This window comes from Gordonia alkanivorans NBRC 16433 (genome assembly GCF_000225505.1).
In the GTDB taxonomy this organism is placed as follows: domain Bacteria; phylum Actinomycetota; class Actinomycetes; order Mycobacteriales; family Mycobacteriaceae; genus Gordonia; species Gordonia alkanivorans.
Genome location: NZ_BACI01000045.1, coordinates 1 through 57,671, shown reverse-complemented (window position 1 = coordinate 57,671; position 57,671 = coordinate 1). Strand labels below are relative to the sequence as shown.

Sequence of the window (57,671 nt, the reverse complement as noted above, 5' to 3'; positions counted from 1 at the left end):
CCCGCCGACCGGGTCGGAAGCGGACACGACCGACACCGCACCGACCGCAGATCCGGAACTCGACGCGCTTCGGCAGCGGCTGATCGTGTCGGCGGTGCTGTCGGTCCCGGTGATCGCGCTGGCGATGATCCCGGCCTGGCAGTTCACCTACTGGCAGTGGCTGTCCCTGACGCTGGCCGCGCCGGTGGTCGTGTGGGGCGCCTACCCGTTCCACCGCGCGGCCTGGATCAACCTGCGGCACGGCGCGACCACGATGGACACGCTCGTGTCGGTCGGCACGCTCGCCGCGTTCGGCTGGTCGCTGTACGCCCTCTTCCTCGGCACGGCCGGTACGCCCGGCCTCACCCACGGATTCGACCTGCTGCCCCAACGAACCGATGGGGCATCGCACATCTACCTCGAGGCGGCCGCGGCCGTCACGACCTTCCTGCTGGCGGGTCGCTACTTCGAGAAGCGATCCAAGCGGCGCGCCGGTGATGCACTACGTGCACTCATGGACCTCGGGGCCAAGGATGTCGTGGTCCGCGGGCGCCGGGAGCGAAGCGAGCGGGCCCAGGATTCAGAGAGCGGCGTCGAGACCCGAATTCCCATCGGCCAGTTGGTCGTCGGCGACGAGTTCGTCGTGCGGCCGGGAGAGAAGATCGCGACCGACGGCGTCGTGATCGAGGGTGCTTCGGCAATCGACGCGTCGATGGTGTCCGGGGAATCGATCCCGGTCGAGGTGACCGCGGGTGATGCGGTCATCGGCGCCACCGTCAACACCAGCGGACTGCTCGTCGTCCGGGCGACCGCGGTGGGTTCCGACACCGCGCTCTCGCAGATGGCACGCATGGTCGCCGCCGCGCAGGAGGGCAAGGCCGACGCGCAGCGTCTGGCCGACCGCATCTCCTCGGTGTTCGTGCCCGCGGTGATCGCGATCTCCGTTGCCACGCTGGGCTTCTGGCTGGGTGCGGCGTCGTTGGATGACTTCGCAGGCGGTGACGTGACCTTCGCCTTCACCGCGGCGGTGGCGGTCCTCATCATCGCCTGCCCGTGTGCGCTCGGGCTCGCCACTCCGACCGCTCTGATGGTCGGCACGGGCCGCGGCGCACAGCTGGGCATCCTGCTGAAGGGGCCCGAGGTGCTGGAGTCGACCCGGCGCGTCGACACCATCGTGCTGGACAAGACCGGCACCGTCACCACCGGCGACATGTCGGTGTCGACGGTGACCGCGGCCGCCGGTAGGGACGAGTCGCAGGTCCTCGCGTGGGCGGCGGCAGTGGAGGCCGGGTCGGAGCACCCGATCGGACGCGCCGTCGTCGACGCGGGGCGTGAGCACGTGTCGGAGAAGGCCCGGGATTTCGTGTCCACGCAAGGTGCCGGTGTTGCCGGCACCGTGGGAGACAGGCGAGTCCGGGTCCTCTCGCCCAGCAAGGTGACCGTACAGATACCCGCCGACCTCGCGACCGCGGTGTCGACCGCCGAGTCGGGTGGCGCGACAGCGGTCGTCGTGCTTGTCGGGGATACGAAAGAGGATGCGTCCGAACCGGTTCCGGTCGGCGTGATCGCGGTGGCCGACCGGATCAAGGAGTCGTCGGCAGAGGCCATCGCCGAGTTCCGGCGCCTGGGTCTCACGCCGAAGCTGCTCACCGGCGACAACGAGGGTGCGGCCCGCGCAGTGGCCGACGAGGTCGGGATCGACGACGTGACCGCGGGTGTCAGCCCGCAGCGCAAGCTCGAGGTGATCGCCGAACTCCAGGAGCAGGGCCGCGTGGTGGCGATGGTCGGCGACGGCATCAACGACGCCGCGGCACTGGCGCAGGCGGACCTCGGTCTCGCCATGGGCACCGGCACCGACGTTGCGATGGCGGCCAGCGACCTCACGGTTGTGAGCGGTGACCTACGCGTGGTCGCCGACGCCATCAGACTGGCGCGTCGAACCCTCGGCACGATCAAGGGAAACCTGTTCTGGGCCTTCGGTTACAACGTCGCCGCGATCCCGTTGGCGGCCGCCGGAATGCTGAATCCGATGATCGCCGGGGCTGCGATGGCACTCTCCTCGGTGTTCGTCGTGGGAAACAGCCTGCGGTTGCGCCGGTTCTCCCCGACCCGCTGAGAACCGCCCCGGAAAACACGCCCAACTGAGAACCGCCCCTGAGAGCAACTCTCCAGAGAGGCGCCGGCGACATAGTGTCGTCGGCCCCGCTCCACAGGGTGTCTCTCAGGGGCGGTCTTCAGTGAGTGGGTACTTCAGCTCACACGCGAGGTCACCTTCGCCGCGGCGTGACGACCGGCGCGGCGACCGAAGTACGATCCCTCGCCCAATTGAGTTCCGCTGCAATACCCCTTGCAGTCTTGCGCGATGTTGGTGGCGCTCGCGCCCGCGGCGTACAGGCCCTTGATGACCGACCCCGACTCGTCGAGCACCTCGCCGTCGAGCGAGGTCGCCATGCCGCCCATGGTGAAACCGGCGTACACCGCCTTACCCAGTGAGAGGTCGTAGACGGCCCAGGGGCCCTTGTCCTGGGGTTCGAGGAACTCGGCCGCCTTGTGGAAGTCGGGATCCTCCTTCTTCGCGGCGTTCTCGTTGTACCGCGCCATCGTTTGCTGCAGATTGCCCTCGGGGATGCCGAGTGCGGCTTCCATCTCCGCGATGGATTCGTAACCGTCGATGAACTTGATCAGGTAATTGTGCTCCTGATTCATGTGCGATTCGTCGACGATGAGGTATGCCGTCGAATCCGGTTGTTCCAGAATGAATCCCGAGGTGCGGGCGTGGTACGAGTCCTCGGTGACGAATCGCTCGCCGAACTTGTTGACGATGACGCCCATGACCATGCTGGCCGGCGGGTAGATCGGGGCGGTGATGAACGCCTTGTCCATGTACTTCAGTTCGGCGCCGACCGAGCGGCCCATGCGGAGTCCGAGGCCGTCGTCGTAGGTGTTGCCCAGGACGAACGGCTTCTCGGCGAGGTGCGGCGTGTGCTCGGCGACCATCTCGGGGTTCATCACGAAGCCGCCGGCGGCGATGATCACCGAGGTGGCGCGGATGACGCCCTCCTCGCCGGGCCTCTTCCAGGTCACTCCGGCGACCGTTCCGTCGGAGTCGACGACGAGCTGCCGGGCGCCGGTTTCATACCGTACTTCGACGCCGAGCTCGCCGAGACGCTTGACCAGCAAATCGATGACCAGCGAGGCGCCACCGGTCTCGCCGGGAACCGGCACCTTGTGACCGCGCGGGGCGGGGACGGCCTGGTCCTTGAACGGCCAGACCTTCTCGTTGCCGGTGTACATCAGGCCTTCGGTGCCCGGTTGGATGACGGCTTTCTCCGGGTAGAAGCTGCGCTCGAAGGTGAAGCCCAGCCCCTCGAGCCAGTTGAAGTGGTCGACGCTGTCGACGCAGTACGCGTGGATCTTGTCGGCCTCGGGGTCGATGGACACCGCGGTCAGGTACTTCTCCATCTCCTCGGGCGAGTCGTCCTGACCCGTCGCCTTCTGGACGGCGGTGCCGCCACCGAGATAGAAGAAGCCTCCCGACAGTGAGGTGGTGCCGCCGGCCGCGGCGGCACGTTCGATGAGCAGGACGCGCGCCCCGTTCGCGGCGGCCTCTGCCGCGGCGCATCCGCCCGCGATGCCGAATCCGATCACGACGACGTCGACCTCGTCGGAGAATTCGGTCACCGATTCGAGGGCGACGGTCTCCGGGATCTCGGTACTGGTAGCCATGCGGCCAGATTAGCGGACTAACTAGAACCTGTTCTAGTCTTGGCGTCCATTCATCGGGACACCTTAGTGTTCGCACCGAATCAGCAGGTCAGCCGATTGATCGTCGGATGAACGGCGGGCCTTCGGCCGCGACCCGCCGCCACGTGCCCGAACTCCGGTATCAAGAAGTGTGACCTTCTCGTCGACCCCTCGTGCGCACACCGCGGCCCCGTGGCTGGCGGGGATCGTCGCGGTGGGTGCCGGACTGGCGGCCGGGGAGATCGCCGCGGTCCCGGTGTCGCCGGACGCGTCCCCGTACTTCGCGGTCGGCTCGTCGGTGGTCGACCACTCGCCCGAGGCGGTCCGGGAATGGGCCATCCAGACCTTCGGCATCGCCGACAAGGTCGCCCTCTTCGTCGGGATGGGCATCATCATCGCCGTGATCGCCGGCGCCTGCGGGTACCTCGAGCGGCGGCGTCCACCGCTCGGTTCCGCGATCATCGCGGTCTTCGCTGCCGTCGGAGTGCTGGCGGCGGTGAACCGGCCGGGCGCTACGTGGACGTATGCGCTGCCGTCGGTCCTCGCCGGGGTCGTGGGCATCGTCGTACTGAGGCTGCTGCTGGCACAGCTCGACGACGAGCCGCCGCCGGTCGAGGATGGTGATGCGGAAGATCGCGTCCACCAACCGATCTCGCGCCGGTTCGTCCTCGCGGCGGGTGGCGTTGCCGTGGCGGCCGTCGCGATCGGCGTCATCGGCCGTCGCATGCTCGCCGACACCGCGAGCACGCTGGCCGACCGTGCGCGGATCCTGCTGCCGAAGCCCGTCGACCCGGCACCGCCGATCCCGCCGGGTACCGAGATCGACCTCTCCGGCGCAACGTCTTTCATCACCGGCAACGACGACTTCTACCGCATCGACACCGCGCTCCAGGTGCCGACGCTCACCACCGTCGAATGGCGACTGCGGATACACGGCGAAGTCGACAGGGAGGTGACGCTCGCCTGGGACGACCTGCTGGCGATGCCGATGACCGAACGGCTCGTGACACTCGCGTGCGTGTCCAACGACGTCGGGGGAGACCTGATCGGCAACGCGCGATGGCTCGGCGTGCCGATGCAGATGGTCCTCGATCTCGCCGGAGTGCGGCCCGGAGCGGACATGCTGCTCTCCACCAGTGTCGACGGATGGACCTGTGGCACACCGATTTCGGACATCACCGATGGTCGCGACGCCCTGCTGGCGGTCGGTATGAACGGCGGGCCGCTACCCATCGAACACGGGTATCCGGTCCGTCAGGTGGTTCCCGGTCTGTACGGGTACGTGTCGGCGACCAAGTGGGTGGTCGACTGGGAGATCACCAGGTTCTCCGAGGCCAGGGCGTACTGGACCGATCGCGGATGGTCCGCGCTCGGACCCATCAAGCTGGCCTCACGGATCGACCGCCCGGCCCGGGGTACCTCACATCCTGCGGGTGAGGTCGTCATCGCCGGAACGGCGTGGGCGCAGCACATCGGCGTCGAGCGCGTCGAGGTCCGGATCGACGACGGGCCGTGGCAGCTCGCGGAACTGGCGACCGAGTACAGCGTCGACACCTGGCGTCAGTGGAAGTTCGTGTGGCAAGCGGACAAAGGCGACCACACGGTCACGTGCCGTGCGATCGACAAACAGGGGCGCCCACAGGTCGAGCGGTATCAGTCCCCCGCGCCCGATGGCGCGACCGGTCTGGACGAGCGTAGATACACCATCGCCTGATCGTCTCACCAGCGATTTCGGGGCCGGACGCTGGTCAGATAAAGATTATGAGAAATGGCGTTGTCAAGGGTTGAGTGAGGTATCCGACTCTCCTGAGATTGCGCTGAGAGCCCGTGTTATGTTTCTCCAACCTCTATATGTGAGCCGGGTGACAGTCATCGCTGTCAGAGCCCGAGCACTTCGTGACCTGCGTCAGGTCGTCCGCACCGCCGACACATGGCGGAGCTGCACGATTTGCACGCAGGTCACGGCGTTGTACGCATGTGCGCCGACGACGGCGCCGAAAACAAGGCGGCGCTGACTCAGCGTCGCCACCAGACAGGGTGAGAGTTATGACAGTGGGTGTCGTGCGCGAGACGGCCCCGGGGGAGCGCCGCGTGGCGCTTGTCCCGAAGGTGGCCGCCTCGCTGGTGGGCAAGGGTGTGCCCGTCGTGGTGGAGTCGGGGGCCGGTCTCGGCGCCCTGATTCCCGACGAGGCGTACACCGAGGCCGGGGCCACGATCGGTGATCCGTATTCGGCTGATGTGGTGCTGCGGGTGTCGCCGCCGTCGGATGCCGAGATCGGCAAGCTGCGCAGTGGGCAGAAGCTGATCGGTTTCCTGGCGCCGCGCAATGCCGACAACAAGATCGGCGCCCTGCGTGCGGCGGGTGTGGAGGCGTACGCGGTGGAGGCGATCCCGCGTATCTCCCGTGCGCAGGTGATGGATGCGTTGAGTTCGCAGGCCAACGTCGCCGGTTACAAGTCGGTGATCGTGGCGGCGGATCTGTCGACGCGGTTCTTCCCGATGCTGACCACTGCGGCGGGCACGGTGAAGCCGGCGACGGTGCTGGTGCTCGGTGTGGGTGTGGCCGGTCTGCAGGCGTTGGCCACGGCCAAGCGTCTCGGTGGGCGGACCACCGGCTACGACGTGCGCCCCGAGGTGGCCGAGCAGGTGCGGTCGGTCGGTGCGCAGTGGCTCGATCTCGGTATCGACGCCGCCGGCGAGGGCGGTTATGCCCGCGAGCTGACCGAGGAAGAACGCGCGCAGCAGCAGCAGGCGCTCGAGGACGCGATCAAGGGCTTCGACGTGGTGATCACCACCGCGCTGGTCCCGGGTCGTCCGGCCCCGCGCCTGGTGACCGCAGCCGCGGTCGAGGGTATGAAGCCGGGCAGCGTCGTGGTGGATCTGGCCGGTGAGACCGGCGGCAACTGTGAGCTCACCGAACCCGGTGAGACAGTCGTCAAACATGACGTGACGATCACCGCGCCGCCGAATCTGCCGGCGACCATGCCCGAGCATGCCAGCGAGCTGTACTCGAAGAACCTCCTCGCCCTCATCGAGCTGATGCTCGACGACAACGGTGCGATCACACCGAACTTCGACGACGAGGTGCTCGCTGCTTCGTGCGTCACGCGTGAAACACCCCAGGAGGTGAAGGCCTGATGTATTCCGGACTTCTGGCGAATCTGGCGATCCTGGTGTTGGCCGGGTTCGTCGGTTTCGCGGTCATCTCGAAGGTTCCCAACACCCTCCACACCCCGTTGATGTCGGGTACGAACGCCATTCACGGCATCGTCGTGCTCGGTGCGCTGGTGGTGCTGGGCAAGCTCCCTGCCGATGCCGGGTGGGGTGTGCGCATCATCGCATTCGTCGCGCTGGTGTTCGGCACGCTCAACGTGATCGGTGGCTTCGCGGTCACGGACCGGATGCTGGGCATGTTCAAGGGTAAGAAGGAGGCCGCCAAGTGATCGGCTCGCAATTGGTGCTCGCCGCAGGCGCGCACACCCCGAGCGAGGGCCTGTCCTACCTGGTCATGGCGCTCTACATCGTGTCCTTCTCGTTGTTCATCTACGGCCTGATGGGCCTGACCGGCCCCAAGACCGCGGTGCGCGGCAACTGGATCGCCGCGACCGGTATGGGTCTGGCGGTGGCGGCGACGCTGCTCTACATCTACAACGCGGGCGCGGTCGGCGAGGACGGACATTCGACCGTCGGTGTGCCGACGATCAACTGGGTCCTGATCGCGATCGGTCTGGTTCTCGGTGTGGTGCTGGGTATCCCGCCGGCGCTGAAGACCAAGATGACGGCGATGCCGCAGCTGGTGGCACTGTTCAACGGTGTCGGTGGTGGCACGGTCGCGCTGATCGCGTGGGCGGAGTTCATCGAGACCTCCGGGTTCTCGGTGTTCCACAACACCGAACCGGCCTCGCCGCTGGTGGTGGGCTCGCTCATCGCGGCGATCATCGGTTCGATCTCGTTCTGGGGATCGCTGGTGGCGTTCGCGAAGTTGCAGGAGATCATGCCGAAGGGTCTGGAGAAGACCTTCGTGGCGAACGCGAAGTTGTTCCAGGCCGCCAACATCGTGCTGCTGCTGGTTGCGTTGGGTCTGGCGATCTACCTCGGCGTCCAGGCCACCGACGGTGGCGGGGCGAGTGTGTGGTGGATGGTCGGGCTGCTGCTCGCCGCCGGTGTGATGGGTCTGTTCGTGGTGTTCCCCATCGGCGGTGCGGACATGCCGGTGGTCATCTCGTTGCTCAACGCGATGACCGGTCTGTCGGCTGCGGCGGCGGGTATCGCGCTGGACAACACCGCGCTGATCGTGGCCGGCATGATCGTCGGTGCGTCCGGTTCGATCCTGACCAACCTGATGGCCAAGGCGATGAACCGGTCGATCCCGGCGATCGTGTTCGGCTCGTTCGGTGGCGGCGACGCCGCGGTCGCCGGTGGTCCCGGCGCCGAGGGCGGCACGGTCAAGGCCACCTCCGCTGCCGACGCCGCGATCCAGATGGCGTACGCCAATCAGGTGATCGTGGTGCCCGGTTACGGTCTGGCCGTGGCCCAGGCACAGCATGCGGTCAAGGAGATGGCCAGCCTGCTCGAGGCCAAGGGCGTGGAGGTCAAGTACGCCATCCACCCGGTGGCCGGTCGTATGCCGGGGCACATGAACGTGCTGCTGGCCGAGGCCGACGTCGAGTACGACGCGATGAAGGAGATGGACGACATCAACGGCGAGTTCGGCCGTACCGATGTCGCGATCGTGATCGGCGCCAACGACGTCACCAACCCGGCGGCCCGTAACGATCCGTCCAGTCCGATTCACGGCATGCCGATCCTCAACGTCGACGAGGCACGCTCGGTGATCGTGCTGAAGCGGTCGATGAGTTCGGGTTATGCCGGCATCGAGAACCCGCTGTTCTTCGCCGACGGCACCTCGATGCTGTTCGGCGACGCCAAGAAGAGCGTCGACAGCGTCATCGAGGAACTCAAAGCGCTGTAGTCGCTTACGGTTTCGACGACAGACCCCCGGTGATTCCGCGAATGCGGGACCCGGGGGTCTGTTGCCTGATCAGGGCAGGATGTCGAGGGCGGCGGAGACGATGCTGTCGGTGTCGATGCCGTGATGCCGGTAGACGTCGTCGAGAGAGCCGACCTGACCGAACCTGGAGACGCCGAGATTGGTGCTGCGCACCCGGTTGATGCCGGCCAGGAAGGCCAGGGTGTGCGGGTGTCCGTCGAGGACCGTGACCATCGGGGTGGCACGGTCGCCCGGGAAGAGCTGATCGAGGATCCAGCTCTCACCGGTACCCCGCCCCTGCCGCGCCTGCCAGGCCTCGAAGAGAAGGCCGGGGCTGGTGATGCAGAGGACGTCGGCGTTGATCCCCGACTGCTGCAAGCGATCTGCGGCGCTGAGGGCTTCGGGGACCAGGGCCCCCATCGCCACGATCGTCACCTGTGCGTCCCCACCCCGCCGGAGGGGATAACCGCCGGCGACGACCTGGCGGCGTCGACGCTCACGCGCAGCGGGGTCGGCCGGTACCGCGGCGAGGGACTGATCGACCGGACGGGTCGAGAGACGCAGATACGCCGAGGTGCCGTCGGGGCGGCCGAGCCGGGACAGAGAGGCCAGCAGGGTCCACTCGACGTCGATCCCGAACGCCGGTTCGTAACTGACACAACCCGGTTGCTCGAGGCCGATCGATGGCGTCTTGATCGACTGGTGGGCGCCGCCCTCGGCCGCCAGCGTCACCCCGGAGGGGGTGCCGACCAGGATCGACTGGCCGCCGGCGTAGATGCCGTACGACCAGGGTTCCAGGGCGCGTTCGACGAAGGGGTCGTAGAGCACGCCGATCGGCAGCAACGGCTGTCCCCAGCGGCTCCACGTGGCACCGAGTTCGCCGATCAGACCCACCAGATTGGTCTCGGCGATACCGAGTTCCATGTGCTGCCCGGTGGGCCGCTCGTTCCAGTGCATGATCGTCTCGGGGTCGTCGGCGAACCAGTTGTGCCGCTCGGTGGGCGACCAGACGCCGACCTTGTTCACCCAGCCACCGAGATTGGTGGTCGAGCTGACATCCGGGCTGACGGTGACGACTCTTTTCGCCGCATCCGGCGACTGGCGGGTCAGGTCGAGCAGCGACCGGCCGAGCGCGGCCTGGGTGGTGCTGGTGCCCTTCGGGGTGCGTCCGAAGTCGGACGGGATGTCGACATCGGGCAGCGGCGGGACCGGATCCCGTTGCAGCCGTTGTGCCGCAGCGGCACACAGTCGGCCCGCCGGGTCGTCCTCGGCGAAGCGACCCCACGGCTGGTCCGGGTCCATCCGGAGGGTGGCCGCCAGCTGTCGGTACTCCTCGACGGTCAGCAACGCCGAATGATTCTGTGGGTGGCCCTGGGTGGGCAATCCGTAACCCTTGATGGTGTAGGCGATGATCACCGTAGGGCGGGTGTCGTCGATTTGTCGATACGCCTGCGACAGTGCCTGCAGATCGTGTCCGCCGAGGTTGCGAACAGCCGCCAGGAGTGTCGAGTCGTCCAGCGTGGCAATGAGATCGGATATCTGCCGACTCTCGGAACCGGTGCCGGGCAGGCGGTCCCGGACCTCGTCCGCGGTGCAGCGAAGAAGTCGCTGGTACTCCGGGTTCGGCATCTGCAGGATGCGGGTCCGCAGTGCGTCGCCACCGGGGCGGGCGAAGAGCGATTCGAGCAGCTGACCGAACCGTACGGGGATGACCTGCCAGCCGGCCGCCTCGAACATCTTCTCCAGGCGACGGGCGGCGATGTTCGGTACGACGCGGTCCAGTGACTGGCGGTTCAGGTCGACGATCCACACCACCTCGCCGAGATCGGCGATCCCCGGATCGAGGATGGCCTCCCAGACGGCGCCCTCGTCGAGTTCGGCATCTCCGACGAGCGAGTACTGCCGGCCGCGGCCGGTGTCTCCGACGTGGGTGTCGACGTAGCGTCGTGCCATCGCGCCCCAGATCGGGGCGGTCGCGCCGATGCCGACCGAACCGGTGGAGTAGTCGACGGTGTCCGGATCCTTGGAACGGCTGGGATATGACTGCAGACCGCCGAACTCGCGAAGCGTGGTCAGGTACTTCTCGTCCAGCGTGCCCAGCAGATAGTTGATGCCGTGGAGCACCGGCGACGCATGCGGTTTCACCGACACGCGATCGCCGGGACGCAAGTGCTCGAACCACAGCGAGGTCATGATCGAGACCATCGATGCGCACGACGCCTGGTGGCCGCCGACCTTCAGCCCGGTGGGGTTCGGCCGAACCCGGTTGGCGTGGTGGATCATCGAGGTCGACAACCAGAGCACACGTTGCTGGATCGACTCAAGCGCGGCAAGCTCGGCCGTCACCGCGCCGTCCGATGCCGGCGGAGCGGTGACGGTCTCGAGGAACGCGGACTGGGGCACGGGAACTCACTTTCGAACACCATCCACGCGAACCGCGGCACGGCGTGCGGATGTGAATGTTGAATGGCGCCCCCTCGGCGGCGACGGATCGATCGCGGCCGACGGGGCGAAAACCGGGTCGCCGACGGGATCGTGTTCCGTCGAAGCTGGCCGGTTCTACGAGAAGGGGTGCACACAGTCCAACAACACCATTCTCTTTGCGCAATACTTGACGTCGAGACTGGGCAATATGCACAACCCTGATGGGTGTGTGTGGAACGGAGGTTGGCATCGTGCCAAGCGAACATCGGGCCGACCGGATCGACGCCAAGATCCTGACGGCTCTCGCCGACGACCCGCGAGCGACGGTGATGGCGGTCGCCGAACGGACCGGGCTGTCCCGCAACACCGTTCAAGCCAGGCTGAGCAAGCTTGATGCGGCCGGCGCCTTGCGGTCCTTCGAACGCCGCGTCGATCCGGCTGTCCTCGGATATCCACTGCAGGCCTACGTGCTCACCAATGTCACCCAGCGCAAGCTTGATCAGGTCGGTGCAGCGCTCGAGGCGATACCGGAGGTGCTGCAGGTCCACGGCCTCACCGGAGTTGCCGACCTCCTGGTCCACGTCGCCGCCAAGGATGCGGATGACCTGTATCGCATCGCCGGGGACATCCTGGACATCAAGGGTGTCAAGCGCACGACGACCGCCCTCGTGATGAGGGAGATGGTGGACTTCCGGGTTCGACCGCTCCTCGACGCTCTCGCGGAGTAGGCGCCTGGCGTCGATCCTGCCGAGCGGGTCAGCAGCGCGTACATCGAGCAGGAATCGAGAAGCTCCTCCGGGTCGTGCCGGATAGCGTCGAGGACGACCGTATGGGGAGCGAATCTAAGGAGGATCATGTCGATCTGGCAGTGGTATCAGCGGAAGGTGAACGAGCGCACCGTCAAACGGATTCGCAACAAGAGCGGGACGATGTGGGGCATGGACATGGTCATCCTGCGCACCAAGGGCCGCAAGTCGGGTCGGCAGCGAGAGACGCCGCTCAGCTGGTTCGCGCATGACAACGGCTGGCTGGTCGTGGCTTCCGTTGGCGGAAAAGGCAATCCGGACTGGTACGCGAACCTCGCGGCCCACCCCGACTCCGTAACCGTGGAACGGCATGGCGGACAACCGGTCCCGGTCACGCCGGTGGTGTTGACCGGTCCGGAACGAGAGGCCGCGTGGGATGCCGTCGTCAGTGCGCAACCCAGGTACGCGAAGTATCAGAAGAAGGCGACCCGCGAGTACCCGCTGGTGAAGCTGGTGTCCGCCTGACCCGGGCGAGTTACGACGGTCGATGAGTTTTTCCGACGAGCTGTGTCTATCCCTGCACGACCACCACACCGCTCGACCACCAGGGAGAACATCATGGCCACCGACATCACCACACGGAACTCGTCCGAGACCACCGCCAGCCGCAACTGGCACCGCATCGTGGGAATCGTCATCAGCGTCATCGTCGGCGCATTCCTCGCCTTCGACGTCGTCGGGAAGCTGGCTCGCCCGCAGGCGGTGATCGACGGCACCGAGAAGCTCGGCTTCGACCCCGATCAGGCCATCGTCATGGGTGTGGTGTTGCTCGTCTGCCTTGTCGTGTACGCGATTCCGCGTACCGCGGTGCTCGGCGCGCTCGGCATCACCGCCTACCTGGGCGGCGCGGTCACCGCGAACTTGAGGATCGAGGAGCCGCTGTTCAGCACGGTTCTGTTCGCGGTCTACCTCGGCGTCCTGATGTGGATCGGCCTGGTCCTGCGTCGTCCGGAACTGTTGAAGGTTGCCGGCTTGCGCCGCTGACCAGCACGAGAAGGCGTCGCGACGGCCTCGTGCCCGTTACCGATCTGGAATCGGACGGGTGCGGGGCCGTTGCGGTGGTCTCGTACTGTTACGCGAGTGACTGGTGTGACCAGAGTTAAGCGTATCCGGCTGGCGGCTGCCGCGACCATCGCGGTCGCCGCGCTCGGCGGTGTGGCCGTCGGATCTCTCCCCGCCGACGGGGCGGGCGTCGTGACAGTGGCGGACGCCGTCGACCCGGCCGGACTGTACAACGAGGCCCAGTCGAAGTTCGCGAACGGAGACGTCGCCGGCGGCCTGGCGGCGTTGCAGAAGGCGTTGACCCTGGCTCCCGCGGATACCGATGCGCTTGCATTACAGGCGATCTGGGCCGATCAGATGGAGCAGGCGTCGGTCAGCAATGCCGCGCTCAGCCGTCTGCGGGTGCTGAACCCGCTCCTCGCCACCACGGCCCGCAACGTGATCTCGGGAGTCGCCACCGCTGCGCAGATCGTGCCCGACACCACGCCCAAACCCGTGTCGGGTCGGGTCGCGATCGTCGTCCTCGGCTTCGGGTTGAACGCGAACGGAAAGATGGCCCCGGAGTTGGTGAATCGGGTGTCGGCGGGTAAAGCACAATCCGAGATCACCACCGCCGCACCGATCGTCGTCACCGGCGGGGCCCCCAAGAACGGCATCACCGAGGCCGCCGCGATGAAGACCTGGCTGGTCGAGAACGGCGTCGACACCGGCCGCATCCTGACCGAGGACAAGTCGGGTTCGACCGTGGCCAATGCGCAGAACACCTCGGAGATCCTGCGTGCGAAGGGTATTCGCGACATCATCCTGGTCACCTCGCCCAACCACATCCGTCGCGGGGCGGCGGACTTCGGTGCGACCGGGCTGCGAGTGGTCGGAACCCTCACCACTGCCACCGATCTCAGCAAGTACCTGACGCCGCTGACCAAGGATCAGACGCGGGGAATCCGGCTCGAGGCCACGCGTGCCGCTCGAATCCCCGCCACCCATCAGCCCGGTGCGCTCCCGCAGAATCTGCCCGATCCCGGGCCGGGTCTGCTCACCGATCTCGGCGGCCAGGTCCTGAAGCAGCTGCTCGATGCCGGATCGTCGGCCATCGGTTCGGGTACCGAGGGTTAGACCGAACGGGAGTTCGGTCAGAACACCACCGAACGGTAGTGGGTGACGAGGCGTCCCTTGTCGTAGATGTGAAAGGCGATCCCGGGCGGCTGTCCGCGGTTGACGATCTCGGTGCCCTCGAACGGCAGGTTGAGCGTCGATGCGACGCCCGGCGCGACGCACAGCGGGCGGTCGGCGAATCGGGTCACCGCGGGGGTGTGGGCATGTCCGCACAGGAACGCGACGATGTTCGGGTGGCGTTCGACGAGCGGGATCAGTCGCTCCTCGCCGGTCTGCCGGATCGAATCCATGAACGGCATGTGCAGTTCGACCGGCGGGTGATGGAAGGCGACGAAGACGGGCGTCTGCGGGTCCTCGGCCTCGAGGCGGGCCGACATCCAGGCGAGCGTCTGGTCGTCGATGTATCCGTCGTTTCGTCCGGGTATGGAGCTGTCGCACATCAGGAACAACACGTCGCCGACGCGGCGGGAGTGGTTGATGGGTCCGGAGGTCTCGGCGCCGAGCAGGGTGGCGCTGAACGGTTCGCGGACATCGTGGTTGCCGGCGGTGATGAGCATCGGCAGTGGACTCTCGAGAACGCCGTAGGCCTCTCGGTATTCGCTCGGCGCCCCCTCGTCGGCGAGGTCACCGGTGACCAGCAGGACGTCGATGCCGGCCGCGCGCGCGTTGATGTAACTCAGCGTCGACTGGATGCGGCTGCGATTGAACTGCGTCCCGTTGAAATGAAGGTCGCTGATGTGGGCGACAACGAACACGAAGAGCTCCTGTCACGGTCACTGACTCCCATGAGGCTAGTCCCAGGAACCGCGTGTACGCGCACCACGGGGGCGCCGCGAGTCGAAACACACTTCGCTCGCAATGGTGTGGCTCAGTCGTCCTACCGATCGGTAGGTTCTCTGGCGCACTGGCCCCGGCCGGCGCTCAGGCGGTCAGGGTTCGCCGGAACAGCGCCTCGAGCTCGGCGAAGTGGTGCTCGGCGGCCTCGTGGTGGTACGCGGGGATGTCGGACATCGTGTAGCCGTGCGCGGCACCCGGGTAGACGCTTGCCGAATGTGTGACGCCGCTCGAGATGAGCGCATGCGCGAATTGCGCGACCGCGGTGCGGGGAAGCGAGCGGTCCTTGTCGGCGTGGATGGCCAGCACGAACGCGTCGATGTCGACGAGGTGCAGGTGAGGGCTGTCGGGCGCGTCGGTCACCAGGTTGCCGGTGTGGAAGATCCCGACGGCGGCCACCTCGGCGGGACGCGCCGCCGCCAGGTTCAGGGCCAGTCGCCCGCCCATGCAGTACCCGGTGACGCCGATCGGGCCGGCGGAGACACCGGGCATCGAGCGGAGGGCGCCGAGGTAGGCGATGAGGTCGGCGCGGGCGACGTCGAAGGTGAGGGTCGATGCCCGGGGCATCACCGCCCGGAAGAACGCGCCGAGGGTCTCGGGCAACAGCAGGTCGTCGACCGGGGCCCACTCGTCGGCGGTCCCGTAGCGATAGAAGAGGTGAGGCACCGCGACCACGTAACCCCACGACGCGATGCGGTCGGCCATCGCGCGAATTCGCGGGCGGAGTCCGATCACATCGGTGATGAACAGGACGCCGGGCAGCGGCCTGCCGTCGGACACGGCCGGACGGGCCACGTACATCTCGGTGTCGCCGAAGGCCGCGGGGACCGTGATCGTCTCTCCGTGTACGTCGGGTGTCATTCGTGACTCCTCCTGGTGGGCTGCTGGTTCGGGGCGTTCGTCGAAACCGTCAGATCCCGGCTGGTGGCGCCGGGGTCGCGTCCGCGTCCCGGGACCGGTGACGCGGCAGGAACATCGCGGGAACGAAGATCACCGCGGTGAGCGCGAAGGCGACCCAGAATGCGTAGCCGAAAGCGTCCGCCAGAAGTGGACCGATGACGGGCATGGCTTCCGGTGGGACGGAACCGATCTGATCGGTGCCGCCACCCGAGGACGGGATCCGGTGGGCGTTCAGCTCGTGGGTCAGTCGCTGAGTCAGCGCCGTGACGAGCAACGCGCTACCCAACGACGCGCCGACCTGCTGGATCGCCGAGAGCGTGGGGGCGGCGCGGGTCACGACCTCCCTGCTCAGGTCGCTGTAAGCGGCCGAGATCGTCGGCATCATCACCGAACCCAGGCCCATGCCGCGGACGAACAGGGCGACACTCAGCGACAGGTAGGAACTGTCGGCGCCCACGTGGGTGAACGGGTACGTGCCGCTCATCGCCAGCACGACGCCGACCGGGACCACGTACCCGGCGCCGATGCGGTCGGTGATCCGTCCGCCGATCACCATCGCCACGATCGCGCCGAGGCCCTGCGGGGCGAGCAACAGGCCCGCGTTCAGGGCTCCCTCGCCCCGAACCGTCTGGTAGTAGAGCGGAAGGAGCAGCATGCCGCCGAAGAGTCCGATCGCGACCAGGAACACCGAGACGGTGCCTGCGGCGAACACCCTGTTGGTGAGGAGCCGGACGTCGACGATCGAGTCGGTTCCCTTGCGCAGGCTGTGCCACGTGTAGAGGCCCAGCCCCACCGCACCGCCGACGAGCCAGCCGAGTACATCGGGTTCGCCGAAGCCGCCCTGGGAGCTCGCCCGCGACAGACCGTAGAGCAGGGAGACCAGGCTGCCGGAGAGTACGGCGAGACCGAGCAGGTCGAGGCGGTCACGGTCGGGCGCCGTGTCGCCGAACGGCAGTTTCCACACTGCGAGTGCGACCGCGACCAGGCCGACCGGCACGTTGACCAGGAAGATCCAGTGCCAGCTCGTGTACTCGACGAGCAGACCGCCGATCACCGGTCCCAGGACGGGGCCGAGGAGCATAGGGACGCCGAGGATGGCCATCGCCCGTCCGAGGCGGTCGGGGCCGGCGGCGCGGGTGATGATGGCCTGCCCAGCAGGCAGGAGCATGCCGCCGCCGAGACCCTGCAGAATGCGGAACACGATGAGGGTCTCGATCGACCACGCCGCCGCGCAGAGCGCCGACCCCGCGACGAACAGCGTCACCGCGGTGATCCAGGTCGGTTTGGGTCCGAACCGGTCCATCGCCCAACCGGTGAGCGGAATGACCAGGGCGACCGCGAGGAGATATCCGGTGACCACCCACTGCGTCGTCGACAGCGAGGCGTCGAGTTCGGTGCTCAGCGACTCCAGGGCGACATTGACGATGGTGGTGTCGAGAACCACCATGATCATGCCCGACACGATCACGAGACCGGTCACGATCACCGATCGGTCGAGTTTGTTCGACTGTGGGTGCGCGGGATTCGACATCAGAGATCTCCGGGGAGTTTGTCCCGGCGGATGCCGCGCCAGCTCGGGTGGCGTAGGTGGCCCGCGGTGGTCCAGTCCATGAAGCGCACCTCGCCGACGATCTTGGGCAGCACCCAGACCGCGCTCGACGCGATGGGCCGGTCGAGTTTGTCGAGGAACGGTGACCGCGAGATCTCCAGCGGCTCGAGTTCTTCGGCTAGCGCCCGTAACTGCGCGTCGGTGAACCCGGTGCCGACGCGTCCCACGTAGCGCAGTCCGGTCTCCTCGGGCAGTCCGAGCAACAACGACCCGATGGTGTGTGACCGGTTGCCGCGCCCGGGCCGGTAACCGCCGACCACCACCTCGATGTCGCTCCAGTTCTTGTGCTTGAGCCACTTGGTGGAGCGTCGGCCCTGCTGATACACCGAGTCGCGTCGTTTGGCGACAACACCTTCGAGGTTGTGTTCGCGGCTGTACTCGATCGCCGCGCTCGCGGGCGCCGGAAGCAGCGGCGGCACATCGACATACGGCGACCGGCGGAACGCGGTCGCGAGTTCCTCGAGGAGTTCGCGTCGTACGGACCACGGTTTCCGCAGCAACGACGTCCCGTTGAGATAGAGGATGTCGAACAGGTGCAGTTTGAGCGTGTACTGCTCCTCGGTGTGCTTCCGCGACGTGAACAGCGTGAAGTTCGTCCGGCCGGTCGAGTCGATGGCCACCGCCTCGCCGTCGAGGACGACGTCCATCAGTCCGAGATCGTCGGCGATGCCCGCGAATTCGGGGAAGTCCTTCGTCATGTCGATTCCCGACCGGGACGTGAGCCGGAACTCGCCGCCGATCGACCGCACCAGGAGCCGATAACCATCCCACTTTCCCTCGAACGCCCAGTCCCGTTCGTTGAGCTTGTCGATCGGATCATCGGTCGCGAGCATCGGTCGCGGATCGGTGAGGCTGTCGGGGACGATGGGGCGCGGCTCGTCGGTCATCAGGTGGGCGAGCCAGTTCTTGTCCCCGGTGCGGATCAGTGCGTACCGGCCCTGCACCTTCTCGCCGTGCAGGCGGACGATGACCTCTTTCTCCCGCCACTTCTCCAGCTCGAAAGTGCCCTTGTCCCAGATCGATACGTGACCACCGCCGTACTCACCGGCCGGGATGTCGCCCTCGAAGTCGGCGTAGTCCATCGGATGGTCCTCGGTCTGGACCGCGAGCCGGTTCTGGTCCGGATCGGTCGGCAGGTTCTTCGGGACGGCCCATGAGACCAGCACCCCGTCGTGTTCGAGACGGAAGTCGTAGTGGAGGCGCCGCGCGTGGTGTTCTTGGATGACGAAGATCGGTTCGCGCGGGCCGGTTTCGGATTCGGTGTCGGCATCCTCGTCGGATTCGCGCAGGCGCTGCCGGTGGTTCTCGTCGCCGAAGGGTTCAGGTGTCTTGGACTCGTCCCGTTTACGACGGTACTCCCGCAGATTGATGATCTGACCCGCCTGCGAGTCCTCGGCGTCGGGCTCCTCGGCGCCATGTTTGTCGGCGTCGGTGGCCGGATCGTCGTCGTACGGCGCGTCGAGACCCCCGAGGAGATCGCCGACGTCGGCGACGCGGTCGAGGACCTCTGTGTAGAGCAGCTGGGCGATCTTCGGGTCCTCGATCTCGTCCCAGGTGCGGGGCGCGGCGACCCACGGTTGCTCGCGCCCGCGCAACGAGTACGGAGACAGCGTGGTCTTGGAGGCGTTGTTCTGGCTCCAATCGATGAGGACCTTGTCGTCGCGGATCTTCTTGGACATGTTGGCGGTGATGAAATCGCTGTTCTGCCGGGCGAACTCGTTGGCCACCTCGCGAGCCACCTTTCGTGCGGCCTCGGAGCTCACCGGCTTGGGCAGTCGGGCGTAGATGTGGATTCCCTTGCCGCCGCTGGTCACCGGATAGGTGGTGGTGCCGCCCAGCCAGTTCCGGATCTCCACCGCCACGGCCGCGGTCTCGTGCAGGGGGACCCGCGGACCGGGGTCGAGATCGAAGACGATGCGGTTGGCCATGCGCTCGCCGTCGGGGCCGATCGGTAGTTGCCACTGCGGGACGTGGATCTCCAGCGCCGCCATCTGCGCCAGCCACACGAGCGTGGCGCGATCCTCGGCCAGTGCGTACTCGATGACCCGCTCGCTGTGCTGGATTCCGTACCGGCGAACCCAGTCGGGTGCACTGTCGGGCATGTCCTTCTCGAAGAACGGCGTCGACTCGACACCATTGGGCCAGCGTTTGCGGGTGACGATCCGGTTCCGCAGATGCGGCAGCATGACGTCGGCGATGCGCGAGTAGTAGTCGATGACGTCGTACTTCCGGGTCCCGGTCGCCGGATAGAGCACCTTGGAGAGATTGGTGATCGAGATCCGGCGGCCGTCGACCTCCAGGTTCTCTCCGCCTGCCATCACTCCATTGTCCACACCCGACGCCCCGAGACCGGTTGATCGACGCGTGGATGTCGGCCCCGCCGTGTTGCGCCCGGTTGGCGACGTGTCGTGCGAATGCCTGGCACAATGTTCGACATGCGCTCGATCTGGAAGGGCGATCTCAGCTTTGGTCTGGTGAACGTACCGGTCAAGGTCTATTCCGCGACGGAGAGTCACGACCGCAAGTCGTATCAGGTCGACTCCTCCGACGGGACCCGCATCCGCTACCGCCGGGTGCGCGAGGGAACCGACACCGAGGTCGACTACTCCGACATCGCCAACGCCTACGAGTCGGAATCGGGCGAGACGGTGATCCTGACGAAGGACGACCTGGCCACGCTGCCCGTGCAGAAGAGCCCGGAGATCTCGATCCTGGAGTTCGTGCCGGCCGAACAGGTCGACCCGATCTACTTCGACAAGCCGTATTACCTGGAGCCGTCGTCGAAGTCGCCCAAGGCCTACGTGTTGCTGGCCAAGGCCCTCGAGGAGACCGATCGCCTCGCCATCGCGACGTTCACCCTGCGCAACCGCACGCGGGTGGCGGCGTTGCGGGTCGTCGACGGGGTGATGACGCTGCAGACCCTGTTGTGGCCGGACGAGGTTCGCAAACCCGACTTCGGCTTCCTCGACGAGGACACCGAGATCCGCGATCAGGAACTGAAGATGGCGGCCTCGCTGATCGAGTCGATGGCCTCCGACTACGACCCGTCCGAATTCGAGGACCGGTACCAGGAGGAACTGTCCAAGCTGATCGAGGCGAAGGCCGAGGGCAGCGAGGCGTTCCCGGAGTCGGACGAGGAGAAGCCCGAGGAGGAGGACTCCGAGGTCGCCGATCTGCTTGCCGCCCTGCGTGCCTCGGTGAAGGATCGTGGCTCCTCCTCTGACGAGGACGAGGGCGAGGCGGAGAAGAAGGACACGGCCGCGAAGGCTCCGGCGAAGAAGGCCGCCAAGAAGGCGCCCGCGAAGAAGGCGCCGGCCAAGAAGGCGGCGTCGAAGAGCAGCTCTGGATCGTCGGGCAGCAAGAGCACGGCGAAGAAGGCGCCCGCCAAGAAGGCCTCCCGTAAGGCCAGCTGACTCTGCTCTCCGCGGGAAATTCGCTGGCCTGAGACCGGCGGCGTCCGGCAAGCTCGGAGGGTGAGCACCAACGTCGACATTCGTCTGCCCCGCGCCCTGAAGCCCCTGGCGCGACGGCAGTACCGGCTGCTGGCGTCGGGTCTGATCCTGGCGATGTTCGGTGACGGGATCTGGACCATCGCGGTGATCTGGCAGGTCATCGCCCTCAGCGGCGGACCGGGACAGGTGTCCCTGGCGGCCGGGACGGCCGCGGTCGGGATGCTCGTGTCGACCCTCGTCGGCGGTGTCCTCGCCGACCGGATCTCGCAGCGCCACATCATGATCGGTCTCGAGGTCACCAAGATGGCGGCCTTCGGTGCCGTGGGTGCGGCCTCGGTGTTCGGAGTCCTCGACCTCTGGATGGTGGTGATGGCGTCGCTGCTCGCCGGTGTCACGATGGGCATGTACTACCCGGCGTACTCGGCGTTGCTGCCCGGGGTGGTCTCCGCGTCGGAGCTGCAGGCGGCGAACGGCATCGAGGGCTTCTTCCGTCCGGTGGTGTTCCAGGCCGTCGGTCCGATGGTCGCCGGTGCGGTCATCGGCGCCACCGCGCCGGGTCAGGCGGTCGTGTTGGCCGCCATCGCGTCCATCGCCTCGGGTGGCTGTTACCTGGTGATGACCCCGGTGACCTCACGACGGCTCGGCGAACCGGAGACCTCTGAGGCGGAGGTCGCACGCACGAGCGCACGCGGCAGTGTCGTCGTCGACCTCGTCGAGGGCTTCGTCTACATGATCCGCACGCCGTGGCTGTGGGGAACCCTGTTCTTCGCCTGCGTCCTGGTTCTGGCGACGATGGGCCCGATCGAGGTGCTCGTGCCCTTCGCCCTGCGCGAGCGCATCGACGGTGGCGCCTCCCAGCACGCGTGGGTGCTCGCCGGCTTCGGCATCGGCGCAGCCGCCACCTCGCTGGTGTTCGCGTCGCTGCCGATGCCGCGGCGGTATCTGACCGTCATGTTCGGCATCTGGTCGTTCTCGAGCGTGCCACTCGTCCTGATGGGTGTCGCCGACGCGACCTGGATGTTCGTCGCGGCCGGTGTCGGCATGGGCGTGATGTTCGACGGCCCGATGGTGTTGTGGGGCACGCTGCTCCAGCGTCGTGTCCCGCCGGCACTGCTCGGCCGGATCGCGAGCCTCGACTTCTTCGTGTCGGTCGCACTGATGCCGGTGTCGATGGCGATCGCCGCTCCGGTGTCGTCGGCGATCGGACTGACCGCGACGTTCGTCTTGGCCGGCCTCCTGCCGGTCCCCATCGCGTGGGCCTTCTACTTCGCGGCCCGCATGTGGCGCGACGAGATCGAGAACCCACTGGTCGACGAGACGCCGCCGACGCTGGTGTCGGTGAACGACTGACCCTCCTGCCCGGTCACCGCAGCACCTCTGCGGCCCCGGTGACGACCAGATCAGTAAGATGTTGCAGCAGAGGGGAACTGAGCTTCCAGTGCTGCCAGTAGAGCGGGACGTCGAGGTGGTGGTCGGCGATCAGGCGCACGCGGCCGTCGTCGAGTGGCTCTCGGATCTGGACGACAGGAACTGCGCCCCAACCGATTCCGAGCGACACCGCGCGGTGGTACTCGGTGGAGGACGGGATGTAGGCCGCCGGCGGGTCGACGGCGCGTCCGGCCAGCGCCGCGACCATGTCCAGCTGGATGTGGTCGTTGCGGTCGAACTGGACCATCGGGGCCCTCGCCAGAGCCTCGGCGTCGAGGCCGTCGGAGAGCCAGGTGGCGATGAACTCCGGTGTCGCGACCGGCAGATACCGCATGCTGCCGAGGGACTGCAGGGCACAGCCACGGATGGCGATCGGGTCCGACGTCACCGCGGCGAGCGCGTCACCCGACTTCAGCAGGGCGCTGCTGCGGGTCTCGTCGTCGCGGAACACCTCGACGGCCACCGCATGCTCACGGTGGAACCGGGCGAGCACCGGGAGCAGCCAGGTCGCGAGCGAGTCCGCGTTGGTCGCGATCGGCAGATGCACACGGGGCCGGGAGGTCACCGGGGCGTCGTCGTCATCGGGTTCGCCGACGAACTCGGCGCGCGTCTCGGCGAGCAACAGCTCCCACTGCCTGGCCAGGCGGACCAGCACTTCGCCGTCCGGAGTCGCCGACGCCGGTTTGGTCCGGCGCAGCACCACCCGGCCGACCGCGGATTCCAGCGCCTTGATCCGCTGGCTGACCGCCGAGGGCGTGATGTGCAGCGACGACGCCGCGGCGTCGAACGTTCCTTCGCGCAGGACCGCGGCCAGCGTGCGCAGACCCTCCTGGCTGATGTCCATGCGATCAGACTAGATGAAGAACAGCTAATGATTCACAAGGAACATTCGCTGTACTGATCTCTGCGCACTCCATAGCGTTCACCGAGTGTCCAGTTACCTCCTCCCCGCGATCGCCGGTCTGCTCACCGGCGCGGGCCTGATCGTCGCGATCGGTCCGCAGAACGTCTTCGTCCTCCGGCAGGGTGTCGCGCGACGGCACACGGGGGCCATCGTGGCGGTGTGTGCGATCTCTGACGTCGTGCTCATCGTCGCGGGAGTGGCCGGGCTCGGCGCGATCGTCGCGGCGCATCCGCAGGTGATCACCGTCGCCAAGCTTCTCGGCGGTCTCTATGTCCTCGTGCTCGGATTACTCGCCGCCAAGCGTTGTCTGCGCAGCAACGAGGCCATCGCCGCCAACGCCGAGGAGGCGGAATCGGCCGGACGATGGGTCGCGGTGAGCACGGCGCTGGCGCTCACCTGGCTCAACCCGCACGTCTACCTCGACACCGTCCTGACCATGGGCGCGATCGCCAACGGTCACGGAAACGGCAAGTGGGCGTTCGCAATCGGGGCCTGCGTGGCCAGCATCCTGTGGTTCACCGCGCTCGGGGGAGGTGCTCGGCGCCTGTCGCATCTCTTCGCCAGCCCGCGGGCGTGGAAGATCCTCGACGCCGTCGTCGCGGTCATCATGATCGGGATGGCGGTCGCGCTCTTCGCCTCGATCTGACGGCGCGTCGTCGGTCACTTCCTCCGGGACATGCCTAGTCGAGATGTTTTTCGGGTACACCGGACAGCGTGATCCTCAGTTCTGCCGCCCCGCAGGCGCGTTCCGCGCCGGGCACGGTGCTGTCCGCCGTACGTCGGCTGGCGTCCGGCACCAAAGAGGTCCTCGCCCGCGGCGACCTCGCCGCCGCTGCGGCGACCCTGACCTATTACGCCGCCATCGCCGTCGTCCCGTGGGTGCTCCTCGCGATCTGGTCGACGACGTGGCTGCGCGGGGATGCGGCAGCCGAGTCGACCTGGCGTGAGCTGGCGGTCCTGATTCCGCCGGAGATGGGTGGCCGAGACGTCTTCGGCGAGGCGGTGTCGGTCGGCACCAGCCTGACCGGCTGGGGTGCGCTCGTCCTGCTCTTCCCCGCGTCGTTCTACGGGGAAGGACTTCGACGTGCCTGCCTGATGATGCATCCGGAGAAGGACCGCTTCACCGGATGGCGCTCCCGGCTCTCGATCCTGGTGTTGTTCGTCTTCGTGCCGCCGCTGACGGCGGTCGCGGTCGCGGTGGCATCGTCGATCACCACGCTCGCCCCCGACGGCGGGGGGACCGGCGACCTCGGGGATCTCGCGGCCCGTGTGGTGATCGAGTTCCTCGTCGTCTGGCTCACTCTCACGATCCCGCTGACCTGGGTCTACTGGAAGGTCACGCCCGGTGGTCCGTCTCTGTTCGTCTCGGCGGTGACCGCGTTGGGCGCCGCGTCGTTCATCGCGGGCTTCTCGCAAGGGTTCCTGCTGTTCCTGTCGCTGCCGATCGACGTCGGGATCCCCTACGGAGGCCTCCGGGTCATCGGCGGGGTGGTGGCGGCCGGACTGTGGCTCTACGTGCTGCACATCCTGGTGATCGTCGGCTGGGCCGTCGGACAGTCGCTGGGCCGGACCGCCGGAGGCGGCCGTGTCGACTGAACCGGATCATCGGGCCGGTCGCCGACAGGCCCGCCGGACACAACGGCATGCCGTGCTCGACGCATGGTCGGAGTTGCACGGGGGAATCGATCCCCGCGGGTCGTTCTGGGTCGAGCGGTGGGTGCTCCTCAGCAACGCGTGTGCGCGACCCCTCGTGCGACTGGGCATCACACCGAACGTGATCACCGTCTGCGGCGCCGCGGTCACCGCGATCGCCTTCGCGGTGACGTTCGCCGGGCGCGGCTGGTTCGCGGTCGCGGCCGTCGTGATCCTTCTCGCCGCGGTCCTCGACGGGGTGGACGGCGCCATCGCCGCCCAGACCGGCGCGGCCACGCAATGGGGCCGGGTCCTCGACACGATGGCCGATCGATGGTCCGACATCTTCCTGGCGGGCATCGTCGTGATGGCCGGTGCGCCGCCGTGGTCGGGGGTCGTGATCGCCGTGCTCACCCTGTTCCTCGAAGGCACGCGGGCAACGGCCCAGGCCGCCGGGATGAAGGGCCCCGGAACCGTCACGGTCTGGGAGCGGCCGTCGCGTGTGATCCTCGCCTTCATCGCGATGGTCGTGGCCACGGTCGTGTGGCAGGTCGGGCTCGCCGACGGCGTTGCCCGGACGCTGGCGGCGATCATCGCCGGGATCGGTGCGACCCTGGCGACGATCGGCCTTCTCCAGTTGTTCGTCGCGGTGTTCCGGCAGACCCGCGGGCTGCGCGCCTGATGCAGGCCCGGCGCCGTTCGATTCAGCCCCGGCGCGGCCGGAGGCCGGAGACGGCGAGCAGGATCGCGCCGACGGCGATCCAGCCCAACAGAATCCACAGCGGGCCGGCGAACGAAGCGTCGGGGAAGTAGGCGACCGACCGGGTCAGGGTGCCGCCGGCGCCGGTCGGCAGCCACTGCCCGAGGGCTCCCCATGGAGCCGGGAGCAGGTACGGCGACGATGCGAGCCCGGACAGCGGGTTGGAGATCAGCATCATCAGGATCGCGGCGATGCCGACGCCGGGTGCGCCGATGAGTGAGCCGGCTCCCGCGGTGAACCAGGAGATCGCGCCGATCATGAGGGTGAGAGCCAACGCCACCGGCACCACGCGCCCGTCGATGACCCCGAGCCACGACCAGACCGCCGCAAATCCCAGGCCGGCCACCAGCGGGCCGACCAGCACGACGGTGGCCTGCATCCACACCCGGCCGGCGAGGGCGATCGCGGCCGCTGCGCCCAGGGCGATACCTGCGATGAGCAGCGGCAGCAAGCCCGCCGCGAATCCGGTTCCGCGTGCATCGGTGGCCGGCGGGGCGACCACGGACTCGGTGGTGACCGGAAGTGACTGCGCGGTGGCGATACTCGCGCCGACGCCGGTGACGATCTGGGCGAGCGCCGGGGACCCGGCTTCGGCGGTCAGGGCGGTGACGCCCTGCGGGCCGACGGTGATGGCGCCGACGATGTCCCGGGACTCGATGGCCTCCCGCGCAGCGGCGGGATCGGCGAACTGCTCGACGGCGAAGGCATCCTCACCGGCGCGATCGGCCAGGACGGATTCGATGGCCTGCGCTGCGGGTGCCGGTGCGACCAGGCCGAGCGGGACGTCGTGCGGCTCGGGGTCCACCGCAAGGGACACGAACATGGCCGCGATCGTGCTGACCACGATCGGTATGGCGAAGACCAGGGCGACGACGATGCGCCACGACGGTCCGTGTGAACGGGATGGTTCGGGCGGCCGATCCTCGGTGGCGAGGTTTCGATCGGACGGTTCGGTGTACGTGGTCATCACTGCCTCCAAAAAGAACGAACTCTCGTTTTTAGAAGTATGCGCCGAGCGTTGATGGCAATCAAGAACGAATATTCGTTTTACACTTGTCGAATGCCGAAGATCAGTGCGGAACGCAAACTCGAGCGGAGTCAGCAGATCCTCGATGCCGCACGCCGCTGCTTCGCCGAGAAGGGGTTCCACCGGGCGTCGATGTCCGACGTCATCCGGGAATCCGGCCTGAGCGCCGGGGCGGTGTACTCGTACTACTCGTCGAAGGAGCAGCTGATCGCCGCGGTCGCGCGGTCGGTCTTCCTGGCCTACGAGTCCGGCCTCGGCGACCTCGTCGGCGGCGACGGCGCCCCCGCGTCACCCGAGGACGCCATCCGGATGCTCGCGGCGCGTGTGATGGCCGAGATCGCACCGCTGACCGACGACTTCCGGATGGTGATGACCATCTGGGGTGAGGCGGCGAACAACCCCGAACTGCGCGAGATCGTTCGCGAGATCATCCTCGGGCTTCGGAAGGTCTTCGAGCACGTCCTGGTCCGCTGGCGCGACTCCGGCCACGAACTGCCTGGTGAACCGGCAGAACTGGCCCTTCCGATGGTGTCGGTGATGCAAGGCGTCGTCGTGCAGCAGTCGCTCGTCGGCGACGTCGACCTGGACGCCTACGTGGACACCTGGTGTGCGTTGATGCGTGCCGCCGGCCTCGGCGATCAGGGCTGATCCGCCCGCACTGCCTACCATCGAATCCAGGGAATCGGCGCGCGATCTCCGTGTCGTCGTCCGGGACCGACCGGCCCATCCGATTCGGCCCCCGGTGACGAACAATGGGAGAACCTGGCTCGACCCACGATCTCGACTCTGATGAGGAACTGATGACCAACGACTCGGTGGTTCTCGCCGACGCCGACGGCCGCCCGTGCGGCACCGCCGACCGCGAGGGCGTGCACGGTCTCGACACACCGCTGCACTTCGCGTTCTCATGCCACCTGGTCGATGCCGACAACCGGATCCTCATGACCCGTCGCGCACTGTCCAAGCGCAGCTGGCCCGGCGTGTGGACCAACTCGTTCTGCGGTCATCCGCGTCCGGGCGAGGCCGTCGTCGACGCCGTGCACCGGTACGCGCAGCGAGAGCTGGGCATCGACGTCGACGACGTGCGATGCATCCTGCCCGACTTCCGGTACCGGGCCGTCGACGCGAGCGGCATCGTCGAGAACGAGATCTGCCCCGTGTATGTCGCGCGGCCCGTGGGTTCGCTGAAGCCGAGCCCGGACGAGGTCGCCGAGTACGCCTGGGCGGAGGTCCCGGATGTATGGGATCTCGCGTTGCGCACCCCCTGGGCCGTCAGCCCCTGGTTCGCCGACCAGGTGCGCCAGCTGCCCGGCCCCGATCCGTACGGAATCGTCGACGCCGCGGATGCGACCCATCCGATCATTGCCCGGGCATCGAATTCATGACATACCAACCCCAACGTCACACCGCAGGAGCCATCGGATGATGCATCTACCCGGTCATACCGAACTGGTCCCGCCGCATCGGCGGTACGACGCCGTCGCCGAGGCGAGCGCGGCGCTGGTGATCAGGTCGTACTCGAGTTCCTTCGGACTCGCCTCGCGCCTGCTCGCCCCGGCCATCCGCCGCGACGTCCGCAACATCTACGCGCTCGTCCGCGTGGCCGACGAGATCGTCGACGCGCCGCGTCCCGAGCAAGGCCTCGTCGACCGCAGCAACGAACTCGATCAGCTCGAGGATCAGACCTCGGCCGCGATGATCACCGGGTCGAGCAGCAACCTGGTGGTGCACGCCTTCGCACGGACCGCCCGCCGGGTCGGCATCGACCTGGACCTGGTGGCGCCGTTCTTCGCCTCGATGCGTTCAGACCTGACCGAGGTCGAGCACGACTTCGAGAGCCTGGCGTCCTACATCTACGGCTCTGCCGAGGTCGTCGGCCTGATGTGCCTGCGCGCGTTCCTCGCCGAAGAGGCGAAAGCCGAAGCGCGTTACGACCACCTCGCGCCCGGCGCGCGTCGTCTCGGCGCCGCCTTCCAGAAGATCAACTTCCTCCGCGACTTCGGCGAGGACAGTGACGGATTGGGCCGCCGGTACCTGGTCGGCCTGGACCCGGACAGCCCGGACGACGCCGCCTGGTCGCTGTGGCTCGATGACATCGATCTCGACCTCACCGCCGCGGCAGCCGCCATCCCGCACCTGCCGGCGAGCAGCCGCGTCGCGGTCTGCACCGCACACGATCTCTTCGCGGAACTCACTGCACGCCTGCGTGAATCGTCGGCCGCCGAAGCCAGACTGAACCGTGTCCGCGTTCCCAACGCCGGCAAGGCCAGGATCGCGGCGGCCGCCGTCGCCCGACGCGGGATGCCGCGCACAGCAAGGGGAGTGGACGCATGACCGCACGCAAACGCATCGCCGTCATCGGCGGCGGTGTCGCAGGACTGTCCACCGCCGCGCTACTCGCCCACGACGGCCACGACGTCGAGGTGATCGAGAAGAACGACGACCTCGGCGGACGTGCCGGGCTGTGGAGCAAGGACGGGTTCCGGTTCGACACCGGGCCGTCGTGGTGGCTCATGCCCGAGGTGTTCGACCACTACTTCGAAATGCTGGGCACGTCGACGAAGGAACAGCTCGATCTGGTCCGACTCGATCCCGGTTACCGAGTGTTCTTCGGGGAGAACGGTTCCGATGAACCGCCACTCGACATTTTCGGCGATTATGAGCGCAACCGAGAGGTGTTCGAGAACATCGAACCGGGTGCCGGAGCGGCTCTCGACTCCTACCTCCAGACGGCTCGCCAGGCATATGACCTTGCCGTCGAACGGTTCCTGTACACGAGCTTCGACTCCACCCGCGCGTTCCTGAGCCTGCCGGTGCTGAAGAACGCGCCGACGCTCGCGAAGCTGCTGACCCGCTCGCTCCAGTCCTTCATCTCGTCGAAGTTCAGCGACCGACGCCTGCAGCAGGTGCTCGGCTATCCGGCGGTGTTCCTCGGTTCGTCGCCGGAGCGGACCCCGTCGATGTATCACCTGATGAGCTGGATGGACCTCGCCGACGGCGTCCGATACCCCCAGGGGGGCTTCACGACCCTCGTCGACGCACTCGAGCGCGTCGCGCGCGAACGCGGCGTCGTGATCCACACCGGTACGGCCGCGACTTCCGTGCTGACGCGCAAACGGCCGGGTCGTCGACTCCGCCGTCGCGCCGAGGTGGTCGGTGTTCGCGTCCAAACCGCCGACGGGGGAACGCGGGATCTGCCCGCCGACATCGTCGTCGGCGCGGCCGATATGCACCACCTCGAGACCAAGCTCCTTCCCGGCGATCTGCAGACCTTCCCGGAGCGCTACTGGAAACGCGCCACCTCGGGACCGGGTGCGGTCCTCGCCTACCTCGGCGTGAGCGGTGAGCTGCCCGAACTGGCCCATCACTCGCTGTACTTCACCGAGGACTGGAAGACCAACTTCGACGCGATCTTCGAATCACCCACGCGCGTACCCGATCCGGCATCGCTCTACGTGTGCAAGCCGTCGGCGACCGACGACTCGGTGGCCCCGGACGGTCACGAGAACGTGTTCGTCCTCGTCCCGGTCCCGCCCGATCCAGGCCTCGGACACGGCGGAATGAACGGTGCCGGCGACCCCGACATCGAGAAGGTCGCCGACCGAGCCATCGCGATGATCGGCCAGTGGTCCGGAGTCCCCGACCTCGCCGACCGCATCGTCGTACGACGCACGGTCGGTCCCGCGGACTTCGTCGACAACGTGAACTCGTGGTGCGGCGGTGCCCTCGGACCGGCACACACGCTGCGCCAGAGCGCATTCCTGCGCTCGACGAATCGCTCACGCAAAGTCGAGGGGCTGTACTACGCGGGATCGAGCACCCGACCCGGTATCGGCCTGCCGATGTGCTTGATCAGCGCGGAACTGATCCGCAAGCGGCTCAACGGAGATCGCTCGGTCGGTCCGACGCCGACGCACTGACCCCTGCTGCTGCCTGAGGTGCGAGGAGCGCAAGCGGCCCCTCCCGCTGCCTGAGGTGCGAGCGAAGCGAGCCTCGAAGGCCTGATGAGATGACGTCACCAGGCCTTCGAGGCTCGTCGCTATCGCTCCTCGCTCCTCAGGCAGCGACAGTGGCCTGCCGTCGCTCGCTCCTCAGGGAGCGAGAGTGGGTTCGCGTCGCTCGCTCCTCAGGCAGCAAGGGTGGGGTCGCCTCAGGGAGAAGGAGACCGGGCGATCAGATCCGCCACGATCTTCGCCGACATCATCACCAGCGGGAGTCCGCCGCCGGGGTGCGACGACCCGCCGACCAGGTACAGGCCCGGGATCGGCGAGGTGTTCTTCGGCCGTAGGAAAGCGGCGCGCGGACCGTTCGACGACGAGCCGTAGATCGAGCCGCCGGGAGTCATGGTGCGGCGCTCGAGATCTGCCGGCGTGACCAGCAGTCGGTGACGGACCTGGTCGCGGACGTCCAGGCCGCGGTCGGCCATCACCTGCATGATCTGGTCTGCGTACTTGTCCGCGAGTCCTGCTGCATCCCAGTCGACTCCGTGCTCAGGGTCGTGCCGCGGTGCGTTGACGAGCACGAACCAGGCGGCGGTGTCGGGACCTGGGACGATCTCCGGATCGTCGGGCGCGGAGATGTACACGGTCGGACGTGCGACAGGCCGCGGCGGGCCGTTGAAACCGAAGACCGCGTCGAACTCCTCGTCGTAGTCCTCGGCGAACAGAACGTGATGGTGGGCCTGATCGGCGGGCGGGTTGTCGAGCGCGAGGAGGAGGACGAAGCCCGACAGCGACGGTGTCGAACGACGAAGCAGTGCAGAAGGAATGCGAGCGGAACGGCGGGGAACAAGTCGGTCGAAGACCTGTCGGGCGTCGGCATTCGCCACGACGAGGTCGGCGGGGCGACGGTTGCCGTCGGCGAGTACGACGCCGTCGGCGCGGCCGTGCTCGTCCGTCGAGATCCGGGACACCTCGACCCCGAACTCGATCCGGCCGCCCATGGTGAGCAACCGATCCCGCATCGCGGTGGCGATTCGGCCGAGACCGCCGCGCACATACCAGGAACCCCAGGCCTGCTCGGCCCACGGAACTGACGCCAAAGCCGCCGGGGCGCGCCGCGGATCCGAACCGGTGTAGGTGGCGTAACGGTCGAGAAGCATAGCGAGCCGTGAATCGTCGAGATACTCGGACCCGAGGCCGCGCAACGTTTTCCAGGGCGCCACGGTACGGACGTCGGACGGGGTGGCGATCCCGCCGATCATCGTCCGCACGCTCATCGGCGACTCGAGGAACGGCCCGTGGGTGACGTCCCAGATCGCCTGGGCGCGACCGAGAAACGACGACCACTGGTCACCGGATCCGGGTCCGAGTGCGGTGTCGAGCGCGGCGGGGATGTCGTCGAGGGTGTCGGGCAGGTCGAGGACCGTGCCGTCGGGGAATCGATACCGGGCTGCGACCGGCAGACGGTCGAGTTGAAGGAACTGGTCCACCGGGGCGCCGGTGTCGTCGAACAGTTCGGTGAGGACGTGCGGCATGGTCACCAGAGACGGGCCGGTGTCGAAAACGAAACCGTCGTGCTCTATGACGCCGAGTTTGCCGCCGACGGTGTCGAATTGCTCGAGCACGGTGACGTCATGACCGGCCGCCTGCAGGCGCATCGCCGTGGCGAGTCCGCCGACGCCGGCGCCGATGACGATGACGCGGCTCATCGGGAGACCTCGATCGTGCGTCCCTTCCACTGCAGTTCGCCACGACGGCGGGCGATCGTCGAATCCGCGGCGAGAAAGGTGAACAGGACGATCGATACGGGGTGCCCGAGGGCGTCGGGGAAGGCGCGTCCGCCGGTGCAGCGCGCGGCCACGAGTCGTGAGGCGACGCCGGCGAGGTATCCCACCAGTCCGGTGCGCGAACCGGTGAGAGCGGCCAACGCCGGGATCACGTACGTGAGGCATAGAGCGGCGGTCACCGCCGACGTCCCGGCCGGGGAGCCGAATGCGGACCACAGTGACTTGCGGTATCCCGCACGGACTTCGTGCCAACCGTCGTACATGTGGCAGGTCGCCACGGTGCTTCCCTCGGCCACCACGCCCCGCCCGCCGGCAGCCTTGATCGCACGGAGAAGTGCGATGTCCTCCAGCACCACGTCGCGGACCGCCTCATGCCCTCCGGCACGGCGGTACGTGGCGGCGTCGACCATCAGGAACTGACCATTCGCGGCGGTCAGGGATTTGCGCGGGGAACGTTCGGCGAGGCCTAGCGGGAGCGTGCTGAGCCACGACCACTGCAGCAGGGGTTGCACCAGACGTTCGGCAGCACTGGTCGCGACCTGCCTCGGGTAGGGGCTGACGAGATCCAGCCCGGCGTTGCGCAACAACACGGACGACGACGTGAACGCCTGGGGTTCGACCACGACGTCGGCGTCGACGAAGGCGAGGGTGCCGTCGGGGGAAGCGTTGTCGGCCAACTGCTGACAGGCCCAGGACTTCCCGAGCCAACCCGGCGGTGGCGGGGAACCCTCGAACACCTCGAGCCGGTCGTCGCGGGCGGCCAGCCGTGTGAGGACGGCGTCGGTGCCGTCGACCGAACCGTCGTCGAGGACGAGCACACGAGAAGGCCCTGGCCATCGGTCGACGGCCTCGAGGACGGCGGTGATGCAGCGGTCGGCCCGGGTGATCTCGTTCCGCATGGGGATCAACACCGAAAGAGTCTCGGCGGGAGGGATGTCCGCGAGACCTGGTCGGCGGACGCGGATCGCGTTGTCGACGGTGAGAGCGAGCGACGCCAGTGACAGGCCGGTCCCGACCGCCACCGTGCGGCGCCAGAGGTCAGACGCTCGCACCGTGTCTCCTGGACCGGAGCGCCCGCACCTCGAGGACGAGCAGCGGGATCGCGACGACGCCCATCACCACCGCGCCGGTCAGCGCGACCGTCGGGCGACCGAAGAACACCGCATGCGCCATCACCGACGAGAAGTAGGTCCACAGATAGGCGGTGACAGGTACCGCGTCATCGGCGGCGTCGGCATCATCGGCACCGATCACCCGATCGAGGATGGCGATCATCAGGAACGAGACCAGGAGCCAGCCCGCGAAATTCGTCAACGGGATGTCGTCGACCCCGGGCAGCGACGGGTCGGGGAACTGCCAGACCCAGTGACCCTGGTCGACCATCTGCGGATCGAGGAAGACGTCCCAGGCCGTCAGCGCGTACGCCCCCAGGAAAGCGGTCACCACGCGAGCCCGTGTGCCGGACAAGCGCATGGCACCGACGAGTCGCCGCGTCACGGCGAGCGCCGGCCACGACATCATGATCCAGGCCAGCGGCACCAGAACCGGGACGCCGAGCACCTTGAGCCCCAGGCCGTCGGTGTATGCGTATGTGCCGAAGGGGAATCCGGTGCTGACGCCGACCGCCTCGGCGAGAAGTCCACCGCCGCCGGCGATCACGACCAGCGCGACCGCGGCCCCGAACCCGCGCGTGGCGGCGAGATGAAGGGCCGATGCCGACGCCAGCAACACCACGCTCGCGACGGTGAGCGGGAGTGTGCCACCGCCGGTCAGCGGAAATGCGATCTGGACCCCGATGGTCGCGGCGAGGAGAACCCATGCGATCGGGATGAGGTGGTGGCGGTGGGATGCTCTGCGCGGCGGGCCTTCGAGGCTCGTCGCTTGCGCTCCTCGCACCTCAGGCAGCGATGATGCTCCCGCTTGCGCTCCTTGTGATCCGGGCGGCAGATGTCTGGTTGTGCTCATGCCGATCTTCCCTGGTAGGTCCCGGTCACGTCGAGGACGGCGAACCGGGCGAACAGTTCCTCCGCGTACCAACGGGCGGGTTTGGTGCGCGAGATGGCGGACTTGTGTGCGGGCGAGTGGTAGGCGAAGTCGGTGAGGTCACGCGTGGAGTCCCACAGCGAGAAGGTTCCCTGGACGCCGATCGGCAACTCGCCGACGCCGAGCGCGAGCCGATTGCCCTGCGCGCCGGCAAGTTCCGACGCCACCGGCGGAACCGCCCGCCAGAACGACGCCATCGTCGTCGGCCGGAGCCGGGCTCGGGTGAGTGCCGCGACCGGACCCGTCCAGTTTCGTGCACGGTCAACCGGTGAACCTTTGCTCTCGTGGCCGAACGGATCGACCCGCGACCATTGTCCCTTCGATCGGAGCGGGCGCATCGTGATGCGAAGTTCCTCGGTGCTCGAGTCCTGCCAGCGTCGTAGCACTCGCGAATCCGACGATGCGCGAGCCGCATCGTCGTCGTGCCAGACGGTGAGCGCCGCCCAGTGCCGCAGATCGGCGCTCTCCATCGTGAAGGTCTGTGCGGTGCCGGTGCCGAGCAGTTTGGCGAACCGGAGTCCGGGGGTGGCGCGCAACGCACGCCGACCCGACGCCATCCGGCCGAGCGCGGGCATCACCCGGTCGACGCCCCAGATGCGCAGCTCGACCGTCGGGACAGCACGTGAGGTCATGAGCGGCGCCACACACAACGTTCGACGAGGGTGGTCAGGGCCTGACGGGTCTGCTCGTCCACCGATGCGTCCGCGACGACACCGAGTGCGTCCTCGGCGAGTTCGACGATGCGCTGTTCGACGCGTTCGAGTGCGCCGGTGGATTCCACGACGCCACGCATCTGTGCGGCGCCGGCGGCGTCGAGGTCCGGGTTGCCGAGGCAGTTGGCGATGATCCGCCGTTCGGTCCACGTCGCGGATTCCTCGGCCAGCGCCATCAGCATGGTGCGTTTGCCCTCGCGGATATCGTCGATCGCCGGCTTACCGGTGACCTTCTCGTCGCCGAAGACGCCGAGGATGTCGTCGCGCAGCTGGAACGCCTCGCCGGCGCTGAGCCCGATGCGGTCGTAGTCGGCGAGGAGGGCGGCGTCGGCTCCGGCGAGAGTGCCACCGAGCCGAAGCGGCTGGCCGATGCTGTAGCGGGCGCTCTTGTAGCGGAGGACGCGCTCGGTACGGTCGGGGTCGGTGTGATCCTCGGTCTGGCTGAGCATGTCCAGGAACTGCCCCGCGTATGCCTCGTCGCGCATCTCGGTCCAGGTCTCGCGGACGGCCTGGCGGGTGTCGCGGCCGACGGTGTCGACCGCCGCGGCGACCAGGTCGTCCGACCACGACAGGCACATGTCGCCGACGAGGATGGCGACCGCGGTACCCCAGGTGTCCGAATCTCCCCGGCGCTCGAGGGCACGGTGGGTGTCGGCGAAGAGGCGGTGGATGGTAGGCAGGCCGCGGCGCGTGTCGGAGTCGTCCATCACGTCGTCGTGGACCAGGGCGGCGAAGTGGAACAGCTCGATCGCGGACGCCAGCTCGACGACACCGGGGACCGCCTGTCCACGAGCTGCGCCGCGCGCTCCCCACAGGCAGAATGCGGCGCGCAGGCGTTTGCCGCCGCCGATGCGGGCAGCGATCGCGTCCGCCGCCGGAGTGAGTTCGGCACCCACTTTGTGCAGCGTCAGGGCGTGGCGACGGAAATGTGCAGTCAGCACCTCCTCGACGAGTTCGAGGTCGGTCGTCGCGTCGTCGATCGCGCGGAGACCGGAGTTCGTGTCGAGGACAGGCCGGTGGGGGAGGGATGAGTCGGTCATCTCGGCGGTCTGTGTCATGGCGAGGCCCTTCGGGGTGCGGGGTCGGCGCGGGGTTGCGGGTACCCGGTCTTCGGTGCCGTGACACCCGTCGGATGGGTGAGGGGCGCTCAGATGGCGGTAGGTTGGGTCGTATGGCAGTGGATGCAACGGTGCCCGTGGTGGCTGTGGGTCTGGTCGGCGGCTTCGCGGCGGCCCGCTACAGCGGTCGACGAGAGTTCGGCGGGGTGGTCCTCGCGGCGGCGGGTGCCTGGTGTACCCGGCAGTGGGCGGTCAAGCAGGGTCCGGCGGTGGCCGGTGGGTTGTTGGCCGGATATCTGGCGGCATTCGGCGGTTCGCATCCGCTCGCGAAGAAGATCGGCGCCTGGCCGGCGGTCGGCGTCGTGACGGTCGCCGCGGCCGGCGCGACCGCTGTCGCCACGCGCTGACACCCGGCCCGGGAATCCTCCCCGGGGCCTGCGATGCCGACGTTACGATCGGCTCCCATGACCACGGGATACGGGCGAGCGCGGCAGAACGACATCTACACCGCTGGTGTCCATCGGCGAAAGCCCCGCGTACCAACGGATTTCGCGGAACTCGAACGCCGTGCCAAGCGGTCGATGTCGGCTCGCGCGTGGGCGTACATCGGCGGAGGCGCCGGTGAGGGTCGGACGATGGCGGCCAACCGGCAGGCCCTGGACCGCTGGGCGATCGTGCCACGTATTCTCCGCGACGTCTCCGCGCGGAACCTCGAGGTGGAGCTGTTCGGACGTCGCATCCCGGCGCCCGTGCTGTTTGCGCCCGTGGGTGCGGGCTCGCTCGCCGCTCCCGATGCGGACCGTCTGATCGGTCATGCCGCCGCGGAGCTCGGTGTGCCCTACATCTTTTCGAACCAGGCGAGCGTGCCGATGGAAACCGTGGCGGCCGAGATGGACGGCGTGACCCCGGGAGCTCCCCGCTGGTTCCAGCTGTACTGGTCCACCGACGATGACCTGGTCGACAGTCTGCTCGCCCTCGCGGCGGCCATCAGCGCCGACGCGGTGGTCGTCACCCTCGACACCACGATGCTCGGCTGGCGGCCACAGGATCTGAACCTGGGATCGCTGCCGTTCGCGCGGGGCGAGGGGATCGCGCAGTACACCTCCGATCGGCGCTTCGTCGACATCGTCGCCGATCGGCTGCGCACCGCCGCCGAGGAGCGGCCGGAGATCTCGCTCGGCGCCATCGCGACCCTGATCTCGATCACGCGCAACGCACCCGGACGCTTCCTCTCGAACCTCACGTCGCCCCAGCCGCGGGCCGCTGTTCAGACCTTCCTCGACATCTACTCGCGCCCGTCGCTGAACTGGGACGACCTCGCCGGCCTGCGCGAACGCACGTCGTTGCCGATCGTCCTCAAGGGCGTGCTGCATCCCGACGACGCCCGTCGCGCCGTCGACGCCGGGGTCGACGGCATCATCGTGTCCAACCACGGCGGACGTCAGATCGACGGCGCGATCAGCACGATCGACGCCCTCGACGAGATCGCACCCGCGGTCGACGGTCGGATCAAGGTGCTCGTCGACTCCGGGATCTACACCGGCTCAGACGTGTTCAAGGCACTGGCGCTGGGCGCCGACGCCGCATGCATCGGCCGACCACACATGTACGGGTTGGCGCTCGCCGGTGCCGACGGCGCCCGGGATGCGGTGGCCGACATCATCGCCGAACTCGACCTCACCCTCGGCCTGGCCGGTCACACCGATGCCACCGCTCTCGATCGCGAGGCATTGCGGAGGGTCTGAACCGAAAAGCCCGCCCCGCTCGAGATGAGCGGGACGGGCTTCCCCCAACCGGGACAGAAGGCTCAGACCAGGGGCCGACCGGTGCGCATCCGCCAGCGGACGTCGGCGAGCAGGACGTTGAACGGGAAGCTGCGGACCGGCTTGGGTGCGCGGGTGATGATCGCGCGCAGAACGGCGTTGTGCTTGGCGAAGAACAGCTCCTGCCACGGCGACAGACGGACGTCCATCTTGCGGCGGAAGTTGTCCGGCAGGAAGCCGATCGCCAAGATCTCGAAGTACCAGCCCAGCAGCTTGGCGACGACCGGACCCAGGAACTCGGCACGGGCGATCTGCAGCAGGTACCCACGGATGACCGGGTCGATCTCGAGCGTCTCGACGGTCGAGTTCCAGTACTCCTCGAAGGCCTCGCGGTCGGCCGGCCAGGCTTCCCGCGGCACCTGCAGCGTGGTACCCAGCACGGCGCCGGCCTGGTAGAACTCGTCGGTCACCTCGGTCACCCCGCCGAAGATCCGGTGGACGTCCTCGGTCCCGCGGTACAGGCAGGCCGCGACCCAGAGCTGTAGTTTCGGGTCGAAGGCGTTGTACTTCACCGGGCTGTCGGCGGTCGAGCGGACCTGCGCGTGGGCCTTGCCGATCGCCTTGCGGTAGGCCTTGCGGTCCTTGGCGCTGCCCAGACCCGCAACCGCGAGGTAGCTCAGCGTGGTGCGACCCCGCTTGAGTGGATGCTTGAACAGGTTGCCCGAATCGACGCGGCTCTCGTAGACGCCGTAACCGACCGCGGGCAGGCTCAGCTGCATGATGACGTTCGCCGCGCCGGCGATGACGCCGATGCCCAGGGGGTCGAGATCCTGCGCGGAGGGCAGCGCGTCGAGCTCGGCGCGGGACATGCGTGCGGTCGACGGGAGGAACTCGGTGTCTGGCTTCTCCGCCGCGAGGAAGTCCGCGATCTCCGGCGTCACGTCCCCCGGCGTTTGCGGCGACAGGGCCGAACTTCCACTGGTGATAGGCTCCGTTGCCATCGAACACCCCTCCTGGTCGATTTAGGAAACGTTTGTTTCCCGTTTATAAAACATGAACTTACCGGGGTGTCAAGATAGGAACCATGGGAAGAGGACCTTCGACCCCGGAAACCGGGTCTGATGCGGCTGCGTCGGATTCGGCTGCTTCCCTTCGCGCATACGGCGGCGAGGGTGGCGATACCCGGGTCGCGCGACGCCGCGCATCGCTGATCGACGCAGCCCTCGACCTGCTCGGAGCCGATGACGCGGAGGCAGTCACGGTGCGCGGCGTCTGCCGGCGGGCCGGGCTGACCGCACGGTATTTCTACGAGAGCTTCGAGTCGGTCGATCAGCTCGTCGGTGTGGTGTACGACGAGGTCATCGAGGAGATCACCCACTCGGGTCTGGCGGCGTTCTCCGAGGGCGCGACCATGCGCTCCAAAGTGTCGGGAGCGGTTGCCGCCATCGTCGACCTCATCGACCGGGATCGACGCAAAGGCCGACTGCTGTTCTCACAGGCACTGCTGAGCCCGGTGATCGCCGCGAAGCGGATGGAGTCCACCGCCCTCTTCGCCGGTCTGACACTGCAGAGCACCTCGTCGATCCTCGACGTTCATGTCGGCCCCGCCCAGGCCACCGGCGTGGCGCACTACCAGGTCGGTGGGCTGAGCCGACTGCTCGCGGCGTGGCTCGAGGGAGACGTCGAGCTCTCCCAGTCCGACGTCGTCGACCTCAGCGTCGCGTTGCTCGTGTCCCCGGCGGAGATCCTGGAGAAGAGCCTGTCCCACGGCAGCGCCGATGGTGAGTAGTGCTCCACGGGCAGATATGGTCGATCCCATGAGCAGCGGAACCGGCGAAACCGACGTACGACCGGCGAAGCAACCTCTCGGCGCCTGGCGTGACTACGGCGAGCCCGAGCTCCCGATCCCGTTGGCCGCAGCCCTCGAGGCGTTCGCCGAGCAGGGCTACCACGGCACGTCGGTGCGTGAGATCGCCGCGCGGGCCAACCTCTCGGTGCCCGGGCTGTACCACCACTACCCGTCGAAGCAGTCCCTGTTGCAGGGCCTGCTCGAGCGCACGATGACCGACCTGCTGGCCCGTTCGGAGGCGGCGATCCTCGAGGCCGGCCCGGAACCGGTGAAGCAGTTCGACGCGGTCGTCGAATCCCTGCTGCGGTTCCACATGTACCGCCGCGAACAGGCCTTCGTCGGGTCCACGGAGATTCGGAGTCTCGACGACGACTACCGGCCGAAGTACATCGGTCACCGCGACCGTCAACAGCGGATGGTCGACGAGATCGTCTTCGCCGGCGTGGAGGCGGGCGACTTCACCACCGAGTATCCGAAGGATGCGGCCCGGGCGGTGGCGACGATGTGTGTCGGGGTCTCGACCTGGTTCAAGCTCGACGGTCTGCTGGGGCCGGACGAGCTGATCTCCCGGAACCTCCAGCTCGCCCGCGCCCTCGTCGGTTACCGCACCAACTGAGGGCACGGATTTCACCCGGTCAGCCTTGACCGGGATCGCATCGCCTGGCAAGGTATGGACGGCCGAACGATCGCTCGGTCGGCGTCGGGGTGAGTTTCCCGTCGGTCCAGCCAAAGGAGTCACGATGCCCATAGACCTGCGCCACGATCCCGCGGTGGTCGAGCTGGTCGAGAAGACCGAACGCTTCGTCCGCGACTACGTGTTGCCGCTCGAGGACGCGAACGGTGGCGACATCACCGCGGCCGGCGGCGACGACCTCCGTCGCGAGATGAACGCAAAGGCCAAGGCGGAGGGCATCTTCGCGCCGCACGCACCGGTCGAGTTCGGCGGACACGGACTCGACATGGCCGATCGCGCACCGGTTTTCGAGGCAGCCGGCTACTCCACCTTCGGCCCCGTCGCGCTGCACATCGGTGCACCCGACGAGGGCAACATCCACATGCTCGAGCGCATCGCCAGCGAGGAACAGCGCCACAAGTACCTGGCCCCGCTCGCCACGGGTGAGGTTCGTTCGGCCTTCGCGATGACCGAACCGGCACCGGGCGCGGGCTCGGACCCCAATGCGCTGCGCACGCAGGCGGTCCGCGTCGACGGCGGCTGGAAGATCAACGGCGAGAAGCACTTCATCACCGGTGCCGAGGGTGCGGGCTTCTTCATCATCATGGCCCGCACCGCGGGGTCGCCGGGTGATCGCGGCGGCGCCACGATGTTCCTGGCTCCGGCCGGCACCGCGGGAATCACCGTCGGCCGTCACATCAACACCATCGACAAGGCGATGATCGGCGGACACTGCGAGGTCACGTTCGACGACGTCTTCGTCCCCGACGAGGACATCCTGGGCGAGGTCGACGAGGGCTACCGCTACGCGCAGGTCCGCCTCGGCCCGGCCCGCATGACCCACGTCATGCGCTGGCTCGGCGCCGCCAAGCGCTGTCACGACGTCGCCGTCGACTACGTCTCGCGCCGTGAGGGATTCGGTGGCCGACTCGGTGACCTCGGCATGATCCAGCAGATGATCGCCGACAACGAGATCGACCTGGCCGCCTCGCGGGCGTTGCTGCTCAAGGCATGTCACGAACTGGACCTGGGCAACCACGCCTCCGACGAGACGTCGATCGCCAAGACTTTTGCCGGTGAGGCGTATTCGCGGATCGCCGATCGCAGCATCCAGATGTGCGGCGGACTCGGTGTCTCCGCCGACCTGCCGATCGCGCGACTGTCGCAGGAACTCCGCCCGTTCCGCGTCTACGACGGCCCGTCCGAGGTCCATCGGTGGGCCATCGCTCGCCGCGCTGTCGGCCGCGCGAAGAAGGCACAGGCTGCGGCGGGTGCGAAATGACCGGTGTCGAATCAGCTCTCGAGGCCGACAAGCTCCGTCGGCTCCTCGCCGACAACGGCGTCGAACTCGCCGGTGACCTCTCGATCGACCTCATCAGCGGCGGCAAGTCGAACCTGACCTACACCGTCACCGACGGCCAGACCAGATGGGTCGCGCGTCGTCCGCCGACCGGTGGCCTCACCCCGTCTGCCCATGACATGAACCGCGAGTGGGCGGTCACCAGTGCGCTGCAGTCGACCTCGGTGCCGGTCGCACGCACCGTCGCCTTCGACGCCGACGGTTCGATCGTCGGGGCGCCCTGCACCGTCGTCGAGTTCGTCGACGGACGTGTGGTGCGCACCGCGGAGGATCTCGCCGCCTACTCCGATGACGACGTGGCCGCCAACCTCGACGGACTCGTCCGGACTCTCGCCGACCTCCATGCCGTCGATTACCAGGCGGTCGGCCTCGGTGAGTTCGGTCGTCCGGCCGGATTCGCTGCCCGACAGGTGAAGCTGTGGGCCCGGCAATGGGGTCACGTGAAGACGCGCGAGTTGCCCGATGTCGAGCGACTCGTCGAAGCGCTGTCGGCGCGGGTGCCGGAGCAGGCGCGGGAATCGGTGGTGCACGGCGACTTCCGCGTCGACAACACCATCGTCGACGCGAACGATCCGGCGCGCATCGCCGCCGTCGTGGACTGGGAGATGTCCACCCTCGGTGACCCGCTCACCGACGTGGCGCTGATGTGTGTCTACCGGACCGGGGCCTTCGACCAGGTGCTCGGCTTCTCCGCGGCGTGGACCAGCGATCGCTATGCCTCCGTGGACGAGATCGCGCAGAAGTACGCCACCGCAACCGGTTCCGACCTCGGTGACTGGGACTTCTACCTCGGGCTCGCCAATCTGAAACTCGGTGTGATCGCCGAGGGCATCACCTACCGCGCGCTCTCGGGTGCGTCGGCGGGCGACGGTGCCGAGCGTGCGGGCGAGGCCACCGCAGCCTTCATCGCAGACGGTCTGCGTCACATCAGCTGAGCTCGATTCCGGGCAGACAGAGATACGGGGACAAGTGCATGAGTGAAGTGTCGAACACCCGGGCCGCGTTGGTCACCGGCGCATCCCGGGGAATCGGGGCGGCCATCGCCGAGAAGTTCGCGGCCGACGGCTGGGACCTGACGATCAGTGCCCGAGGTCGGGAAACGTTGGAGAAGAAGGCGGCCGAGCTCCGCGAGCACGGCGCAGGTCGGGTCGAGGTCGTCCCGGCCGACATGACCGACACCGACGCGATCACCGCGCTCGGTGCCGCGCACGCCGACGCCTTCGGGCGCTGCGACGCGTTGATCATCAACGCGGGCATGGGGTCCAAGGGCGCGGTGGCGGAGATGCCGGTCAAGCGTTTCGACCGTCTCTACGAGGTCAACGTGCGGGCACCGTACATCCTGCTGCAGGCGGCACTCCCGACGCTGCGGGCAACCGCGGAAACTTCAGGTGCTGCGAAAGTCATCGCGGTGGCATCGATCACCGGTGTCTACCCGGAGCCCGAACTCTCCGCCTATGGTGCGACCAAGGCTGCGCTGATCTCACTGTGCGAGACGTTCAACCTCGAGGAGTCGGAGAACGGCGTCAGCGCGACGACGATCGCGCCGGGCTACGTCAACACCGACATGACCGACTGGCTCAAGGACCGCATCCCGGCCGACGAGATGATCACGGCCGCAGACGTTGCTGTTGTCGCACACTCGATCACGCAGCTGTCGCGGTACGCGGTGCTCCCGAACGTGGTGCTCACGCGTCCGGGCACGAATCTGCATCGGGCGTAACGAGCTTCAACACAGGCGAGGAGCCGCGTCGAATCTCCCTGCGACGGGGGTGGTTCGACGCGGCTCCTCGCTTGCGTTCGTCTACTGTTGCGCGGCCGTAGGCCTCAGCGCACGGTCGAGACCCCGCCCTCGCGGTCGGAGAGGTGTCCGTGTTCGTTGAACGACACGACGGAGACGCCCTGGCGGCCCACGATGAGCTTGGTGATCGACGCATTGACCATGGTGCGCGCCATCGCCGGCCAGTTCTCGTCGGGGATTCCCCACAACTGGGCGATCCACTGGGTGATGGTCCCCGCGGAGGACACCACGAGAACGGTCTGGCCGGAACCCGCCACCTCGGCTGCCCGCGCCGCGGCGTCGTGCACGCGTGCCTTGAACTGGGGGTAACTCTCGGCGGGACCGCCGTCGGGACCCGGATCCGGCTCGTGATCGCCGGCGGCGATCCATCCCGCCAAACCCTTGTCGAGCTGCTGCTGGTAGGCACGGTTGTCGTGGTACATCTCGGGCGAGGCGTGCCCCACCAGTGCGGGCAGCGAGTACTCGTTCCAACCCGCGTCGACGTTGGCGTCGGGGCGGGATTCGAACCTACCGAGCACGCCGTTCAGTGTCTGGCTCTGCCGAACGAGGTCGCCGCTGACTGCTGCGGTGAACCGCTCCACCTGGCCGGCAAGGAACGACCCGGAGAGCGCGGCCTGGGTATCGCCGGTGGCGGTGAGTCCGCCGGGTCCGTTCCGGAGGTCGTCGGTGGCGTCGGATACGCCGTACGCCAACGCATTAGCCTGACCGTGCCGCACAAGATAGATGACGCCCATGAGTGAACATTATTCGATGGCGATGAATTCGTTTGCGGGGGCTGGTCTGTATTGGGTGAGGCCCCCTCCCGGCCGGCGATTCGCACGCGCTCGGGCGGTGGGGCCGAGAGACCCGATCTCGACTGGAGGCCGCCTGTGGCACCGATGCTCTTCGTCAATCTGCCGGTCGCCGACGTCGCGCGGTCACGACGGTTCTTCGGCGCGCTGGGCTTCCGGTTCGACGAGATGTTCTGCGATCCGGCCACGGTGTGCATGCCGATCAACGACACCGCGATGGTGATCCTGATGCAGCGCCGACGCTTCGAAGGGTTCGCGGCCATGAGCATCGCCGACCCCGCGCGGGGGCGAGAGGCTCTCGTCTCGTTCTCCGCCGACAGTCGAGAGCACGCCGACCGCCTCGTCGGCACGGCACTGACCGCCGGGGGCACACCGCTTCGTGAACCCGAGGACTTCGGGTTCATGTACTGCCACAGCTTCTGCGATCCGGACGGTCACGCCTGGGAGGTGGTCTGGATGGACCCCTCTCAACTGCCGCAGAACTCCGAGGATTGACCGGCGTCGACGTCAGTGCCAGGGGCTCGGCGCAGTTCGTGCGGGTGCGTCGTACGGAGTGGCGGGTAGCCCGAACCTGGCGAAATCCTCTTCCATGGTGTCGCTGAAGAACGCCACCACGTAACCGACCTTCTTCGCCTGCGCATCGATGTCGAGGACCTGGAGCTGGAACGGCCGATGGACGCCGTCGGGTTCGCGCATGTACAGACCGAACGCGGGCTGTCCGTTGGCGACCGTGGGCAGCAGGATCTGGTCGCCGGCCTTCTCCGCGGGGCAGTTCTTGCGGATGAGGGTTCCGATGGCCTCCGGGCCCTGGTACCAACCGGTGAATGGCGGCATCTCCCAGATGGCCTTGTCGGTGAACATCTCGGCGATCGCATCGACGTCGTAGCGCTCGAAGGCCGACACGTACCGGGCGAGCAGCTCCCGTTTGGCGTCGTCGTCGAGGACCGACGAGTCCGCACTCGCCGACTCCGCCTGGGGTCGTGCGGTCTTGAGCTGCTCGCGGGCGCGCTGCAGGAGACTGTTGACGGTCGCGGTGGTGACGCCGATGGTGTCGGCGACCTCGGCCGCCCGCCACTGCAGCACGTCACGCAGGATCAGCACCGCGCGTTGTCGTTCCGGTATGTGCTGGAGGGCGGCGATGAACGCCAGCCGGACCGATTCCCGTGCGCCGACGACGAAGGCGGGGTCGGCGGCGTCACCGGGGGTGATCTCGTCGACGGTGCCGGCGTACGGCTCCAGCCATGGCACCTCATGGTTCTGGAGCAGGTCGTCGGTGGGATCGAAGGCGTCGCCCCCGAGCCCGGACGGAAGTGGGCGACGCTGAGAACTCTGCAGCGCGGTGAGGCAGGTGTTGGTCGCGATCTTGTGCAGCCAGGTCCGCACCGAGGAACGGTGGTCGAACTTGGCATAGCCGCGCCATGCGCGCAGGAAGGTCTCCTGGGCGAGGTCCTCCGCGTCGTGGTGGGAGCCCATCATGCGGTAGCAGTGGGCGATGATCTCGCGACGGAACGGTTCGGCGATCTCGAGGAACTCGGCGTCGGAGACGGACTCGCCCGCGGTTGTGGTCATGCTCACAATTTACCGTCGATCACCGACACACTCGACTCGGTGGAACAACCGACCTCGGTCCGCTCGGCGATGGGCCGCAGGTCGGGTAGCCGCAGGGTGTCGGTGTGGAACCACAGAGGGTGCAACCCGGGTACGACGTCGCGGACGGGCCTGAACTCGCCGGTGAACGCGTAGTCGCGTGGGTATCGAAAACTCCGTCACCTGGAGGAACGGGCTTGCCGCCGCGGCGTCGGCGTTGCTAACTTGATCGACATGACGAGTGTCGACCGCAACCTGTCGGAGGTCACCTATGTGACCACCGCTCTGGGCTGCCGTCTGCCGCTCGCTCGCGTTCTCTGTTGTTGTCGTCGAATGCGCTGAGCCGACGCCTCGTCCGGGGTGTCGCTCCAAGTCTCTTTTCCGAGCACTTCAGCCACCCTGCCCCGCCCTCTGAGCGCGGGGTTTTCGACGAGGACGATCATGACTGCAATTCTTCCTGAGATCTCCGGCCGTACCCTGCGTACCGCGCCCACTCCGCTGACCCGGCGACCTGCATCGCGGCCGGTGCGCCGCGGACCGCAGGTCAACCGGCAACCCGTACCGTTGTCATCCGTACCTTCGTCGGTGCCGTCGCCCCGGCTCCCGGGATCGACCGCGGACCGACGCGGCGTGAAGAAGGGGGATCAGCGGGTGCACGTCTCGACGCCGCGCCTCGAGCTCTCGAACAAGCCGGCCGCGCTCGTCCTCCGGGCCGCTCGCTTGGCCGGCCCCCTCTTCCGCGATGATGCCGCCGAGCGCACCGGTCTGAGTATCTCGACGGTCAACCGCCAGGTCAGCGCTCTGCTGAAGGCTGGTCTGATCCGCGAACGCGCCGACCTGGCCCCGTCGGGAGCCATCGGTCGTCCGCGTCTGCCCTTCGAGGTCAACCTCGCCGAGTTCCTCACCCTCGGTATCCACATCGGATACAAGGTCACCTCGATCACCACCCACGATCTGCTCCACCGCGTGGTCGGTGCCATCCAGATCCCGACACCGGAGGCCGACACCCCCGAGGAGACCCTCGCCGCGATCGGCGTGAGCGCTCGTCGCTTCGCCGAGCGGTGGACCGGGAAGCGTGTGCTCTGGGTCGGCGTGGCGCTCGGTGGGCGTGTCGCCGAGGGCGGCATCGTCGATCACCCCCGTCTCGGATGGGAAGGTGCGCCCGTCGGCCGGGTGATCGCCGAGGCCGTGGGCCTGCCGGTGTCCGTCGCCTCGCACGTCGAGGCGATGGCAGCCGCCGAGCTGGTCCTCAACCCCGTCGACGAGCAGTCGAGCTTCCTGTACTTCTACGCCCGCGAGATGCTGGGCATCGCCTTCAGCGTCGGCGGCACCGTCCACACCCCGACCGCGGGACCTCCGGTCATCGGACACTTCCCGACCGGCGCCACCACGCTGCTCGATCCGCACCGCACGGGTCGACTCGAGCCCGCGGTGAGCGACACCGGGATCGTCGAAGCCGCTCGGGCGCTGGGTCTTTCGGTGACCGACGTCGAAGGTCTGCACGGCCTGGCCCGTGCGGGTGACGCGACCACGCGCGCCCTCTTCGAAGAGCGCGCCGAGGTGCTGGGCCGCACGGTCGGTCTGATCGCCGACATCTTCAACCCGGACCACATCATCCTCGGCGGTCAGGCGTTCACCGACTACCCGACCAGCCTTCCGACGGTGGCACGCGCGGTTCGGGAGACCTCGATCGTCGCCAAGCGTGATGTGCGAGTGTCGCATTCGGGAGCCACGGTGCAGCAGCAGGCGGCCGGCGCGGTCTCCCTGGACGCGATCTACAGCGACCCGCTGCAGGCGATCACTCTGACTGCCTGAACGGGCCGCTGTAGTCCCCTCGATGTCCTAGCGGCTCAGTCGATGGTCCGCTTGTTGTAGGCGCGTAGGGCGAACGGTGCGAAGACCAGGGTCAGCGCGACCGCCCAGATGATGGTCGAGATCACCGGATGCTGTAGCGGCAGCGCCGAACCCGGACCGAACTCCGGACCGTTGCCCCACAGCACACGCAACGCCTGGACGAGCGATGACATCGGATTCCATTCGGCGATCGTCCGCAGCCAGGTGGGCATCGGGTCGGTCGGGACGAAGGCGTTCGACAGGAACGTGATCGGGAACAGCGTCGAGAACATGAAGCCGTTCACCGCTTCCACGGTTCGCAGCCATGACCCGATGAGAATGCCGAACCAGATCATCGCGAAGCCGAACAGGAGTAGCAGGCAGTACGCGAGAACGGCGTCGACGAACGACCCGCGGATGCGCCAGCCGATCGCGAGACCGGTCAACGACATCACCACGATGCCGATGGAACTGTGCATGACACTCGCGATGCTCCGGCCGATCAGCACCGACGATCGCCGGATGGGTAGCGACCGGAACCGGTCGATGATGCCCTTCTCGAGATCGGCCGTGATTCCCGACGCCACGATGAACGCGGTGAACACGATGGTCTGGCCCATGATGCCCGGCAGCAGGAATTCCTTGTAGGAAGCGCTGTCGGTCTGGATCGACGCACCGAACACGTACGCGAACAACACGACGAACATGATCGGCTGGATCGTGACGTCGGAAAGCATCTCCGGCATACGTCTGGTGTGGATCATGTTGCGTTTGACCATGATCCAGGACTGTTGCCAGAGGGTGGTCGGATGGATGCGCGATGTGTTCGCGACCACCGCGTCTTTCTCAGCAGTGGTGGTCATCAGGCGATCTCCTCGTCGGTGGTGTTGGTGGTGTCCTCGGCGCGGTGGCCGGTCAGGGACAGGAAGACGTCGTCGAGGCTCGGGCGCGCGAGTCCGAAATCGTCGACGGCGATACCGCTTTCGTCGAACCAGGCGGCGACGCGGGGGAGGTCTCCGAGGCCGCCGGAGGCGGTGGTGAGCCGACGAGCGGGAACGTCGACGAAGACCTCGGCACCGTTCTTGCGCAGCAGCGCCTCGGCCGCCGGGAGATCCTCGCCCCGGGACACGGTCAGCACGAGGCTGGCCGAACCGGCCTGTTCCTTGAGCTGCAGCGGCGTGCCGTGGGCGATGATCCGGCCCTTGTCGATGACGACGATGTCGTCGGCGAGCTGGTCGGCCTCTTCGAGGTACTGGGTCGTCAGCAGGAGCGTGGTCCCGTCGGCGACCAGGTCACGCAGGACATCCCACAGTTCCGAGCGGCTCCGCGGGTCGAGGCCGGTGGTCGGCTCGTCGAGGAACAGCACGGGCGGGGCGGCCAGGAGGCTGACGGCGAGGTCGAGTCGGCGGCGCATACCTCCGGAGTACGACTTGACCGGTTTGTTGCCGGCCTCGGTGAGGGAGAACTGCTCCAGGAGTTCATCGGAGCGACGGGTCAGGGTCTTGCGACCGATGCCGTAGAGGCCGCCGATCATGCGCAGGTTCTCGCGACCGGTGAGGATCTCGTCGACGGTCGCGGCCTGGCCGGTGAGGCCCATGTTCTGCCGGACCAGGCCGGGCTGTTCGAGGACGTCGTAACCGGCGATCCGGGCGGTCCCGCTCGTCGGTGGTGACAGGGTGGTCATCATGCGGACAGTGGTGGTCTTGCCGGCGCCGTTGGGACCGAGCAGGCCGAGTACGGACCCGCGCGGGACCGTGAAGCTGACGCCGTCGACCGCGGTGAAATCGCCGAAGCGTTTCACCAGGTCGATGGCCTCGATCGCGACGTCGGGCGTCGCGAGGGCGCCGGGCGCGGCGGCGGGGTCTGTGACTGAGCTCATAACTCTCCACGGTATCGATGGGGTCTGACAAGGGCGAACGATTTTCCGGTGTCTCCGGGTGTAGATGGGGGACATCTCAGGGGCCGTCGGGGAACTCCGGTGTTCCTCGACATGACAGACCGTGACCCCCCACGGAACTCATCGGTCCGACGGCCCGAACTCCGACGGTCGGCGTGAGGTAAACGCTAAGACTTGAAGCTCACTTGAAGTCAAGAGGCGCTGTTGTTCCGCATCTGCGGATGGGTAGCCGGAGCTATCACGCAGATGCGGTTAGGGTGAACGTCGTGACCGCGATACGGATCAAGGATGCCGCGACTCTGCTCGGCGTCAGCGACGACACCGTCCGCAGGTGGATCGCATCCGGGGTGCTCGCACAGTCCGACGACGGCCCGGTCGCGACGGTCGACGGCGCCCGGCTCGCGGAGCTGGCGCGGGAGCGTGCTGTCGCGCCCGATGATGGGGTGCCTGTCGTGCGTTCTGCCCGCAATCGGTTCACCGGACTGGTCACCGAGGTTCAGGTGGACGGGGTCATGGCGCAGGTGACGATGCAGTGCGGGCCGTTCGAGGTGACCTCGCTGATGAGTGCGCAGTCGGCGCGAGAGTTGGCGCTGGAGCCGGGGTCGGTCGCGACCGCGATCGTGAAGTCGACCAACGTGATGGTCGAGACGAGCCGAGCCGATCGATGACGAGGCGCGGGGTCGCCCTCGTGGTGGTCGGGATGCTGCTCGTCGCGGGTTGCTCGGCGAACGGGTCGGATGGGCGAGTCCTCGACGTCTCCGCCGCGGCGTCGTTGTCGAAGACCTTCACCGCGATCGCCGATGAGTTCGAGAGACAGCACGACGGTGTCGACGTCCGCCTGTCCTTCGACGGGTCGTCGACGCTCGCCAATCAGATCCGGCAGGGCGCGCCCGCCGACGTCTTCGCGAGTGCCGATCAGAGGAACATGTCGAAACTCGGCGAACTGGCCGTCGATCCCGAGATCTTTGCCACCAACACCCTGGTGATCGTCACCGCTCCGGGGAACCCGAAGAACGTCAGGTCCTTGGCCGATCTGACGAAGCCGGGCATCACCACCGTCGTCTGCCAGGTGGCTCAACCGTGCGGCGCCGCCACCGACACCGTGGTACGCCGCACGGGGATCACGATCGACGCGGTGTCGGAGGAGCAGTCGGTGAGCGCGGTGCTCACCAAGGTGGCGACCGGACAGGCCGACGCCGGGGTCGTGTATGTGACCGACGCCCGTGCGGCCGGTGACCAGGTGACCACCGTGAACGATCCGGCGTTCGCGACGGTCGTCAACGACTATCCGATCGCGGTGATCGCCGACGCCGATGACCACGAACTGGCCTCGCAGTTCCGGGACCTGGTGCTCGGCGAGGACGGTCGGCGGATACTGCGTGATGCCGGTTTCGGGGTGCCGTGACGATGCGCCGTCCCGGTCGCGTCCCTCGTGATCCCACCGGATTGCCGCTGTGGACATACAGTTTCGCCGCACTCGGTGTCGCGCTGATCGTCGTGCCGCCACTGGCTTTGCTGCTCCGGTCGCCGTGGGGCGGTTTCATCGAGCAGGTGACATCCCCGTCTTCGGTTGACGCGCTGCGGCTCTCGCTGATCACGGCCTCGCTCAGCACCGTCTTGTGTCTGATCATGGGAGTGCCGATGGCGGTGATCTTCGCGCGCCACGACGGCCCGTTCGTCCGTGTGCTGCGCTCACTGGTGTTGCTCCCACTCGTGCTCCCCCCGGTGGTCGGGGGCCTCGCGTTGTTGTACACCTTCGGGCGCCTCGGGATCGTCGGAGAACATCTGCACGACGCCGGTATCGATATCGCGTTCACCACGACCGCCGTCGTGCTGGCGCAGACCTTCGTCGCGCTGCCGTTCCTGGTGATCAGCGTCGAAGGTGCTGTGCGCGTGGTGGGTACGCGGTACGAGGAAGTCGCGGCGACTCTGGGTGCCGGACCGACCCGCACGTTGTGGAGGGTCACCCTGCCGCTGGTGGCGCCGTCGCTGCTCGCCGGTGTGGTCCTGGCGTTCGCGCGGGCGCTCGGCGAGTTCGGGGCGACGATCACCTTCGCGGGCAACGCTCCCGGTGTCACCCAGACGGCACCGCTGGCGATCTACGTGTCGGCGATCGACGACCCGCAGGCCGCGATCCCGTTGTCGCTTGTCCTGGTGGCGATCTCGCTGGTGGTCGTGGTGGGTGTGCACAGCCGACGACGACGCCGGACCGGGGCAGGTGTTCTGTGAGTGGCGAGGACCTGTTGGTGTCCATCGACCAGGCGGTGCCCCCGCTGACTGTGGAACACCGATTCACCGCAGGCCGTACGACTGCCGTCGTCGGACCGAATGGCGCGGGGAAGTCGACGATGCTGCGGGTGATCGCGGGACTACTGCGGGGGGACCGGGGATCGCGTATCAGTCTGGGCGATGAGGTGTTTCGTGACGATCGGGTGTTCGTGCCGCCGCATCGTCGGGGTGTGGCGCTGCTATCGCAGGATGCGCGGCTCTTTCCTCATCTGACGGTTGCGGAGAACGTGGCTTTCGCGCCGTCGGCGCAGCGGTTGACGCGTGCCGCGGTGGCGGAGAGGGTGACGCGGTGGCTGGCGGCCGTCGAGGTCGAGGAGTTGGCGGACCGGAAGCCCGACGAGCTGTCCGGTGGTCAGGCACAGCGGGTCGCCATCGCTCGGGCGATGGCCGCCGAACCACGGGTACTGCTGTTGGATGAGCCGTTTCGTGCGCTGGATGTCGATGTGGCGAGTCGATTGCGGGCCCTGTTGCGCGGTCTGCTCGCCGATCACGGCCGCACCACGATCATGGTCACCCATGACCCGGTCGACGCCCTCGGGCTTGCGGAGGACATCGTCGTGCTGGAACAGGGGGAGGTCGTCGAATCCGGCTCTACAAGACAGGTTCTGACCAACCCGGGGGCGAGGTTCACCGCATCGCTGTCGGGGCTGAATCTGTTCATGGGGCAGATCGGTGAGGACTCGACGGTCGTCGAGGAGTCAGGTAGTCAGGTGGTCGGGTCGGTCGGGGAGGACGTGCCCGTTGGTGGTCTAGGTGCAGGAACGCCGGCCGCGGCGACGTTCTCACCTCGTGCCGTCGCCGTGTATCTCGAAGAGCCGCACGGTAGCCCGCGAACAACGCTGCGCGCCATCGTCCGCGACGTGGTGCCCCGCGGTGATCATGCGGTGGTGAACACCGACGTCGGCGATCAGGTCGTGTCCGCCGAGGTCACCTGGGCGGCTGTTGCCGATCTGGGGTTGGTCGCCGGGCTCGACGTCGTGCTCGTGGTCAAGGCGAGCGAGGTACGCATCAGTGCGGTTGCCGAGCGGTGACTGCCGAACCTCAACTCGACTACGCGACTTCGATCGAAGTCTGGAAGTCGAGTTGACGTCTGCCGGATGCGGGCTGACAGGAGGTCTTACCGACTACGCGGTGAAGTACGCCAACATGAGGCCGGCAAGGAAGGCCAGTGCTGGATAGGTGAGCAACATCGAGACCACGCCAGTGAAGTAGGTACTCGGCTTTGTCCACCGATTGTCTTCTGCGTTCAATTGATTCGGGTCGTTCTGGTTTGCCATTGCTCTTCCATCTCGATGATTTCTCGTTCTACGTCGCCCCACGCTGCGACAGTCGTCGTTGCCGTGTAGATGGCCAGCGCAGATCCGAAGTCAGCCATCTGGTAAGACAATTGAGTCCGCCGGACCCGTAGATCGATTCCGCCAGACGTGTACTCCGCATCGTCAACACAACGGTACCCGTCGTCGAGTACTTGGTGCCCAAGTATCTCAGCGCCATCGAGAGGCGTGAAGTCCAGTGTCGTGTCAAGGCTTCCGAGGGGAATGGGCGGGACCTCGCCGAAACTGAAGTACTGGAGCACGACGTTCGCGACGAAAGGGGGTGTCGGCTCCTCGGCGCGGAGTAGTACCCGACTTGCGGAAGCCTGATGCGCGGCTTCTGGATCCATGTCGTACCAGAAAACTGAAGGTATGAATTCGAGTTCGGCTGTCACAGCGTGCAGCTTGGCCGTAGCGCCATAGTTGACGATTGCGTACTCGATCGCAGAGATCACTTCTCGACACCTACGAGGCGAGGAAATCGCCAAAGAAAAGCCCGGCGATGAATGCAACCCCTGTGGGAGCGCAAACCAAGGCATTCTTCAGCCAATCGGTTACGGCGACTCCGTTGTCGAGGGGAAGGCGGTTCGAACTGTGCCTCGGCCTGTCAGTACGACGTCTGTTCATCTGGTTTCCCCGTCCTATCAATCCATAATTGCTTGAACGCTGTCAGCGCCGGCCATACTGCCGATGGCAGCGCCGATGCCCGCCCCGATCGCGGTCCCAACTGGCCCGAAGAACGTTCCGACGACTGCCCCTGCGGCAGCGCCGCCGATCGCACCCCCAGCCGCAGATCCTGCGGTGACTGCCACGGCGTCGCCGAGGCTTTGGTCCCCGTCTCGGTACTTGCTGAACTCGTCCCATCCGGTGACAGCAACGCTGAGGACCTGGGAACCACGGAACAGTGCTCGCCCTAGCTTGTAATTCCGAGACACTTCTTCGGGGGTCAATCCGGACACTGAGCGAGAATGACGTGTCCCAGCGTATCGCTGCTTTTGGTCGAAGACCCACCCGATGTCCTGGCCTCGGCGCTCAATCGCGCCGAACGCCGCCGTCGCGGCAGCACTCTTCAGATCGATGTCGCCATAACCCATCGCGTTCAAGATGTACCTGGCCCGTGAGGGATCCATGCCGGCATGGTTGCCTTTCTTCAACTCGGCCAACTGCTCCGGCGTGACATCCATCATTCGTGTGAATCGGCCGAGTTGTTCAGGCGTGGCCGTGCCATCGCGTACCGCTTTGGCATCGCTTTCTGCGAGCGCGGCGTCGACGGCTCCTCGGTTCTTGCCAACGGAAGTGGGTGTGATGCCGCCGATCTCGCCGAGCGCACGACTGATCGCGTCCCGCGTCGCAGTCACCGTGTCATCAGCAGCAGTGGCGAGGCCTGACAGCGCGGACTGGTGCTCGAACGCTTCGCGGGCGTCGTACTCGGCACCATCCGGCGCACGGGCGGGATCGAAGTTGATCGCGTACCCACGGCTTCCGCGGTCGAGGATGTAGCCTCTGCTGTCGGCGAGTGCGGTCCGGCTTTCCAATGCGGTTATCGCGCTGCGAATGTTGGCGGCGCCGGTCTGCAGGACCTCTGCGAGGTCGCCGTATTCGTCGGCGGTGTTCCGGATCCATCGAGTGACGCCCTCGGCCCGGGTGTCGGCAGCGCCGCGCGCCTCCCCGTGCCATTGCCCGGACGTCAGATTCAGGACCGGATTGCCCGCCTTCGGTGCCTCGACCTCCAGATGGGCCTGCAGGCGAACGATGCCGAACGCTATCTGTGCCATGACCTCGGGCTCCCATGAGGCCACTTCGTCATAACTCGGAGGCATGAGTCTCTACTGCACCGACAACAGGACACTGAGCGGGACGACATGGTTCTTCTGGTCCCCTTGACGAGTGGGATAAGGTACTGCGTCCCGGATGCGGCCGGCGCTGTGACCGTCCGTCGCGACGGTGGTTTCCTTGGCGTCGACCACCAGTTCCGAGAACGCAGCCACTGCACCGGACAGGTTGGCAAGGGAGGTGGCGATGCGCTCGTCGGCAGTGGCCGCCACTACCGACATGTCAGCGGTCGCACCCTTGAAGGTGCCGGCCAGTTCGGCGAACGTCGAAGACGTCCCCTCCAGGCCCGCATACGAGGACAGCTCGAGCGCCATCAGTCGCGACGCGCAGTTCGAGACGTGCGTCGCCGCGGTGTCGAGCGCTGATGGGTCAACAACCAAGTCCGACACAAATCCCCCCCTTTGATGTCGCAAACCACGATAGATGTGCGGTCGCCACCATAGTTCGGGAGGTCGCGGCCTTCGGATCTCTGTCCACAGGCGACCGGCGAACCTCAACTCGACACACAGACCTCGATCGAAGTCTGCCGGTCGAGCTGAAGTCTGCCGGTCAGTCGTTGAATGGCCCGTCGCGATGAGCTTCGCGGGGCTGATGCGGGGGGGACCGGGGATCGCGTATCAGTTTGGGCGATGAGGTGTTTCGTGACGATCGGGTGTTCGTGCCGCCGCATCGTCGGGGTGTGGCGCTGCTATCGCAGGATGCGCGGCTCTTTCCTCATCTGACGGTTGCGGAGAACGTGGCTTTCGCGCCGTCGGCGCAGCGGTTGACGCGTGCCGCGGTGGCGGAGAGGGTGACGCGGTGGCTGGCGGCCGTCGAGGTCGAGGAGTTGGCGGACCGGAAGCCCGACGAGCTGTCCGGTGGTCAGGCACAGCGGGTCGCCATCGCTCGGGCGATGGCCGCCGAACCACGGGTACTGCTGTTGGATGAGCCGTTTCGTGCGCTGGATGTCGATGTGGGGAGTCGATTGCGGGCCCTGTTGCGGGGTCTGCTCGCCGATCACGGCCGCACCACGATCATGGTCACCCATGACCCGGTCGACGCCCTCGGGCTTGCGGAGGACATCGTCGTGCTGGAACAGGGGAGGGTCGTCGAATCCGGCTCTACAAGACAGGTTCTGACCAACCCGGGGTCGAGGTTCACCGCATCGCTGTCGGGGTTGAATCTGTTCATGGGGCAGATCGGTGAGGACTCGACGGTCGTCGACGAGTCAGGTAGTCAGGTGGTCGGGTCGGTCGGGGAGGACGTGCCCGTTGGTGGTCTAGGTGCAGGAACGCCGACCGCGGCGACGTTCTCACCTCGTGCTGTCGCCGTGTATCTCGAAGCGCCGCACGGCAGTCCGAGAACAACTCTGCGGGCGACCGTCCGTGACGTGGTGCCCCGCGGTGACCACGCGGTCGTCAACACCGACGTCGGGGGGCAGGTCGTGTCCGCCGAGGTCACCTGGGCGGCTGTTGCCGATCTGGGGTTGGTCGCCGGGCTCGACGTCGTGCTCGTGGTCAAGGCGAGCGAGGTACGCATCAGTGCGGTCGCCGAGCGGTGACTTGCAGACTGTAGGTCACGGACTCAGCATGGCGTCGCCGGTGCCGAATCTGAAGTTTGAAGGGCGATGTTTGCAGCGAACGGGGGCGGGGCCCTTCGGATCGACAGAGCACCGGCTCGCGCTAGCGCCATGCGCGACCTCGGCCGCCCAAGTCGTACAAAGCGGGTGGACCGAGGAAATCCTAGTCAGGAGTCGTAGCAACGAGTGTCGCGACACGTCCGACCTTCACGAGCGCGTACTCAAGCGCAGCAATCATCTTCGGTCAGTGATCTTTCCTGTCTAACCCCATGCGTTGATCCCTAGAAGAAGACCGAGGAAGAATGTAACCCCTGAAGGGGCGACGACAAGTTTGTTCATCAAATGTGTCTTCACAACAGTAGACGAGTGGGAATAACTCTCGGCCAACGATTGTCGGAGTTTGGCGGGACCGTTGTCCCGATGTCTTCCCGATTCGCGATTGCGCACTAGTCAAACCAATCCTTCACCATCTTGCCTAGGCTCGATCCGGCACTACGTCCCAGTGCTCGTCGGCAGTGGCCGCCACTACCGATATGCCAGCAGTCGAATCCTTGACGTTTCCGGCCAGTTCGCCGAACGGCGAAGACGTCCCATCCCACCCACATATGACTATAGGTAGGTGGCGAGGCCAATTCGTTTGATCATTGTCGATCATTTCGCGCCCATCCTCATATCGAAACGCCACATAAGAAGCCGAGCAACAGAGTGGCTGACGAAGGCAGACACTCCATGCAGATCTTCAGGTAGTCGCCGGCGCCAGCAATGGCTTCGGATCTGATGTCTGAGGCAGGTCGCCGGCGGCGCAGGGGATGTGGATCTCGATGCCTACTGCTTCGATGCTCTTTCATCTGTCAGCCAATCTCTTTCAGCCGACTGTCGTGGCTCTGAACCCAGGTAACTGCCGGTATGAACTCGGGGCGCGGATACTACGGCGAGTCGATCAAGAACCGCTGGAAGCGCTGTCCGTGCGGCCATACT

General features: G+C 67.1%; 52 protein-coding genes and 1 pseudogene (1 of these 53 running past the window's edge). 32 read left to right on the top strand and 21 right to left on the bottom strand.

The genetic code is table 11. From position 1 onward, the window contains the following. A protein-coding gene (locus GOALK_RS06510; RefSeq protein ID WP_006358008.1) for a heavy metal translocating P-type ATPase crosses the window boundary here: on the top strand, positions 1-2,095 show its 3' portion. 230 nt of this gene lie to the left of the window's left edge; 2,095 of the gene's 2,325 nt are visible here — the last part of the coding sequence; its start codon lies beyond the left edge, outside the window; the stop codon is at positions 2,093-2,095. A gap of 134 nt (positions 2,096-2,229) precedes the next feature. Here the strand turns inward: GOALK_RS06510 and GOALK_RS06505 are convergent, their stop codons facing one another. Next, the gene (locus tag GOALK_RS06505) at positions 2,230-3,705 is read right to left on the bottom strand and encodes an FAD-binding protein (protein WP_006358007.1); all 1,476 of its coding nucleotides are present in this window, start codon (positions 3,703-3,705) and stop codon (positions 2,230-2,232) included. A 169-nt stretch (positions 3,706-3,874) separates the two neighbouring features. On the opposite strand from GOALK_RS06505, the gene GOALK_RS06500 reads away from it, so the two are divergent. From GOALK_RS06500 to GOALK_RS06485, 4 genes are all read left to right on the top strand, one after another. Next, a complete protein-coding gene (locus tag GOALK_RS06500; protein WP_006358006.1) occupies positions 3,875-5,437 on the top strand; it encodes a molybdopterin-dependent oxidoreductase in 1,563 nt (520 codons plus the stop codon). Between the two features lie 332 nt (positions 5,438-5,769). Next, a complete protein-coding gene (locus GOALK_RS06495; protein ID WP_006358005.1) occupies positions 5,770-6,861 on the top strand; it encodes a Re/Si-specific NAD(P)(+) transhydrogenase subunit alpha in 1,092 nt (363 codons plus the stop codon). Continuing rightward, positions 6,861-7,166, top strand: a complete 306-nt coding sequence (locus GOALK_RS06490; RefSeq protein WP_006358004.1) for an NAD(P) transhydrogenase subunit alpha part 2 — start codon at positions 6,861-6,863, stop codon at positions 7,164-7,166. The genes GOALK_RS06495 and GOALK_RS06490 overlap by 1 nt, the downstream gene beginning before the upstream one ends. Further along, positions 7,163-8,695 carry an NAD(P)(+) transhydrogenase (Re/Si-specific) subunit beta gene (locus GOALK_RS06485; RefSeq protein WP_006358003.1) on the top strand — a complete coding sequence of 511 codons (1,533 nt, stop codon included), beginning with the start codon at positions 7,163-7,165 and terminating at the stop codon, positions 8,693-8,695. Before GOALK_RS06490 ends, GOALK_RS06485 begins: the two co-directional genes overlap by 4 nt. 69 nt (positions 8,696-8,764) lie before the next feature. Here GOALK_RS06485 and GOALK_RS06480 read toward each other — a convergent pair whose 3' ends face one another. Further along, positions 8,765-11,059 (bottom strand): thiamine pyrophosphate-binding protein, encoded by a 2,295-nt coding sequence (locus GOALK_RS06480; RefSeq protein ID WP_085948632.1) that lies wholly within the window; start codon positions 11,057-11,059, stop codon positions 8,765-8,767. A gap of 329 nt (positions 11,060-11,388) precedes the next feature. Between GOALK_RS06480 and GOALK_RS06475 the strand changes: the two genes are divergently transcribed. The 4 genes from GOALK_RS06475 (at position 11,389) to GOALK_RS06460 (ending at position 14,061) form a co-directional block, all read left to right on the top strand. After that, positions 11,389-11,865 (top strand): Lrp/AsnC family transcriptional regulator, encoded by a 477-nt coding sequence (locus GOALK_RS06475; protein WP_006358001.1) that lies wholly within the window; start codon positions 11,389-11,391, stop codon positions 11,863-11,865. Between the two features lie 126 nt (positions 11,866-11,991). Next, on the top strand, positions 11,992-12,408 hold the full coding sequence (locus tag GOALK_RS06470; protein ID WP_006358000.1) for a nitroreductase family deazaflavin-dependent oxidoreductase: 417 nt from the start codon (positions 11,992-11,994) through the stop codon (positions 12,406-12,408). A gap of 93 nt (positions 12,409-12,501) precedes the next feature. After that, positions 12,502-12,927 (top strand): DoxX family protein, encoded by a 426-nt coding sequence (locus GOALK_RS06465; protein ID WP_006357999.1) that lies wholly within the window; start codon positions 12,502-12,504, stop codon positions 12,925-12,927. Positions 12,928-13,032: 105 nt separating this feature from the next. Further along, positions 13,033-14,061, top strand: coding sequence for a YdcF family protein (locus GOALK_RS06460; protein WP_006357998.1), 1,029 nt, complete (start codon positions 13,033-13,035; stop codon positions 14,059-14,061). Between the two features lie 17 nt (positions 14,062-14,078). On the opposite strand, the gene GOALK_RS06455 is transcribed toward GOALK_RS06460, so the two are convergent. The 4 genes from GOALK_RS06455 to GOALK_RS06440 all read right to left on the bottom strand — a co-directional run bounded on the left by GOALK_RS06455 (position 14,079) and on the right by GOALK_RS06440 (position 19,722). Beyond that, the gene (locus tag GOALK_RS06455; RefSeq protein ID WP_006357997.1) at positions 14,079-14,816 is read right to left on the bottom strand and encodes a metallophosphoesterase family protein; all 738 of its coding nucleotides are present in this window, start codon (positions 14,814-14,816) and stop codon (positions 14,079-14,081) included. 166 nt (positions 14,817-14,982) lie between these two features. After that, positions 14,983-15,756 carry a dienelactone hydrolase family protein gene (locus GOALK_RS06450; protein WP_006357996.1) on the bottom strand — a complete coding sequence of 258 codons (774 nt, stop codon included), beginning with the start codon at positions 15,754-15,756 and terminating at the stop codon, positions 14,983-14,985. 49 nt (positions 15,757-15,805) lie between these two features. Beyond that, positions 15,806-17,326 carry an MDR family MFS transporter gene (locus tag GOALK_RS06445; RefSeq protein ID WP_006357995.1) on the bottom strand — a complete coding sequence of 507 codons (1,521 nt, stop codon included), beginning with the start codon at positions 17,324-17,326 and terminating at the stop codon, positions 15,806-15,808. Then, a complete protein-coding gene (locus GOALK_RS06440; protein ID WP_006357994.1) occupies positions 17,326-19,722 on the bottom strand; it encodes an ATP-dependent DNA ligase in 2,397 nt (798 codons plus the stop codon). Before GOALK_RS06440 ends, GOALK_RS06445 begins: the two co-directional genes overlap by 1 nt. A gap of 117 nt (positions 19,723-19,839) precedes the next feature. On the opposite strand from GOALK_RS06440, the gene ku reads away from it, so the two are divergent. After that, on the top strand, positions 19,840-20,817 hold the full coding sequence (gene ku, locus GOALK_RS06435) for a non-homologous end joining protein Ku (protein WP_442903323.1): 978 nt from the start codon (positions 19,840-19,842) through the stop codon (positions 20,815-20,817). A gap of 60 nt (positions 20,818-20,877) precedes the next feature. Next, the gene (locus tag GOALK_RS06430) at positions 20,878-22,206 is read left to right on the top strand and encodes an MFS transporter (protein ID WP_006357992.1); all 1,329 of its coding nucleotides are present in this window, start codon (positions 20,878-20,880) and stop codon (positions 22,204-22,206) included. Between the two features lie 13 nt (positions 22,207-22,219). Here GOALK_RS06430 and GOALK_RS06425 read toward each other — a convergent pair whose 3' ends face one another. After that, positions 22,220-23,128: a LysR family transcriptional regulator ArgP gene (locus GOALK_RS06425; protein ID WP_006357991.1), complete on the bottom strand. Its 909-nt coding sequence runs from the start codon at positions 23,126-23,128 to the stop codon at positions 22,220-22,222. 85 nt (positions 23,129-23,213) lie between these two features. Here GOALK_RS06425 and GOALK_RS06420 point away from each other — a divergent pair, with 85 nt between their 5' ends. From GOALK_RS06420 to GOALK_RS06410, 3 genes are all read left to right on the top strand, one after another. Further along, positions 23,214-23,834: a LysE/ArgO family amino acid transporter gene (locus tag GOALK_RS06420; protein WP_006357990.1), complete on the top strand. Its 621-nt coding sequence runs from the start codon at positions 23,214-23,216 to the stop codon at positions 23,832-23,834. Positions 23,835-23,902: 68 nt separating this feature from the next. Further along, complete coding sequence (locus tag GOALK_RS06415; protein WP_006357989.1) at positions 23,903-24,784, top strand: YhjD/YihY/BrkB family envelope integrity protein; 882 nt, start codon at positions 23,903-23,905, stop codon at positions 24,782-24,784. Positions 24,785-24,836: 52 nt separating this feature from the next. After that, positions 24,837-25,502, top strand: coding sequence for a CDP-alcohol phosphatidyltransferase family protein (locus GOALK_RS06410; protein WP_006357988.1), 666 nt, complete (start codon positions 24,837-24,839; stop codon positions 25,500-25,502). 22 nt (positions 25,503-25,524) lie between these two features. Here GOALK_RS06410 and GOALK_RS06405 read toward each other — a convergent pair whose 3' ends face one another. Continuing rightward, positions 25,525-26,547: an ABC transporter permease gene (locus GOALK_RS06405; RefSeq protein ID WP_006357987.1), complete on the bottom strand. Its 1,023-nt coding sequence runs from the start codon at positions 26,545-26,547 to the stop codon at positions 25,525-25,527. 93 nt (positions 26,548-26,640) lie between these two features. On the opposite strand from GOALK_RS06405, the gene GOALK_RS06400 reads away from it, so the two are divergent. The 4 genes from GOALK_RS06400 to crtI all read left to right on the top strand — a co-directional run bounded on the left by GOALK_RS06400 (position 26,641) and on the right by crtI (position 30,527). Beyond that, the gene (locus GOALK_RS06400; RefSeq protein WP_006357986.1) at positions 26,641-27,255 is read left to right on the top strand and encodes a TetR/AcrR family transcriptional regulator; all 615 of its coding nucleotides are present in this window, start codon (positions 26,641-26,643) and stop codon (positions 27,253-27,255) included. A 152-nt stretch (positions 27,256-27,407) separates the two neighbouring features. After that, positions 27,408-27,992 carry an isopentenyl-diphosphate Delta-isomerase gene (gene idi / locus GOALK_RS06395; protein WP_006357985.1) on the top strand — a complete coding sequence of 195 codons (585 nt, stop codon included), beginning with the start codon at positions 27,408-27,410 and terminating at the stop codon, positions 27,990-27,992. A 37-nt stretch (positions 27,993-28,029) separates the two neighbouring features. Continuing rightward, on the top strand, positions 28,030-28,941 hold the full coding sequence (locus GOALK_RS06390) for a phytoene/squalene synthase family protein (RefSeq protein WP_006357984.1): 912 nt from the start codon (positions 28,030-28,032) through the stop codon (positions 28,939-28,941). Next, positions 28,938-30,527, top strand: a complete 1,590-nt coding sequence (gene crtI, locus GOALK_RS06385) for a phytoene desaturase family protein (RefSeq protein ID WP_006357983.1) — start codon at positions 28,938-28,940, stop codon at positions 30,525-30,527. Before GOALK_RS06390 ends, crtI begins: the two co-directional genes overlap by 4 nt. Before the next feature lie 230 nt (positions 30,528-30,757). Here the strand turns inward: crtI and GOALK_RS06380 are convergent, their stop codons facing one another. From GOALK_RS06380 to GOALK_RS06360, 5 genes are all read right to left on the bottom strand, one after another. Next, entirely contained in the window at positions 30,758-32,257 is a 1,500-nt protein-coding gene (locus GOALK_RS06380; RefSeq protein ID WP_006357982.1) for a phytoene desaturase family protein, read from the bottom strand. Beyond that, positions 32,254-33,387, bottom strand: a complete 1,134-nt coding sequence (locus GOALK_RS06375; RefSeq protein WP_006357981.1) for a glycosyltransferase family 2 protein — start codon at positions 33,385-33,387, stop codon at positions 32,254-32,256. Before GOALK_RS06375 ends, GOALK_RS06380 begins: the two co-directional genes overlap by 4 nt. Then, a complete protein-coding gene (locus GOALK_RS06370; RefSeq protein WP_006357980.1) occupies positions 33,374-34,231 on the bottom strand; it encodes a carotenoid biosynthesis protein in 858 nt (285 codons plus the stop codon). Before GOALK_RS06370 ends, GOALK_RS06375 begins: the two co-directional genes overlap by 14 nt. 65 nt (positions 34,232-34,296) lie before the next feature. Next, positions 34,297-35,010, bottom strand: coding sequence for a hypothetical protein (locus tag GOALK_RS06365; protein WP_006357979.1), 714 nt, complete (start codon positions 35,008-35,010; stop codon positions 34,297-34,299). Next, positions 35,007-36,149, bottom strand: a complete 1,143-nt coding sequence (locus tag GOALK_RS06360; protein ID WP_006357978.1) for a polyprenyl synthetase family protein — start codon at positions 36,147-36,149, stop codon at positions 35,007-35,009. The genes GOALK_RS06365 and GOALK_RS06360 overlap by 4 nt, the downstream gene beginning before the upstream one ends. A 113-nt stretch (positions 36,150-36,262) precedes the next feature. Between GOALK_RS06360 and GOALK_RS06355 the strand changes: the two genes are divergently transcribed. Together GOALK_RS06355 and GOALK_RS06350 are read left to right on the top strand one after the other, a co-directional pair. Continuing rightward, complete coding sequence (locus GOALK_RS06355; RefSeq protein ID WP_006357977.1) at positions 36,263-36,556, top strand: hypothetical protein; 294 nt, start codon at positions 36,263-36,265, stop codon at positions 36,554-36,556. A gap of 57 nt (positions 36,557-36,613) precedes the next feature. Then, positions 36,614-37,894, top strand: coding sequence for an alpha-hydroxy-acid oxidizing protein (locus tag GOALK_RS06350; RefSeq protein WP_040004045.1), 1,281 nt, complete (start codon positions 36,614-36,616; stop codon positions 37,892-37,894). A 62-nt stretch (positions 37,895-37,956) separates the two neighbouring features. Here GOALK_RS06350 and GOALK_RS06345 read toward each other — a convergent pair whose 3' ends face one another. After that, positions 37,957-38,913: an oxygenase MpaB family protein gene (locus GOALK_RS06345; protein WP_006357975.1), complete on the bottom strand. Its 957-nt coding sequence runs from the start codon at positions 38,911-38,913 to the stop codon at positions 37,957-37,959. Between the two features lie 83 nt (positions 38,914-38,996). Here GOALK_RS06345 and GOALK_RS06340 point away from each other — a divergent pair, with 83 nt between their 5' ends. The 5 genes from GOALK_RS06340 (at position 38,997) to GOALK_RS06320 (ending at position 43,514) form a co-directional block, all read left to right on the top strand. Continuing rightward, positions 38,997-39,701, top strand: coding sequence for a TetR/AcrR family transcriptional regulator (locus GOALK_RS06340; RefSeq protein WP_006357974.1), 705 nt, complete (start codon positions 38,997-38,999; stop codon positions 39,699-39,701). Positions 39,702-39,729: 28 nt separating this feature from the next. Further along, a complete protein-coding gene (locus GOALK_RS06335; RefSeq protein ID WP_006357973.1) occupies positions 39,730-40,377 on the top strand; it encodes a TetR/AcrR family transcriptional regulator in 648 nt (215 codons plus the stop codon). 124 nt (positions 40,378-40,501) lie between these two features. Continuing rightward, entirely contained in the window at positions 40,502-41,716 is a 1,215-nt protein-coding gene (locus GOALK_RS06330; RefSeq protein ID WP_006357972.1) for an acyl-CoA dehydrogenase family protein, read from the top strand. Then, positions 41,713-42,729, top strand: coding sequence for a phosphotransferase family protein (locus GOALK_RS06325; protein ID WP_006357971.1), 1,017 nt, complete (start codon positions 41,713-41,715; stop codon positions 42,727-42,729). The genes GOALK_RS06330 and GOALK_RS06325 overlap by 4 nt, the downstream gene beginning before the upstream one ends. 38 nt (positions 42,730-42,767) lie before the next feature. Then, entirely contained in the window at positions 42,768-43,514 is a 747-nt protein-coding gene (locus GOALK_RS06320) for an SDR family NAD(P)-dependent oxidoreductase (protein ID WP_006357970.1), read from the top strand. A 104-nt stretch (positions 43,515-43,618) separates the two neighbouring features. On the opposite strand, the gene GOALK_RS06315 is transcribed toward GOALK_RS06320, so the two are convergent. Further along, a complete protein-coding gene (locus GOALK_RS06315; protein ID WP_006357969.1) occupies positions 43,619-44,326 on the bottom strand; it encodes a histidine phosphatase family protein in 708 nt (235 codons plus the stop codon). Between the two features lie 135 nt (positions 44,327-44,461). Here GOALK_RS06315 and GOALK_RS06310 point away from each other — a divergent pair, with 135 nt between their 5' ends. Beyond that, positions 44,462-44,878, top strand: a complete 417-nt coding sequence (locus GOALK_RS06310; protein ID WP_006357968.1) for a VOC family protein — start codon at positions 44,462-44,464, stop codon at positions 44,876-44,878. A 12-nt stretch (positions 44,879-44,890) separates the two neighbouring features. Here the strand turns inward: GOALK_RS06310 and GOALK_RS06305 are convergent, their stop codons facing one another. Then, the gene (locus tag GOALK_RS06305) at positions 44,891-45,952 is read right to left on the bottom strand and encodes a sigma-70 family RNA polymerase sigma factor (RefSeq protein ID WP_006357967.1); all 1,062 of its coding nucleotides are present in this window, start codon (positions 45,950-45,952) and stop codon (positions 44,891-44,893) included. A 669-nt stretch (positions 45,953-46,621) separates the two neighbouring features. Here GOALK_RS06305 and GOALK_RS06300 point away from each other — a divergent pair. Then, a complete protein-coding gene (locus tag GOALK_RS06300) occupies positions 46,622-47,785 on the top strand; it encodes an ROK family transcriptional regulator (protein WP_006357966.1) in 1,164 nt (387 codons plus the stop codon). A 35-nt stretch (positions 47,786-47,820) separates the two neighbouring features. Here GOALK_RS06300 and GOALK_RS06295 read toward each other — a convergent pair whose 3' ends face one another. Together GOALK_RS06295 and GOALK_RS06290 are read right to left on the bottom strand one after the other, a co-directional pair. Next, positions 47,821-48,666 (bottom strand): ABC transporter permease, encoded by an 846-nt coding sequence (locus tag GOALK_RS06295; protein WP_006357965.1) that lies wholly within the window; start codon positions 48,664-48,666, stop codon positions 47,821-47,823. Then, on the bottom strand, positions 48,666-49,682 hold the full coding sequence (locus GOALK_RS06290) for an ATP-binding cassette domain-containing protein (RefSeq protein ID WP_006357964.1): 1,017 nt from the start codon (positions 49,680-49,682) through the stop codon (positions 48,666-48,668). The genes GOALK_RS06295 and GOALK_RS06290 overlap by 1 nt, the downstream gene beginning before the upstream one ends. Before the next feature lie 284 nt (positions 49,683-49,966). Here GOALK_RS06290 and GOALK_RS06285 point away from each other — a divergent pair, with 284 nt between their 5' ends. From GOALK_RS06285 to GOALK_RS06270, 4 genes are read left to right on the top strand one after another with little or no spacing between them, the layout of a single operon-like run. Continuing rightward, positions 49,967-50,368, top strand: coding sequence for a TOBE domain-containing protein (locus tag GOALK_RS06285; RefSeq protein WP_006357963.1), 402 nt, complete (start codon positions 49,967-49,969; stop codon positions 50,366-50,368). Then, on the top strand, positions 50,365-51,105 hold the full coding sequence (gene modA, locus GOALK_RS06280; RefSeq protein WP_035753721.1) for a molybdate ABC transporter substrate-binding protein: 741 nt from the start codon (positions 50,365-50,367) through the stop codon (positions 51,103-51,105). Before GOALK_RS06285 ends, modA begins: the two co-directional genes overlap by 4 nt. Before the next feature lie 2 nt (positions 51,106-51,107). Next, complete coding sequence (locus GOALK_RS06275) at positions 51,108-51,929, top strand: ABC transporter permease (RefSeq protein ID WP_085948631.1); 822 nt, start codon at positions 51,108-51,110, stop codon at positions 51,927-51,929. Further along, positions 51,926-53,020 (top strand): sulfate/molybdate ABC transporter ATP-binding protein, encoded by a 1,095-nt coding sequence (locus GOALK_RS06270; protein ID WP_006357960.1) that lies wholly within the window; start codon positions 51,926-51,928, stop codon positions 53,018-53,020. Before GOALK_RS06275 ends, GOALK_RS06270 begins: the two co-directional genes overlap by 4 nt. Before the next feature lie 215 nt (positions 53,021-53,235). Here the strand turns inward: GOALK_RS06270 and GOALK_RS06265 are convergent, their stop codons facing one another. The 3 genes from GOALK_RS06265 to GOALK_RS06255 all read right to left on the bottom strand — a co-directional run bounded on the left by GOALK_RS06265 (position 53,236) and on the right by GOALK_RS06255 (position 55,524). Further along, positions 53,236-53,757, bottom strand: a complete 522-nt coding sequence (locus GOALK_RS06265) for a hypothetical protein (protein WP_006357959.1) — start codon at positions 53,755-53,757, stop codon at positions 53,236-53,238. Positions 53,758-53,946: 189 nt separating this feature from the next. Then, on the bottom strand, positions 53,947-55,122 hold the full coding sequence (locus tag GOALK_RS06260) for a hypothetical protein (RefSeq protein WP_006357958.1): 1,176 nt from the start codon (positions 55,120-55,122) through the stop codon (positions 53,947-53,949). A 6-nt stretch (positions 55,123-55,128) separates the two neighbouring features. Continuing rightward, a complete protein-coding gene (locus tag GOALK_RS06255; RefSeq protein ID WP_006357957.1) occupies positions 55,129-55,524 on the bottom strand; it encodes a hypothetical protein in 396 nt (131 codons plus the stop codon). A gap of 209 nt (positions 55,525-55,733) precedes the next feature. Here GOALK_RS06255 and GOALK_RS06250 point away from each other — a divergent pair. Beyond that, positions 55,734-56,675 (top strand): annotated as a pseudogene (locus GOALK_RS06250) (sulfate/molybdate ABC transporter ATP-binding protein); the annotation flags it as partial. Positions 56,676-57,671 lie beyond the last annotated feature (996 nt).

Coding starts and splice junctions, on each gene's coding strand:
- GOALK_RS06505 (WP_006358007.1), bottom strand. CDS start 3,705: ATGGCTACCAGTACCGAGATCCCGGAGACCGTCGCCCTCGAATCGGTG.
- GOALK_RS06495 (WP_006358005.1), top strand. CDS start 5,770: ATGACAGTGGGTGTCGTGCGCGAGACGGCCCCGGGGGAGCGCCGCGTG.
- GOALK_RS06490 (WP_006358004.1), top strand. CDS start 6,861: ATGTATTCCGGACTTCTGGCGAATCTGGCGATCCTGGTGTTGGCCGGG.
- GOALK_RS06470 (WP_006358000.1), top strand. CDS start 11,992: ATGTCGATCTGGCAGTGGTATCAGCGGAAGGTGAACGAGCGCACCGTC.
- GOALK_RS06465 (WP_006357999.1), top strand. CDS start 12,502: ATGGCCACCGACATCACCACACGGAACTCGTCCGAGACCACCGCCAGC.
- GOALK_RS06450 (WP_006357996.1), bottom strand. CDS start 15,756: ATGACACCCGACGTACACGGAGAGACGATCACGGTCCCCGCGGCCTTC.
- GOALK_RS06445 (WP_006357995.1), bottom strand. CDS start 17,326: ATGTCGAATCCCGCGCACCCACAGTCGAACAAACTCGACCGATCGGTG.
- GOALK_RS06440 (WP_006357994.1), bottom strand. CDS start 19,722: ATGGCAGGCGGAGAGAACCTGGAGGTCGACGGCCGCCGGATCTCGATC.
- ku (WP_442903323.1), top strand. CDS start 19,840: ATGCGCTCGATCTGGAAGGGCGATCTCAGCTTTGGTCTGGTGAACGTA.
- GOALK_RS06425 (WP_006357991.1), bottom strand. CDS start 23,128: ATGGACATCAGCCAGGAGGGTCTGCGCACGCTGGCCGCGGTCCTGCGC.
- GOALK_RS06405 (WP_006357987.1), bottom strand. CDS start 26,547: ATGACCACGTACACCGAACCGTCCGATCGAAACCTCGCCACCGAGGAT.
- GOALK_RS06400 (WP_006357986.1), top strand. CDS start 26,641: ATGCCGAAGATCAGTGCGGAACGCAAACTCGAGCGGAGTCAGCAGATC.
- idi (WP_006357985.1), top strand. CDS start 27,408: ATGACCAACGACTCGGTGGTTCTCGCCGACGCCGACGGCCGCCCGTGC.
- GOALK_RS06390 (WP_006357984.1), top strand. CDS start 28,030: ATGATGCATCTACCCGGTCATACCGAACTGGTCCCGCCGCATCGGCGG.
- crtI (WP_006357983.1), top strand. CDS start 28,938: ATGACCGCACGCAAACGCATCGCCGTCATCGGCGGCGGTGTCGCAGGA.
- GOALK_RS06380 (WP_006357982.1), bottom strand. CDS start 32,257: ATGAGCCGCGTCATCGTCATCGGCGCCGGCGTCGGCGGACTCGCCACG.
- GOALK_RS06365 (WP_006357979.1), bottom strand. CDS start 35,010: ATGACCTCACGTGCTGTCCCGACGGTCGAGCTGCGCATCTGGGGCGTC.
- GOALK_RS06360 (WP_006357978.1), bottom strand. CDS start 36,149: ATGACACAGACCGCCGAGATGACCGACTCATCCCTCCCCCACCGGCCT.
- GOALK_RS06355 (WP_006357977.1), top strand. CDS start 36,263: ATGGCAGTGGATGCAACGGTGCCCGTGGTGGCTGTGGGTCTGGTCGGC.
- GOALK_RS06350 (WP_040004045.1), top strand. CDS start 36,614: ATGACCACGGGATACGGGCGAGCGCGGCAGAACGACATCTACACCGCT.
- GOALK_RS06345 (WP_006357975.1), bottom strand. CDS start 38,913: ATGGCAACGGAGCCTATCACCAGTGGAAGTTCGGCCCTGTCGCCGCAA.
- GOALK_RS06340 (WP_006357974.1), top strand. CDS start 38,997: ATGGGAAGAGGACCTTCGACCCCGGAAACCGGGTCTGATGCGGCTGCG.
- GOALK_RS06335 (WP_006357973.1), top strand. CDS start 39,730: ATGAGCAGCGGAACCGGCGAAACCGACGTACGACCGGCGAAGCAACCT.
- GOALK_RS06330 (WP_006357972.1), top strand. CDS start 40,502: ATGCCCATAGACCTGCGCCACGATCCCGCGGTGGTCGAGCTGGTCGAG.
- GOALK_RS06325 (WP_006357971.1), top strand. CDS start 41,713: ATGACCGGTGTCGAATCAGCTCTCGAGGCCGACAAGCTCCGTCGGCTC.
- GOALK_RS06320 (WP_006357970.1), top strand. CDS start 42,768: ATGAGTGAAGTGTCGAACACCCGGGCCGCGTTGGTCACCGGCGCATCC.
- GOALK_RS06315 (WP_006357969.1), bottom strand. CDS start 44,326: ATGGGCGTCATCTATCTTGTGCGGCACGGTCAGGCTAATGCGTTGGCG.
- GOALK_RS06305 (WP_006357967.1), bottom strand. CDS start 45,952: ATGACCACAACCGCGGGCGAGTCCGTCTCCGACGCCGAGTTCCTCGAG.
- GOALK_RS06295 (WP_006357965.1), bottom strand. CDS start 48,666: ATGACCACCACTGCTGAGAAAGACGCGGTGGTCGCGAACACATCGCGC.
- GOALK_RS06290 (WP_006357964.1), bottom strand. CDS start 49,682: ATGAGCTCAGTCACAGACCCCGCCGCCGCGCCCGGCGCCCTCGCGACG.
- modA (WP_035753721.1), top strand. CDS start 50,365: ATGACGAGGCGCGGGGTCGCCCTCGTGGTGGTCGGGATGCTGCTCGTC.
- GOALK_RS06275 (WP_085948631.1), top strand. CDS start 51,108: ATGCGCCGTCCCGGTCGCGTCCCTCGTGATCCCACCGGATTGCCGCTG.
- GOALK_RS06260 (WP_006357958.1), bottom strand. CDS start 55,122: ATGCCTCCGAGTTATGACGAAGTGGCCTCATGGGAGCCCGAGGTCATG.